This window comes from Aureivirga sp. CE67 (genome assembly GCF_015767245.1).
Lineage (GTDB): Bacteria > Bacteroidota > Bacteroidia > Flavobacteriales > Flavobacteriaceae > Aureivirga.
Map to the genome: position 1 here is coordinate 787,581 of NZ_JADOTV010000001.1, position 57,671 is coordinate 845,251.

43 protein-coding genes, 1 tRNA gene and 1 riboswitch (2 of these 45 cut by a window edge) are annotated in these 57,671 nt (G+C 31.5%); of the genes, 19 read left to right on the plus strand and 25 right to left on the minus strand.

From position 1 onward, the window contains the following. Positions 1-1,543, plus strand: partial view of a thrombospondin type 3 repeat-containing protein gene (locus tag I0K12_RS21940; protein ID WP_231372691.1) — the 3' end only. The gene continues 2,963 nt to the left of window position 1, outside the view; the window shows 1,543 of its 4,506 coding nt (coding positions 2,964-4,506); its start codon lies off the left edge, out of view; it ends in the stop codon at positions 1,541-1,543. 493 nt (positions 1,544-2,036) lie between these two features. Continuing rightward, the gene (locus tag I0K12_RS21945; RefSeq protein WP_231372692.1) at positions 2,037-7,130 is read left to right on the plus strand and encodes a thrombospondin type 3 repeat-containing protein; all 5,094 of its coding nucleotides are present in this window, start codon (positions 2,037-2,039) and stop codon (positions 7,128-7,130) included. A gap of 76 nt (positions 7,131-7,206) precedes the next feature. Here I0K12_RS21945 and gldC read toward each other — a convergent pair whose 3' ends face one another. Together gldC and gldB are read right to left on the minus strand one after the other, a co-directional pair. Continuing rightward, complete coding sequence (gene gldC / locus I0K12_RS03600; RefSeq protein ID WP_196885506.1) at positions 7,207-7,545, minus strand: gliding motility protein GldC; 339 nt, start codon at positions 7,543-7,545, stop codon at positions 7,207-7,209. Then, a complete protein-coding gene (gene gldB, locus I0K12_RS03605) occupies positions 7,545-8,516 on the minus strand; it encodes a gliding motility lipoprotein GldB (RefSeq protein ID WP_196885507.1) in 972 nt (323 codons plus the stop codon). Before gldB ends, gldC begins: the two co-directional genes overlap by 1 nt. A 58-nt stretch (positions 8,517-8,574) precedes the next feature. Here gldB and nadE point away from each other — a divergent pair, with 58 nt between their 5' ends. Then, a complete protein-coding gene (gene nadE, locus I0K12_RS03610; RefSeq protein WP_196885508.1) occupies positions 8,575-9,363 on the plus strand; it encodes an NAD(+) synthase in 789 nt (262 codons plus the stop codon). Between the two features lie 140 nt (positions 9,364-9,503). Here the strand turns inward: nadE and I0K12_RS03615 are convergent, their stop codons facing one another. Further along, entirely contained in the window at positions 9,504-9,935 is a 432-nt protein-coding gene (locus tag I0K12_RS03615) for a DUF4293 domain-containing protein (RefSeq protein WP_196885509.1), read from the minus strand. Between the two features lie 215 nt (positions 9,936-10,150). Between I0K12_RS03615 and rho the strand changes: the two genes are divergently transcribed. Further along, positions 10,151-11,797, plus strand: a complete 1,647-nt coding sequence (gene rho, locus I0K12_RS03620) for a transcription termination factor Rho (RefSeq protein WP_196885510.1) — start codon at positions 10,151-10,153, stop codon at positions 11,795-11,797. Between the two features lie 70 nt (positions 11,798-11,867). Here rho and I0K12_RS03625 read toward each other — a convergent pair whose 3' ends face one another. From I0K12_RS03625 to I0K12_RS03645, 5 genes are all read right to left on the minus strand, one after another. After that, complete coding sequence (locus I0K12_RS03625) at positions 11,868-12,698, minus strand: tetratricopeptide repeat protein (protein ID WP_196885511.1); 831 nt, start codon at positions 12,696-12,698, stop codon at positions 11,868-11,870. Next, on the minus strand, positions 12,695-13,204 hold the full coding sequence (locus I0K12_RS03630) for a hypothetical protein (protein WP_196885512.1): 510 nt from the start codon (positions 13,202-13,204) through the stop codon (positions 12,695-12,697). Before I0K12_RS03630 ends, I0K12_RS03625 begins: the two co-directional genes overlap by 4 nt. Positions 13,205-13,281: 77 nt before the next feature. Next, a complete protein-coding gene (locus I0K12_RS03635) occupies positions 13,282-14,730 on the minus strand; it encodes a S41 family peptidase (protein ID WP_196885513.1) in 1,449 nt (482 codons plus the stop codon). Between the two features lie 124 nt (positions 14,731-14,854). Further along, positions 14,855-15,412, minus strand: a complete 558-nt coding sequence (locus I0K12_RS03640) for a hypothetical protein (RefSeq protein WP_196885514.1) — start codon at positions 15,410-15,412, stop codon at positions 14,855-14,857. Between the two features lie 121 nt (positions 15,413-15,533). Beyond that, complete coding sequence (locus I0K12_RS03645; RefSeq protein ID WP_196885515.1) at positions 15,534-16,415, minus strand: tetratricopeptide repeat protein; 882 nt, start codon at positions 16,413-16,415, stop codon at positions 15,534-15,536. Between the two features lie 434 nt (positions 16,416-16,849). Between I0K12_RS03645 and I0K12_RS03650 the strand changes: the two genes are divergently transcribed. Then, positions 16,850-18,535, plus strand: coding sequence for a helix-turn-helix domain-containing protein (locus I0K12_RS03650; RefSeq protein ID WP_231372693.1), 1,686 nt, complete (start codon positions 16,850-16,852; stop codon positions 18,533-18,535). 56 nt (positions 18,536-18,591) lie between these two features. On the opposite strand, the gene I0K12_RS03655 is transcribed toward I0K12_RS03650, so the two are convergent. Continuing rightward, positions 18,592-20,376, minus strand: a complete 1,785-nt coding sequence (locus I0K12_RS03655) for a hypothetical protein (protein WP_196885517.1) — start codon at positions 20,374-20,376, stop codon at positions 18,592-18,594. An 86-nt stretch (positions 20,377-20,462) separates the two neighbouring features. Then, positions 20,463-20,557, plus strand: a riboswitch (TPP riboswitch). 82 nt (positions 20,558-20,639) lie between these two features. Here I0K12_RS03655 and thiS point away from each other — a divergent pair. The 4 genes from thiS (at position 20,640) to I0K12_RS03675 (ending at position 27,264) form a co-directional block, all read left to right on the plus strand. Continuing rightward, the gene (thiS, locus tag I0K12_RS03660; protein WP_196885518.1) at positions 20,640-20,843 is read left to right on the plus strand and encodes a sulfur carrier protein ThiS; all 204 of its coding nucleotides are present in this window, start codon (positions 20,640-20,642) and stop codon (positions 20,841-20,843) included. Positions 20,844-21,019: 176 nt separating this feature from the next. Next, on the plus strand, positions 21,020-22,876 hold the full coding sequence (gene thiC, locus I0K12_RS03665; RefSeq protein WP_196885519.1) for a phosphomethylpyrimidine synthase ThiC: 1,857 nt from the start codon (positions 21,020-21,022) through the stop codon (positions 22,874-22,876). A gap of 364 nt (positions 22,877-23,240) precedes the next feature. After that, complete coding sequence (locus tag I0K12_RS03670) at positions 23,241-24,872, plus strand: tetratricopeptide repeat protein (protein ID WP_196885520.1); 1,632 nt, start codon at positions 23,241-23,243, stop codon at positions 24,870-24,872. Positions 24,873-24,978: 106 nt separating this feature from the next. Beyond that, positions 24,979-27,264: a T9SS type A sorting domain-containing protein gene (locus I0K12_RS03675; RefSeq protein WP_196885521.1), complete on the plus strand. Its 2,286-nt coding sequence runs from the start codon at positions 24,979-24,981 to the stop codon at positions 27,262-27,264. Positions 27,265-27,574: 310 nt separating this feature from the next. Here I0K12_RS03675 and I0K12_RS03680 read toward each other — a convergent pair whose 3' ends face one another. The 8 genes from I0K12_RS03680 to I0K12_RS03715 form a co-directional block, all read right to left on the minus strand. Then, entirely contained in the window at positions 27,575-28,084 is a 510-nt protein-coding gene (locus I0K12_RS03680) for a gamma carbonic anhydrase family protein (protein WP_196885522.1), read from the minus strand. A 3-nt stretch (positions 28,085-28,087) separates the two neighbouring features. Then, positions 28,088-28,573: a dihydrofolate reductase gene (locus I0K12_RS03685; protein WP_196885523.1), complete on the minus strand. Its 486-nt coding sequence runs from the start codon at positions 28,571-28,573 to the stop codon at positions 28,088-28,090. Between the two features lie 40 nt (positions 28,574-28,613). Further along, positions 28,614-28,985, minus strand: coding sequence for a 2TM domain-containing protein (locus I0K12_RS03690; RefSeq protein ID WP_196885524.1), 372 nt, complete (start codon positions 28,983-28,985; stop codon positions 28,614-28,616). A 46-nt stretch (positions 28,986-29,031) separates the two neighbouring features. Beyond that, entirely contained in the window at positions 29,032-29,856 is an 825-nt protein-coding gene (locus I0K12_RS03695) for a thymidylate synthase (RefSeq protein ID WP_196885525.1), read from the minus strand. Positions 29,857-30,108: 252 nt separating this feature from the next. Beyond that, positions 30,109-31,506: a nucleoside transporter C-terminal domain-containing protein gene (locus I0K12_RS03700; RefSeq protein WP_196885598.1), complete on the minus strand. Its 1,398-nt coding sequence runs from the start codon at positions 31,504-31,506 to the stop codon at positions 30,109-30,111. A 13-nt stretch (positions 31,507-31,519) separates the two neighbouring features. Beyond that, on the minus strand, positions 31,520-32,146 hold the full coding sequence (locus tag I0K12_RS03705) for a bifunctional nuclease family protein (RefSeq protein ID WP_196885526.1): 627 nt from the start codon (positions 32,144-32,146) through the stop codon (positions 31,520-31,522). Positions 32,147-32,257: 111 nt separating this feature from the next. Further along, positions 32,258-33,220 carry an electron transfer flavoprotein subunit alpha/FixB family protein gene (locus I0K12_RS03710; RefSeq protein WP_196885527.1) on the minus strand — a complete coding sequence of 321 codons (963 nt, stop codon included), beginning with the start codon at positions 33,218-33,220 and terminating at the stop codon, positions 32,258-32,260. 57 nt (positions 33,221-33,277) lie between these two features. Continuing rightward, positions 33,278-34,024: an electron transfer flavoprotein subunit beta/FixA family protein gene (locus I0K12_RS03715; RefSeq protein WP_196885528.1), complete on the minus strand. Its 747-nt coding sequence runs from the start codon at positions 34,022-34,024 to the stop codon at positions 33,278-33,280. Positions 34,025-34,419: 395 nt separating this feature from the next. On the opposite strand from I0K12_RS03715, the gene I0K12_RS03720 reads away from it, so the two are divergent. The 4 genes from I0K12_RS03720 (at position 34,420) to I0K12_RS03735 (ending at position 41,245) form a co-directional block, all read left to right on the plus strand. After that, complete coding sequence (locus I0K12_RS03720) at positions 34,420-35,400, plus strand: pyruvate dehydrogenase complex E1 component subunit beta (RefSeq protein ID WP_196885529.1); 981 nt, start codon at positions 34,420-34,422, stop codon at positions 35,398-35,400. A gap of 71 nt (positions 35,401-35,471) precedes the next feature. Continuing rightward, on the plus strand, positions 35,472-37,964 hold the full coding sequence (locus I0K12_RS03725) for a DUF5686 family protein (protein WP_196885530.1): 2,493 nt from the start codon (positions 35,472-35,474) through the stop codon (positions 37,962-37,964). Positions 37,965-38,029: 65 nt separating this feature from the next. Next, positions 38,030-38,557 carry an inorganic diphosphatase gene (locus tag I0K12_RS03730; protein WP_196885531.1) on the plus strand — a complete coding sequence of 176 codons (528 nt, stop codon included), beginning with the start codon at positions 38,030-38,032 and terminating at the stop codon, positions 38,555-38,557. A gap of 291 nt (positions 38,558-38,848) precedes the next feature. Further along, the gene (locus tag I0K12_RS03735) at positions 38,849-41,245 is read left to right on the plus strand and encodes a sodium-translocating pyrophosphatase (RefSeq protein WP_196885532.1); all 2,397 of its coding nucleotides are present in this window, start codon (positions 38,849-38,851) and stop codon (positions 41,243-41,245) included. A 255-nt stretch (positions 41,246-41,500) separates the two neighbouring features. Here I0K12_RS03735 and I0K12_RS03740 read toward each other — a convergent pair whose 3' ends face one another. Next, complete coding sequence (locus I0K12_RS03740) at positions 41,501-42,577, minus strand: branched-chain amino acid aminotransferase (protein ID WP_196885533.1); 1,077 nt, start codon at positions 42,575-42,577, stop codon at positions 41,501-41,503. Positions 42,578-42,712: 135 nt separating this feature from the next. On the opposite strand from I0K12_RS03740, the gene I0K12_RS03745 reads away from it, so the two are divergent. Genes I0K12_RS03745 through I0K12_RS22090 form a run of 4 tightly spaced genes read left to right on the plus strand, consistent with a single transcriptional unit; the run spans position 42,713 to position 44,481 of the window. Continuing rightward, positions 42,713-43,231 carry a DUF4920 domain-containing protein gene (locus I0K12_RS03745; protein ID WP_196885534.1) on the plus strand — a complete coding sequence of 173 codons (519 nt, stop codon included), beginning with the start codon at positions 42,713-42,715 and terminating at the stop codon, positions 43,229-43,231. Continuing rightward, positions 43,231-43,671, plus strand: a complete 441-nt coding sequence (locus I0K12_RS03750; protein WP_196885535.1) for a hypothetical protein — start codon at positions 43,231-43,233, stop codon at positions 43,669-43,671. Before I0K12_RS03745 ends, I0K12_RS03750 begins: the two co-directional genes overlap by 1 nt. A gap of 5 nt (positions 43,672-43,676) precedes the next feature. After that, a complete protein-coding gene (mnmD, locus tag I0K12_RS03755) occupies positions 43,677-44,345 on the plus strand; it encodes a tRNA (5-methylaminomethyl-2-thiouridine)(34)-methyltransferase MnmD (RefSeq protein ID WP_196885536.1) in 669 nt (222 codons plus the stop codon). A 1-nt stretch (position 44,346) separates the two neighbouring features. After that, complete coding sequence (locus I0K12_RS22090) at positions 44,347-44,481, plus strand: hypothetical protein (protein ID WP_255552859.1); 135 nt, start codon at positions 44,347-44,349, stop codon at positions 44,479-44,481. A gap of 109 nt (positions 44,482-44,590) precedes the next feature. Here I0K12_RS22090 and I0K12_RS03760 read toward each other — a convergent pair. The 3 genes from I0K12_RS03760 to I0K12_RS03770 form a co-directional block, all read right to left on the minus strand. Continuing rightward, positions 44,591-44,664 (minus strand) — tRNA-Asp (locus I0K12_RS03760). Positions 44,665-44,788: 124 nt separating this feature from the next. Further along, positions 44,789-45,103: a rhodanese-like domain-containing protein gene (locus tag I0K12_RS03765; protein ID WP_196885537.1), complete on the minus strand. Its 315-nt coding sequence runs from the start codon at positions 45,101-45,103 to the stop codon at positions 44,789-44,791. A 14-nt stretch (positions 45,104-45,117) separates the two neighbouring features. Next, positions 45,118-46,881 carry an aromatic amino acid hydroxylase gene (locus tag I0K12_RS03770; RefSeq protein WP_196885538.1) on the minus strand — a complete coding sequence of 588 codons (1,764 nt, stop codon included), beginning with the start codon at positions 46,879-46,881 and terminating at the stop codon, positions 45,118-45,120. Positions 46,882-47,031: 150 nt separating this feature from the next. Here I0K12_RS03770 and gpmI point away from each other — a divergent pair, with 150 nt between their 5' ends. Together gpmI and I0K12_RS03780 are read left to right on the plus strand one after the other, a co-directional pair. Next, entirely contained in the window at positions 47,032-48,549 is a 1,518-nt protein-coding gene (gpmI, locus tag I0K12_RS03775) for a 2,3-bisphosphoglycerate-independent phosphoglycerate mutase (protein ID WP_196885539.1), read from the plus strand. Positions 48,550-48,889: 340 nt separating this feature from the next. Continuing rightward, on the plus strand, positions 48,890-51,112 hold the full coding sequence (locus I0K12_RS03780) for a M4 family metallopeptidase (protein WP_196885540.1): 2,223 nt from the start codon (positions 48,890-48,892) through the stop codon (positions 51,110-51,112). A gap of 110 nt (positions 51,113-51,222) precedes the next feature. On the opposite strand, the gene metK is transcribed toward I0K12_RS03780, so the two are convergent. The 4 genes from metK to I0K12_RS03800 form a co-directional block, all read right to left on the minus strand. Then, entirely contained in the window at positions 51,223-52,479 is a 1,257-nt protein-coding gene (metK, locus tag I0K12_RS03785; protein WP_196885541.1) for a methionine adenosyltransferase, read from the minus strand. Positions 52,480-52,721: 242 nt separating this feature from the next. Beyond that, positions 52,722-54,122 carry an efflux transporter outer membrane subunit gene (locus I0K12_RS03790; protein WP_196885542.1) on the minus strand — a complete coding sequence of 467 codons (1,401 nt, stop codon included), beginning with the start codon at positions 54,120-54,122 and terminating at the stop codon, positions 52,722-52,724. Continuing rightward, entirely contained in the window at positions 54,119-57,274 is a 3,156-nt protein-coding gene (locus I0K12_RS03795) for an efflux RND transporter permease subunit (protein WP_196885543.1), read from the minus strand. The genes I0K12_RS03790 and I0K12_RS03795 overlap by 4 nt, the downstream gene beginning before the upstream one ends. Positions 57,275-57,278: 4 nt before the next feature. Beyond that, a protein-coding gene (locus I0K12_RS03800) for an efflux RND transporter periplasmic adaptor subunit (protein WP_196885544.1) crosses the window boundary here: on the minus strand, positions 57,279-57,671 show its final stretch. It continues 750 nt past the right edge of the window; the window shows 393 of its 1,143 coding nt (coding positions 751-1,143); the start codon falls outside the window, past its right edge — the gene reads right to left on this strand; its stop codon occupies positions 57,279-57,281.

A 57,671-nucleotide genomic window follows, 5' to 3' on the forward strand; every position in this document is an offset into this window, starting at 1 on the left:
TACTATTTTAGATGAAGATGATAATTGTCCATTAATTGCGAACGAAGACCAAGCAGATAACGACGAAGATGGAATGGGAGATGTTTGTGATGAGGATGATGATAATGATGGAATCTTAGATACGGAGGATAACTGTCCTTTAACTGCAAATGAAGATCAATTAGATACTGACGAAGATGGAATTGGAAATGCTTGTGATGAGGACGATGATAATGATGGAATTTTAGATATAGATGACAACTGTCCTACAACACCAAATGCAGATCAAGCAGATTTAGACGGAAATGGTATTGGAGATGTTTGTGAAGATGATGAAGATGAGGATGGAATTGTAGATTCAGAAGATAACTGTCCTACAGTTGCAAATGCAGATCAATTAGATACAGATGGAGATGGTATGGGAGATGTTTGTGATGAAGATGATGACAATGACGGAATCTTAGATACGGAAGATAACTGTCCATTAACTGCAAACGAAGACCAAGCTGATAACGACGAAGACGGTATCGGAGATGTTTGTGATGAAGATGATGACAATGACGGAATCCTAGATATGGAAGATAACTGTCCTTTAACTGCGAACGAAGATCAATTAGATACGGATGAAGACGGAATGGGAGATGTTTGTGATGAAGATGATGATAATGATGGAATCTTAGATACAGAAGATAACTGTCCATTAACTGCGAACGAAGACCAAGCTGACAATGATGAAGATGGTATGGGAGATATTTGTGATGAAGATGATGATAATGACGGAATCTTAGATACAGAAGATAACTGTCCATTAACTGCAAACGAAGACCAAGCTGATAACGATGAAGACGGTATGGGAGATGTTTGTGATGAAGATGATGACAATGATGGAATCCTAGATGAAAACGATAACTGTCCATTAACTGCAAATGAAGACCAAGCAGATAACGATGAAGATGGTATGGGAGATGTTTGTGATGAAGATGATGATAATGATGGAATCTTAGATACGGAAGATAACTGTCCATTAACTGCAAATGAAGATCAATTAGATACGGATGAAGACGGTATGGGAGATGTTTGTGATGAAGATGATGACAATGACGGAATCTTAGATACGGAAGATAACTGTCCTTTAACTGCGAATGAAGATCAATTAGATACGGATGAAGACGGTATGGGAGATGTTTGTGATGAAGATGATGATAATGACGGAATCTTAGATACGGAAGATAACTGTCCTTTAACTGCAAACGAAGATCAAGCTGATGCTGATGGAGACGGAATTGGTGATGTTTGTGACGATGATCCAGGGTTAAGTATTGAAGATTCTGAAAATGTTAGAATTTCATTATATCCAAATCCAGCAACTGATGTTGTGTTTATCAAATCTTCGGTAAACGGAATTGTAAAAGTTTATAATACTTTAGGAGTTTTAGTTTTAGAAAAAGAAATCTCTAAGGATAGTGACAATGAATTAAATACTTCAATTTTACAATCAGGAATGTATACATTCGAAATACAATCTGATAATAAATCTAGTATTCATAAATTGATAATCAAGTAAAATATTACAAGTTAAAACAATAAAAAAGACCGATTCAATAATGAATCGGTCTTTTCTTTTTGTCATAAAATCTAAATATTTAAATCAAATATATTTTGAGTAAAATCAACAATAAATATCTTCAATCTACAATAACATTTGATTTAAAATTCAAACAAATGTTATAAAACTTAAAAATCAAAAGGCTTTTACAATAACATGTATTATTATTTTTTAATTTATTAATAATAAAAAAAAGGCGCTTACAAGTTTAAATTTAAAAACCAAACCTTCTTAACAAATTACACATAACAACTTAAAAAAAAAGCACTTAGTCGGTAATTTTAAATAATTTTTTTAAGGCGTTTTCTCTTAAATTCGACATCTAATGTCAAAAAATTATTTATAAACGAAAGATTAAGCTATTATGAAGAAAAATTATTTTTTAATTATTCTATTTTCGCTAACCTTTTTTAACTCCTACCCTTATAAGGGATTGGAAAAAAGCGAAAAATTGAAAAAAAACTATGAGAATGAATATACATTCGATGAAGATTGTAATACAAATTCAAATACAAATTCACTATCTATCTCAGACAATACCACAAAAACTTCCACAATAGATTTTGAACAAGAGTTTTTGATAACGGATGTAAATGTGACCATAAATATTACACATTCACATACAGGTGATTTAGATATTTCTCTTGAAGCTCCTGATGGTACTACTATAGAATTAACTAGTGATAATGGTGGTGGCGGTGATAATTTCTCGAATACTGTTTTTGATGATGCTGCCGAAAATTTAATAACAGAAGGATCTGCTCCTTTCTCAGGTTCTTATAAACCAGAGGAATCTTTATCAACTTTCAATAATTTAAGTTCTATTGGTTCTTGGAAATTAATTGTAAAAGATGATGCTAATGGAGATACAGGGACTTTACATTCTTGGTCTATTGCTATTTGCGGTGTATTAATTGATATGGATGAAGATGGAATTTCTGATTCCTACGATAACTGTGTAGAAACTCCAAATACTGATCAAGCGAATAATGATGAAGATACACTTGGTGATGCTTGTGATGAAGATGATGATAATGATGGTATCTTAGACACCCAAGATGAATGTCCTTTTATTTTCAATTTAGAAACAACAGGAAATACTCCTAACCAACAATCTCCTAATAATCAAATCTTAGATGAAAATGTAACATTTATTTGGGAGGATTTTGAACATGCTACAAGTTATATAATTCAAATTAGTACTGATGAAACTTTTAATTCTACTATTTTAACAGAAGAAATAACTGAAACTTCATTTACTGAAACAACTTTAAATTATAACTCTTATTTCTGGAGAGTAAAAGCAAAAAACTCATGTTCTGAAACAGAGTTTTCTAATGCTTTTATATTTGAAAAAGATGATATTGATTGTAATACATCTTCAAATACAAATTCACTATCTATCTCAGACAGTACCACAAAAATTTCCACAATAGATTTTGAACAAGAGTTTTTGATAACGGATGTAAATGTGACCATAAATATTACACATTCACATACAGGTGATTTAGATATTTCTCTTGAAGCTCCTAATGGTACTACTATAGACTTAACTAGTGATAATGGTGGTGGCGGAGATAATTTCTCGAATACTGTTTTTGATGATGCTGCCGAAAATTTAATAACAGAAGGATCTGCTCCTTTCTCAGGTTCTTATAAACCAGAGCAATCTTTATCAACTTTCAATAATTTAAATTCTATCGGTTCTTGGAAATTAATTGTAAAAGATGATGCTAATGGAGATACAGGGACTTTACATTCTTGGTCTATTGCTATTTGCGGTGTATTAATTGATATAGATGAAGATGGAATTTCTGATTCCTACGATAACTGTGTAGAAACTCCAAATACTGATCAAGCGAATAATGATGAAGATACACTTGGTGATGCTTGTGATGAAGATGATGATAATGATGGTATCTTAGACACCCAAGATGAATGTCCTTTTATTTTCAATTTAGAAACAACAGGAAATACTCCTAACCAACAATCTCCTAATAATCAAATCTTAGATGAAAATGTAACATTTATTTGGGAGGATTTTGAACATGCTACAAGTTATATAATTCAAATTAGTACTGATGAAACTTTTAATTCTACTATTTTAACAGAAGAAATAACTGAAACTTCATTTACTGAAACAACTTTAAATTATAACTCTTATTTCTGGAGAGTAAAAGCAAAAAACTCATGTTCTGAAACAGAGTTTTCTAATGCTTTTATATTTGAAAAAGATGATATTGATTGTAATACATCTTCAAATACAAATTCACTATCTATCTCAGACAGTACCACAAAAATTTCCACAATAGATTTTGAACAAGAGTTTTTGATAACGGATGTAAATGTGACCATAAATATTACACATTCACATACAGGTGATTTAGATATTTCTCTTGAAGCTCCTAATGGTACTACTATAGACTTAACTAGTGATAATGGTGGTGGCGGAGATAATTTCTCGAATACTGTTTTTGATGATGCTGCCGAAAATTTAATAACAGAAGGATCTGCTCCTTTCTCAGGTTCTTATAAACCAGAGCAATCTTTATCAACTTTCAATAATTTAAATTCTATCGGTTCTTGGAAATTAATTGTAAAAGATGATGCTAATGGAGATACAGGGACTTTACATTCTTGGTCTATTGCTATTTGCGGTGTATTAATTGATATAGATGAAGATGGAATTTCTGATTCCTACGATAACTGTGTAGAAACTCCAAATACTGATCAAGCGAATAATGATGAAGACGCACTTGGTGATGCTTGTGATGAAGATGATGATAATGATGGTATCTTAGACACCCAAGATGAATGTCCTTTAATATATAATTTAGAAGTAAATTCTGAAGCTGTTGAATTATTAAGTCCAGCAAATGAAGGTTTCGCAAATCCAGACTCACCTATTAGTTTTAATTGGTCTGAATATGAACATGCTGAGCAGTATCAAATAGAAATATCTAAGAATAATTTATTTACAGTTATAGTTGAAAATCAAATAATTTCTGAAACTAATTTTACTTTAACAATTTCAGAATTAGGAAAATATTTCTGGAGAGTAAAAGCAATAAACTCTTGCTCTGAGTCAATCTACTCTGAAATTCAAACTATTAATATCTTCAATACGGATTGTTCAGAACAATCAAACACTTCTAATTTCTCAATATCAGATAATAGTACTTTTTATTCTGATATAACTATTAATGAAGATGTTAAAATTACGGATGTAAATGTAGCTATAGATATTATTCATACATATACTGGTGATTTAGATATCTATCTTGAATCTCCTGATGGAACTACAATAGATCTAACCAGTGATAATGGAGGTAGCGGAGATAATTTCTCTAACACTGTTTTTGATGATACTGCTGAAAATTTAATAACAGAAGGTTCTGCTCCTTTTTCAGGTTCGTATAAACCTGAAGAACCACTTTCTACTTTTAACAATTTAAATTCATTAGGTACATGGCGATTAAAAGTTAGAGATGATGCTGGTGCTGATACTGGGTATTTGAACAGCTGGACGTTATATATTTGTGGGGTTTCTTTAACAGATATAGATGAAGACGGTATCATTGATTTTGAAGATAACTGTCCACAAACAGCAAATACAGATCAAGCTGATATGGATAATGATGGTCTTGGAGATGTTTGTGATAATGATGGTGATAACGATACTATTATTGACTCTGAAGATAATTGTCCTTCAATTGCAAACGAAGACCAAGCCGATAATGATGAAGATGGATTAGGAGATATTTGTGATGAAGATGATGACAATGACGGAATCTTAGATACGGAAGATAACTGTCCTTTAACTGTAAATTCTGATCAACTAGACACAGATGGAGACGGAACGGGAGATGTTTGTGACGAAGATGATGATAATGACGGAATTTTAGATATAGAAGATAACTGTCCTCTAGTTGTAAATGAAGACCAAGCAGATAACGACGAAGATGGAATTGGAGATATTTGTGATGAAGATGATGATAATGATGGAATCTTAGATACGGTAGATAACTGTCCTTTAACTGCGAATGAAAATCAATTAGATACGGACGAAGATGGTATAGGAGATGTTTGTGATGAAGATGATGACAATGACGGAATCTTAGATACGGAAGATAACTGTCCTTTAACGGCAAATGAAGACCAAGCGGATAACGACGAAGATGGTATAGGAGATGTTTGTGATGAAGATGATGATAATGACGGAATCTTGGATACAGAAGATAATTGTCCATTAACTGCAAATGAAGACCAAGCCGACAATGATGAAGATGGTTTAGGAGACATTTGTGATGAAGATGATGACAATGACGGGATTTTAGATACAGAAGATAATTGTCCATTAACTGCAAATGAAGACCAATTAGATACGGATGAAGACGGTATGGGAGATGTTTGTGATGAAGATGATGATAATGATGGAATCTTAGATGAAGACGATAACTGTCCACTAACTGTAAATGAAGACCAAGCTGATAATGACGAAGATGGAATGGGAGATGTTTGTGATGAAGATGATGATAATGATGGAATTTTAGATACAGAAGATAATTGTCCATTAACTGCGAATGAAGACCAAGCAGATAACGACGAAGACGGAATGGGAGATGTTTGTGATGAAGATGATGACAATGACGGAATCCTAGATACGGAAGATAACTGTCCTTTAACTGCGAATGAAGATCAAGCAGATAACGACGAGGATGGAATGGGTGACATTTGTGATGAAGATGATGACAATGACGGAATCCTAGATACGGAAGATAACTGTCCTTTAACTGCGAATGAAGATCAAGCAGATAACGACGAGGATGGAATGGGAGATGTTTGTGATGAAGATGATGATAATGACGGAATCTTAGATACAGAAGATAACTGTCCTTTAACTGCGAATGAAGATCAAGCAGATAACGACGAGGATGGAATGGGAGATGTTTGTGATGAAGATGATGATAATGACGGAATCTTAGATACAGAAGATAACTGTCCTTTAACTGCAAACGAAGATCAAGCTGATAACGACGAAGACGGTATGGGAGATGTTTGTGATGAAGATGATGACAATGATGGAATCTTAGATGAAGATGACAACTGTCCATTAACTGCAAATGAAGACCAAGCTGATAATGACGAAGATGGAATGGGAGATGTTTGTGATGAAGATGATGATAATGACGGAATCTTGGATGAGGACGATAACTGTCCATTGACGCCAAACGAAGATCAAGCAGATGCTGATGAAGATGGAATCGGAGATGTTTGTGACGATGATCCAGGGTTAAGTATTGAAGATTCTGAAAATGTTAGAATTTCATTATATCCAAATCCAGCAACTGATGTTGTGTTTATCAAATCTTCGGTAAACGGAATTGTAAAAGTTTATAATACTTTAGGAGTTTTAGTTTTAGAAAAAGAAATTTCTAAGGATAGTGACAATGAATTAAATACTTCAATTTTACAATCAGGAATGTATACATTCGAAATACAATCTGATAATAAATCTAGTATTCATAAATTGATTATCAAGTAAAATATTACAAGTTAAAACAATAAAAAAGACCGATTCAATAATGAATCGGTCTTTTCTTTTTAAAGAATATTATAAATTATTGTTTCTTTAATTCTAATTTTTCAGCAAAATAATCACAGAAATCACGCATTGTAGCACTCATTCTTTGATCATCTGTAGCTCTTTCAAAAGTATTTGCCATAGAAACTAAAGTCTGGTGAAAAAACTGTTTCATTTCATCCACAGGCATATCTTTCGTCCAAAGATCCATACGTAAAGTATCTTTTGCTTTATGATCCCATACAGAAATCATCAATGCTTTTGACTCTGCATCTTTAATTCCTCCATCTTCTGCATTCCATGTGATTTCTTCTGGAACTTTATTTTCGTCTAATCCAATTGTGAATTTTATATCTGATTTATGTACAACTCCCATTATTTCTTAGGTTTATATTTCGATTTTTTAAAAATTTCGTCTTCGTCTGTTAAAAATAATTGATGCAAAGTTACATCATTATTTTTCATATACGAACGAACAATTTGCCAACCAACCCACTCACCTATTCTACCTGGTGATTCTGCATCCGTTTCTAAATAAAATTTTGAAAAAGGAGCATCATTTAAAAAACGATTTGGTAATTCTGAATCTGTACTATAGATTAAATCATTTTGTACAAAATATTTCCAAATAGGAAGCTCATTTGCTTCTGTCCAAGCTAATTTCTCTTCAGAATATCCGATTTTTTGTGCATCTGTACTATTTGGAACTAATAATTCTAAAGCATACATTACTTTTCCTTTAGAAACCATTTTTTCTATAAAAGTTCTGTTTTTTCGCATTGGATTTAATCTTAAAGCAAATTCCTTTGCAATATCTACAGGCATTCTTGAAGCTTCAAAATTCTCCACAATATATGGTGGTACTCCTTCATAAACAGGACTACTTTTACCTAAATAAATATCTAGCGAAACAAAAAGTAAACTATCCGCATAAATTACATTAGAAGTATAATCATAATCAGAAAAAGTTGTGATCACTTTTGGTGCCTTGAATTTTGGATAATAATATTTTACATGTTTAAAAAGCTCAACAATCTCTTTCTTTTGCTTATCTAAATTTGGAAAAACTCCTTTTACTTCTTTATAAAGTGCTTGATTTTGCTCAAAATTCATTTTCTTGACATAAATAGAATCTGGCATTTGTGGATCGAAAAACAAAGGAAATTCCGCTCTTAATTTTGTAATTTTCTCAAGATCTGGAAGTTCACTTTTTCCATACATTTTTTCTTCAAATCGTACAATTTCTGCATCCATAGCAATATTAGATACGTCTACTTGTTTTTTTTGTTTATCACCACACGAAATCAGTGTTAGTAATAGCGTGATAGCTGCTAATTTTATTCTCATTATATTTTATATATTTACTGCGTTTAGTAAAACGCCAAAAATACAAAATTAGTTTAAGATGAATTCTGAAAAAATAGTAGATCATATTGTTTCATGGTTAAAAAATTATGCTGAAAAAACGGGAGTTAGAGGTTTTGTTGTAGGGATTTCAGGTGGAATTGACTCTGCTGTAACTTCAACACTTTGTGCTCGTACGGGCTTTGAAACTCTTTGTGTAGAAATGCCAATACACCAAGAATTAAGTCAGGTAAATAGAGCGAAAGAACATATTGAATATTTAAAATCAACATACCCGAATGTTTCTAGTGTACAAGCTGATTTGACTGAGACTTTTGAAACTTTTAAAAAAGCAATGCCAATAGCAGAAAGTTCTCCTATTTTAGATTTAACTTTAGCAAACACACGTGCAAGAATTCGTATGACAACTTTATATTATTTCGCAGGAATGCACAGTTCTTTAGTTGCAGGAACGGGAAATAAAGTGGAAGATTTTGGAGTTGGTTTTTATACAAAATACGGAGATGGTGGAGTAGATATCAGCCCGATTGCTGATTTGATGAAATCGGAAGTTTTTGCTTTAGCTTCTTTCCTAAATGTTCCAATGTCTATTCAATCTGCCAAACCTACAGATGGGCTTTTTGGAGATGATCGTTCAGATGAAGATCAGATTGGGGCAACTTATGATGAGCTAGAATGGGCAATGAAAGCAGATGAAAATGGAAAAACTTTTGAAGATTTTGAAGGAAGAGAAAAAGAAGTTTTCCAGATTTATAAGCAAAGAAACAATGCTAATAAACATAAAATGAATCCTATTCCGGTTTGTTTAATTCCTGAAGAATATAAATAAACTGAAATTAAAAATATTTTGAAAATCCCATTTTCCCTTGTGAATTTGGGATTTTTTCTTGGTGTTATTTTAAAATAAAAAATCCATTCCTTTTCGGAATGGATTTAAATTGCACTAAATATACACTAAGATGTCTGGTATTATCTAATTCTATCTACTGATTTTACAAGATCTTCATCCTTTTTAATCGATCTATTTGCTATGGCTAGCAAAATGATTGTCACTAAAGGAATACCTGATCCAATACCCTTCTCAGAAATTTCCATTTCTCCGGATAAGTTTAGTACATAGTAACTAAGAATACCTAATATAATAAGGTTCAATATTATGTTAAGTCTTCCTAACATAAATTGTTGTAGTCTATTTTTAAAATTTATAAAGCTTATAATTGATAAAACACTGCTTAAAATAAAAAACACTGCTAATATCATTAATAAGGTACTTCCGCTAGAAAAACCGTTGTAAGCTAAATAATAAACATCAGCATTTTTCCAAAGAGGTAAAAATAAAGTCAATACTCCTGAAGAAACTGCTGCTAATAATAAGTATAATGATTGTATTCTTTGTATCATATTCTTAATTGATGCTCTGCAAATGTACATTTTTCTTTTTTAAAAAATTAATTTTATACTAAAAAAAAATATCCTATATTTGTAGGGTCTTCTTTTGAGGGGCATGCGTGCTTTCTCAAAATCATTCAAATAAAACTTAAACAATTCACTTTAATAAATAAACGATTCTTTAAATAAAGAACGATCAACAATTAATTAATTTACCCAATTACACAATGTTTGAAATTTCACAACTCAAGGCTAAAACCCTTGTAGAATTACAAGAGATTGCCAAAACACTTGGGGTAGCTAAATTCCGACAATTAAAAAAATTAGATTTAGTATACCAAATTCTTGATTACCAAGCATCTAATCCGGGTTCTTCTGATGAAAAGCCAGTTATGGAAAAAGAAAAAACTCCAAGAAAAAGAACTGTTAAAGCTAAAAAAACAGAAGAAACAACAGAGAAAAAAGAAGCTACTTCTAAAACATCTAAAAAAGTATCGGAAACTGCTGAGAAAATTGAAAAAGATGTAACTCCTATTAAAGAAGAATCTGCTCCAAGAAAAAGAACTAGGATTCGTCCAAATCCTGAAACAGAAAACACATCGGAAAATAAAAAAGTATCTCCAAGAGAAAATGTTGGATCTGATGATAAATCAAATGATTATCAAAAGAAAAGACCAACTATCAGACCAAGAGTTCAACAAAAAGATACTTCACAACAAAATAAAAAAGGTTCAAGATATAGAGATCCTGATTTCGAATTTGATGGAATCATCGAGAGTGAAGGAGTTCTAGAAATTATGCCTGATGGATATGGTTTCTTAAGATCTTCTGACTATAACTACCTTTCTTCACCTGACGACATTTACGTTTCTCAATCTCAAATTAAATTATTTGGAATTAAAACAGGAGATACTGTAAAAGGAATCGTAAGACCGCCAAAAGAAGGTGAAAAATATTTCCCATTAATTCGAATCAAACAAATTAATGGTTTAAATCCAAATGTGGTTCGTGATAGAGTTTCTTTTGAACACTTAACACCACTTTTCCCAGAAGAAAAATTCAGATTAGCAGATAAAAACAGTACAACATCATCTAGAATTATCGATATGTTCTCTCCTATTGGAAAAGGGCAAAGAGGTATGATTGTAGCACAACCAAAAACTGGTAAAACAATGCTACTTAAAGATGTTGCAAATTCTATTGCTGCAAATCACCCAGAAGTTTATCAAATTATTCTTTTAATTGATGAGCGTCCTGAGGAGGTTACAGATATGCAAAGAAGTGTAAAAGGAGAAGTTGTTGCTTCTACTTTTGATGAGCCAGCAGATAAACATGTTCGTGTTGCAAATATCGTTTTAGAAAAAGCAAAACGTCTTGTAGAATGTGGACATGATGTAGTAATTTTACTAGACTCTATTACTCGTCTTGCAAGAGCTTATAATACTGTTGCTCCAGCTTCAGGAAAAATTCTTTCAGGAGGTATTGATGCAAACGCTCTTCACAAACCAAAACGTTTCTTTGGAGCTGCAAGAAATATCGAAAATGGAGGTTCTCTTACAATTATCGCTACTGCACTTACAGAAACTGGTTCGAAAATGGATGAAGTTATCTTTGAGGAATTCAAAGGAACTGGAAACATGGAACTTCAGTTAGATAGAAATATTTCTAACAGAAGAATTTACCCAGCTATCGACTTAGTAAAATCAAGTACGCGTCGTGATGATTTATTATTAGATCCAAAGACAGTACAAAGAATGTGGGTATTACGTCGTTATTTAGCAGATATGAACCCAATCGAAGCGATGGAATTCATGAGCGACAAAATAAAATATACAAATTCAAACGAAGAATTCTTGATTTCAATGAATCGCTAGTTTTTTGTTTCAATCATAAAATAAAACCAACTGATTTATTCTATTTCAGTTGGTTTTTTTTATCTCTTTTTTAAAACTTCATTTTCGGCTGTAGTTTTTCATATTCCTCAACCAAATCTTCATAATAAACTTTGTAACAGTTGTAAGTATTTAAAGAATATATTTCTCTTTTTTGAAATTTATTTAATGCTTGTTCTAAAACTTTTCTGGCTTTTTCTAATTCTCCTTTTACTTTATAAGCATAAGCCAAATAATAATAAACTCCGTATTTTCCAGAAAAAATGCCTAGTTGTTTTTCAAAAGATTCGATTGCTTTTTCAAATAAATTATTTTCAAAATACATAATTCCTAAAACATAATAATCTAAATTTCCTAGATCACTTTCTTCAATATTTTTGAAATAATTTTCCATTACTTCTAAACCTTGTTTTTGCTTTCCAGTTTTTGCATAAGACATCGCTAAAAGTAATCGCATGTCCATATCTCCACCAGAAGTAAAAATAAAAGGAAAAGCATTTGGCAAAGAATAATAGCGTTCTAAATCTCGAATACACAACTCATAATTATCCCAACAGAAAAACCAAAAAGCACGATAATCCAAATTATCTATCGGATTTGCTTCTACTGCTTTATCCAAATATCCTAAACCTTCTTTTAGAAATCCTCTTTTCAAAAAAGGAACAGATTTCTCTTTCAGAGCATAATCGTTTTTTGGATTTAAATCAATTGCTTTATCCAACAATTCTTGAGATTTCTTACTTCCTTGCTTGTAATTCATAGCTTCTTGCGATAATTCACAAGATTTTCTTTCAGCACTACCTTCTGGATAAATCAAACAATTTTCTTGTGCAAAAGAAAAAACACTTGATAATAAAAAGATGAATTTTAATAGCTTTTTCATGACAATATTAATTTCCCTTTTTCAAAATTCAACTTTATATATCCATATCCTTGTGGTTGATTATTATCTATTCTTAAATGTTCCCAACCTTCCAATTTTCTAACAATTGAAATAACATGATTTTCCATTTTTTCTGGACAAAAAGTTTCTTTCAATTCTCTGTCCAATATTTCCCAACGAAATCTTCCTGTTTCATAGTTACAATTCAAACCAAAACGAATAATAAAACTTCCTGAAAAATCTTGAAATTGTTCTTCAAAAATATAATTGTCTAAAAATTCTCTTTCGATAGCTCTTACTCCTCCTCTATATCCAATTTTTGATTTGGAATGATGTACTTCTGAAGAATCACAAAACTTAAAATTCGGATCATCTTTTTTTGGGTTAAAAACTGTATTTCCTATATGTTCTGAATAAACTTTGTCAATATTTTTCTCTGTTTTTTTTTCACTACAACTTATCGATAAAATCATCCATAAGCAGAGTGAAATTTTTATTTTTCTCATCTTTTCATTTTTATTAAAAAAAGTAATTCGACAAAAGAAAATACAGCTTTAACCTAAAAAAATCTATTTTCTACAAATTACTTTTCGTTTAAAATTTCTGTTACATAATTAATCCACTCATACCTTGGAGTTGATTTGTGAATATAATAATCTGGTTGAATTCCTTTTCCATCTATCGTCATATGAGGAATTCTCAAACTTTTTGAAATAGAATAAGTCAATAAAATATCTTCACAAGGTGATTTTACATTATATTGATTTGAAATATCTAAAACTCCTAATGTCGAAGTTCCAAAAAGCTTTACTTTTTTACTTTGCTTTGCAGCTAACAAGAATTGTTCAGAAGTACTTGCAACATTTTCATTAATGATAATTCCTACATTTTCTGGATACTTATAAACTTTATCAAAAGTATCGACAACTATTGGTTCGTCTCCAAACCTTACGAATTCTCCTAAATGTTTTGATAGTGTATCATAATCTCTTTGAAAACTTTCTTTTTGTTTCTCAGAAAAGCCATAATCATTCTCGATATAATCCAAAAGACGACTGTTGTTTAAAGGAGTTGAAAGTAATTCTAGTTTAACGGTTCTAATCGGATTTGTATAAATAATAGGTAAAAGTTCTTGAAAGCTACTATCTCCACCACCTCCATTATTTCGGATATCAATTATGAAGTTTGGTGTTTTATGTATCAATTTTTTATTTGCTTGAATTAGACTATCAATTTTCGCTTTTTGATCAATCGCAAAAGAAGGAATTCTAAGTAAAACTGTTTTATTATCGATTTTTTCAAAATAAGGTTCTTTAGTAGTCATTGTATGTAGAAATCGTTCTACTTCTGGTTCTGCTTCTATCTCAGGGAATTTTCTTTCTAAAATTACAAATCCTATAGTCAATCGACTTTTCCCAAATGTATTTATTTTATAGTTTCGTGCAGAATGATCTTTCAGATAATAAGTTACTCTATTTTCTTCCTTTCCTTTCTCAATTTTAAGTTTCACTTGTCCTTTCTGCCAATACACACCATCTGCTTCTAAAATAATTCCCTCATAAGAATCTCCTACTTTTTTAATTGCAATAGTATAAGGTGGAGAACTCCAAATTCCTTCATAATCCTGAGTTTTCTTAGAAGAAAGATATTTTTTAAATTCCTTTAAATCTAAATCTCTTTTTTCCCAATCCTTAAACTTTGCGATAATCTCACGATCAGATTCTTTAACTACTTCAGCTTCTTTATAATTCAACAATTGAATACCTAAATGGAATTTACGAAAGAAATACAGCCATTCGTAAAGTGCCTGCCCACATTTATATTCGTCTTCCAAATCAGCAACTTTTTCTCTAAAAATCCGGTTGTGATTTTCGTAAGCTTCTTTTCCTTTTTTTTCTAAAATGTAAGAAAAACCAGCATCATTTTCTTCAAATGTTTTTTTAACCCATTCAAATTTCGAAGTACAATCACAGTTTTGAGCAAAGGAGAAAAGTGGTAACAATACCACTAATAGTAATAAGTTTTTTTTCATAATTTTGATAAACAGCAATCTTATCTAATAGCAATCAACTCTTTTTAAGCTTCTTTTTTCTATTAAAACAAGAAATTTATATTAATAGTTTTCGCTAAAATAGAGTTTTCTATTGAAGATTTCTCTACCTATCAAAATTTTCTTCATCATAGATATTATAACTATCTTTCTTAGAAAGAAGCTTATAAGTTTCAAAATCCTCTATAACAAAAGTTCCTTTTTTAAACCGAATTTTTAAATCTTCTACCTTAAAGTTTTTGGAGTATTTTTTAAAATTGAGATAAACCGTCATTGTCTTATTTTTTTTCTTAAAAACAATTTTCGCTATGTTTTCATTTATCCCATTATACTTATCAAACATTTTAGTTGAAAATTTAAATTCCATACAAACTTTACCAATAGCACCATAATACAAATGTGTTTCAAACATTTTATAAAATGCTTCTTTTAAGCGAATTTGTTCTATATCATTTTTAATTATGGTATAAACGGAATAAAATTCCACCCCATATTTCCCACTTTGAAAATGCAAAGAATCATTAGTATGAAAATTTAAAACTTTCCTTCTAGAATCTAAAAATTCAATATCTACATCTGCAACTATAGGTGTCATTTCAGGTTGCGCAAAAGAGAAAATAGAATAACTTAAAAAGAAGATCAAATAGATTTTTTTTAAAGACATATAGCTGTTTTTTATTTTTTTGAAACAAATATTTTTAATGAAATATACAATTAAAAAAACAAACACTTCGTCTAATATAATCCTCCTTACATTTTCTCTTTTGCCTTGCTACCTTCTCAATTTATTTATTACGCAACTCTTTCAAACCTTCTTTTGCACTCTCATTACTTCTATCTAACAACAATACTTTTTCATAATTTTCTATTGCCTCTTCATACTTAGAATCAAGCTCTAAAGCGTAAGCTAAATTAGAATATGCTCTAGGTTCATAAGAATGAATTCTCGAATTAATCCTAAAAATTATAATCGCTTTTGACAAGTCTCCAGATTCTGCAAAAACTCGTCCAGCAGTATTTAACTCGCTATAACTGTCCGTATAATATGCTTTTCTGTAGTAATCACTATAATTTTCATAAATTTCGTCGATGTTTTTTTCTTGAAATTCTTTCATAAAATAGTTCGCAACTCTATAATTTGGTTTTGATGGACAATCCATAGCAATTTGTTTGATATCCACTTCCAAACTATTATTTGGTGTCTCTACAATTCTTGCAATTTCTTCCTGATTTCTTTTAAAAATAAAAGTTGGTACTCTATGGATTCCTTTTCCTTTTTCTTCTCCGTCTGGACTTTGTTTGTAAGTATTTTCTTTTGTAGAATCATAAAGTGCGATAAATTTTAATTGCTCTCTTTTCAATCCTAAATCATCCCAAATTTTCACAAATCTTGGCACCCATCTTTTGCTATCTCCACACCAAGTTCCAAGATAAATATCCACTTCTACATCTTTTAGTTTTTTTGCCCATTTTTGTTTTTCTACTTCTGGAAATTCCTCATAATTTTTGACAAACCATTTCTGAAAATTTTCATCTTCTTCTAAAACTTCCACATTAAATTCTCCACACAAATGACTTACTCCTCTCGAAGATTCAAATCTTTTTACTTCTTGCCCAAAACTAATATTCGACAAACAAATTACGATCAGTATGACTAGTTTTTTCATTTTATTCTCTTTTTTAAAATTTGGTAATTCAGTTTCTTTTGGAATTAAAAACAGTTCTTTTTTTGTTTTAAAAATCATATTTAGAAATAGGAATTATTTACACACCCCTAACGCCTCTCAAGAGGGAAATTTTGATCTTTCTAAATAAAATTCAAACCGTTTTAAACATTCATTTTTTTATCAATTTTTCGAAAAATTATCTACAGCAAAACTATTAGATATTTAGACTGAAAAATTTCGATTAGGGGAAGATTTATAAATATTCCACGTATTATTCATAAAAATCCAAAACCTTAATCCCTTTAAATTCAAGGATTCTCACCAAAAAACTATAAAACAGTAAGCAGAATTAAAAAACACGACATAAATCCTATTTTTAATATTAAAAAATTAGTATTTATCTATGCTTTTCATTTATTTTTGTGAAAATTAAATTGTTACTGGCAGACGAAATGGGTTTGAAAATTAGAAATACACTTATCGTTTTTTGTTTAGCTGTCACTTCTTTTTTTGGACAAAATCTGGAAGAAGATTTGGCATCTTGTACTTATGAAGAAATTGAAAATAACTTACTAGTTTCGAAAAAGGATTCGATACTTTATTTTCAACATTTGGAAATGTATTTGAGTAAAGGAAAACAAGAAAATAATTACGAGAAAATTTCAAATGCTTATTATAATTATGCACTTCTGGACAATGAGAAAAGTAACACTTACCTGGACAGTATTATTTCTTTGGAAAACAAATTTTCCAATCCATATCTACAAGCAAATGTTTATTATTTAAAAGGGCAAAAACTATCAGAAGAAAATGATCAGACTGCTTCTCTAGAAAATTATCTGAAAGCAATAAAATATGCGAAAAAAAGCAAAGACACGCTGATGCATCATATTATTTTATTGGATATTGCGGAGAAAAAAGAAGCAATCGGTTTTAAAGAAGAAAGTTTAGAATCGAATCTGGAAATTTTCCATTATATGGAGAAAGACAAGAAGCTGAAAAAATCGATTTACCACACACGTTCTTTGTCTGCCGTGATTCAAAATCTTTTGGATCTTAAAGAACTCGATTCTTCGTATGCTTATATTCAAAAAGCTTTTCAGGATTCTGTTTTGAAGAAAAATCCTTTGTTTTATCACCAGCTGAAAGTAAATAAAGGACGTTATTATTTTTATAATGAAAACTACGAAAAAGCGCTAGATACTTTACAAAACTCTTTAGATGAAGCTTTAAATAAAAAAGAAATTGAAGCGCAACATCTTATTCCGAATTATTATTATTTGTATCTGACACAGCATAAAATTCAACCAGAAAAAGCTATTGAAAATCTGATAAAACTAGACAAAATTGTAAGTGAAAATCAGAAAATAACGCCGACGGTTTTAAAAACTTATACAGAGCTAATCAATTATTACAAATCGAAACAGAACATCAAAAAACAGTTGGAATTCACTTCCAAATTGTTGGAATATGACAGTATTTACGATTATAATGTTTCTTGTGTAAAAAATTGTCTGAATGATTATGACATCAATGAACTGAAAAAAGATAAAGCTTTACTTCTGGCTCAAAATCAAAATTCTTATAAGTTCAAAACCTTGTTATTTTCTATCCTGATAGCTTCATTTTTAATAGGAGCCTTGATTTATTTCTTTTGGCGAAAGAAAACACAAAAAATCAAAAATGAATTTGAACAAAAAATTAAAGAAAGTCCGAAAAAGACAACAGAAATAGAAACGAACAAAAAGAAAGTTCCGGAAGATATTCGTCTAGAAATCCTGAAAAAACTAGAACAATTTGAAGTTTCAGAAAAATTCACCAATAAAAAATATACGCTACAAACATTAGCCAAAGAATTTAAAACCAATTCGAGTTATCTTTCTACGGTGATTAATTCTGAAAAACAATGTAATTTTTCCAATTATATCAACACTCTTCGAATTAATTTTGCCACCAAAAAACTGCAAGAAGATCCGAAATTTAGAAAATATACGATTTCTGCAATTTCTGAAGAATGTGGTTATTCAAACAAAAAAAGTTTCTCTATTGCTTTTGCCAAAATCCATAATATGACGCCTTCTGCTTTTATTAAGAATTTGGAAGAGAAAAATGGAGAATAAAAAAAATTCCCCTCTCGAGAGGGGCTAGGGGTGTGTAAAATAATATTCTAACTATTCTACTTCCCAACAAATTTTCTGAAAGCCTGAATGATTTGGAAATAGAAAATACCTAAAACCAATCTTTGGAAAATATCTAAAATCACAACTCCTGTTGTTATGGAGTTTTTATCTGTAAAACCATAAAGTGTAGATAGTTTTCTTGTTGGATTGAGGAGTTGGAAATATAATTTCCATGATTTTGTATTAAAAACTTGATGAAATGATGACTCTAAATCATTCCAATTTTCAGCGAATGAAAAAGTAAATTCCTTTGAAAAAGGTAGAATTAGAATTGCATAAAATAAAAAATTCACAATCAATAAGATCCATAAAGCTTTCAACCAACTTTGCCCATGATTATTTATTGAACCAACCCATAGTATAAATCGATCATCATATTTAGCTTTATTTGATAACTTCAGCTCCTCTTGATATGTTTTCTTTTCTCTTGATTTGAAAAGTAAACTATCAATTTTATTTCCATTAGATTCTAAAGCTTGTTTTAATTGTTTATAAATTTCTCTTTTGTTTCGTTGTGTTTTGAATGCATCTTCTGAGTTTGTAGTTAACTGTTCGTCCTCAAACCATTCAACATTTGAAGTTTTAATTTCATTGATAAAAGAATTTTCAATCTGAATTTCTTTAAAACTCTTGAAAGAAAAATCATTAAATTTTGTATCTCCTAAATCACTATCAATAATTTTTAGAGAACTTTCTTTATAAATAGTTTGACAATTTTGAAACATTAAAGAGTTTTTATTTACAAAGTCTTTGAATTCTATATTTTGTAAAATAGTATTTTTTAATATTAAAAGTAAATCATTGTTTACTCCATTTAATGATAAACTATTCACTTTTATATTACTAAACTTAATTATTCCTTCATTTTTTGATGAAAAAGAAAAGAGTAATTTTTTAATTAAAATCTTACCTTCAAAATAAAAAGGTTCTAAAAATTTTGAACTTAATAATATCATATCAAAGGTATCGTAATTCCTTTCTCTAAAATGAAATGTTAATCCTTTTTTAAACTCATTTTGAATACAATTAAATTGATTTATGGTTGTATTCAAAATCATTGGTCTTTCCTGAAATGTATTATCATACAAATATAATGTTTTTGTAATTTCACTATTAATGACCTCTATATCTCCTTTAAATGAAGAATTTGTAAATTCTAAATCTAAAATATTAACATTATTAATTTTAAATGAATTACAATTAATAATTGAATTATCATAAATTTGAATTACACCAAATCCAGATTTAATTAAATCAATTTGATTTTTGACTTCTGTCTTTTTAATAAATAATCCTATTTGATACTCAAATAAGCCAGAGTCAGATACAATTTCACTATCAATAATAGATAATTGTTCTAAAAAAGAATTTTCAAAATAAATAGGTTTTGATATTTTAGATTTATTTAAAAGACTAAATAGTTTAATTTTACATGATTCAAAATAAAAAAAATAATGAGCTTCTGTACTAATCGTATTTTGATTAATTATCTGATTTAAACTAAATATTTTACTAAAAATACAATTTATAAACTTAAATGGAAGTTCAATATTTAATTCCTGAAAAGAAACGTTTTCCTTAAATAAAACATTTTTAATTTCTATTGACTTTAATATGATACTATTTCCATTAAAAATATCTTTATGTTTTTTATGAACAGAGATTTCCTCTTGAATAATATAATTTTCATTATCCTTAAAATCATTATTCTTAACTTTTTCACAGAATTCCTCTTTTGATAAAACAATCCTACCTTCTTCTGAAAAACTTTCCAATTCCATAACTAATTTTTTATTCCCACGAATTTAAAAAAACAATCCCTAATAATTCCATTTCCAAACTCAAAAAAATTTTATATCTTCGTTTTAGTAAACTTTAGGGGTGTCTTAATAATTAGACTGAGAAATACCCTTTGAACCTGACGTAGATAACCCTACCGTAGGGAAAAGTGAAACCACTTTTTTGTGGATACTTCTTTTCAGTTTGCTCTTTTCGAGCAAATTTTCAGCTAAAGTTTATGGTTATTATTCAATTTTTTATGACAATGATATCTATAAACCTGAACAACCAAGTATACCAAATTGCAGAAAAAAGTACACTTAGCAATTTGTTGCAAGAAATCAATCAAAACATAGACGGAATAGCAATAGCTATCAATGAAGCTATTGTTTCAAAAGCTAATTGGAGCACAACCATGCTTCAAAATGGAGATGCTATTTTGATTATTCAAGCAACTCAGGGAGGTTAGTTTTATAGTATATCAAAACCAACCTAAGTGTATTTTGTGGTAATTTAGAATATATATTTTGTATATTTTTAATTGTATTCCTAGTTTTTTAATAAAAACTGGTTGAATGCACAGAGCTTATCTTCCCCAAAAACGCTTATTGGTTGAATTAAAAACCTTTAAACAACAAGCAACCGATGAAAAAAGATCGAATCCCTGAGAAAAGTGTGATTACAACAACACCTTTTCCAAGCTCTAAGAAAATTTATGTAGAAGGAAATTTATTTCCAGAAATCCGTGTGCCAATGCGAGAAATCTCATTGAATGACACTGTAGATGCAATGACTCGTAAGAGAACTCCAAATGCACCTGTAACAGTTTATGATACAAGTGGTCCTTATACAGATCCAAATATCGAAATCAATGTGCACAGCGGAATTGAGAGAATTCGTGAGCAATGGATTTTAGACAGAGGAGATGTAGAACAACAAGACAGATTTTCTTCAGAATACTGCAATGAAAGATTAAATAATGAAGATTTAGATTATTTACGTTTCAATCATATTCACAAACCATTCAAAGCAAAAGAAGGTGGAAATGTTTCGCAAATGTATTATGCGAAAAAAGGAATCATCACTGCGGAGATGGAATATGTTGCCATTCGTGAAAACCAAAAACTACAAGAAGTTAAGCAATTGACAAAACAACATCCTGGACAAAGTTTTGGAGCTAGTATTCCAAAAGAAATCACTCCAGAGTTTGTTCGTGAAGAAGTTGCAAGAGGTAGAGCGGTAATTCCTAGTAATATCAATCATCCAGAAGCAGAACCGATGATTATTGGTAGAAATTTCTTGGTAAAAATCAATGCGAATATTGGAAATTCTGCCGTTACTTCAAGTATTGAAGAAGAAGTAGAAAAAGCGGTTTGGGCTTGTCGTTGGGGAGCTGATAATATCATGGATTTATCTACAGGAAAAAATATTCATGAAACTCGTGAGTGGATTCTTCGTAATTCTCCAGTTCCAGTAGGAACAGTACCAATTTACCAAGCTTTAGAAAAAGTAAATGGAAAAGCAGAAGATTTAACTTGGGAGATTTTCAAGGATACTTTAATTGAACAAGCAGAACAAGGTGTGGATTATTTCACAATTCACGCAGGAGTTCGTTTACATCATATTCCGATGACTGCGAAACGTGTGACAGGAATTGTTTCTCGTGGTGGTTCTATCATGGCAAAATGGTGTTTGGCACATCATAAAGAAAGTTTCTTATACACACATTTCGAAGAGATTTGTGATATCATGAAAGCTTATAACGTTGCTTTCTCTCTTGGAGATGGACTTCGTCCAGGTTCTATCGCAGATGCAAATGATGAAGCGCAATTTGCAGAATTAGAAACTTTAGGAGAATTGACAAAAATCGCTTGGAAACACGATGTACAAACTTTTATCGAAGGACCAGGACACGTTCCAATGCACATGATTAAAGAAAATATGGACAAACAATTGGAAGTTTGTGGAGAAGCTCCTTTCTACACTTTAGGACCTTTAACTACAGATATTGCTCCAGGTTATGATCATATTACTTCAGGTATCGGAGCAGCAATGATTGGTTGGTTCGGAACAGCAATGCTTTGTTATGTTACGCCAAAAGAGCATTTAGGTCTTCCAAATAAAGAAGATGTTCGTACGGGAGTTATTACTTATAAATTGGCAGCACACGCAGCAGATTTAGCAAAAGGACATCCTGGAGCGCAATATCGTGATGATGCATTAAGTAAAGCTCGTTTCGAATTCCGTTGGGAAGATCAGTTCAATCTTTCTTTAGATCCAGAATTGGCTCGTGAGTATCACGATGAGACACTTCCGGCAGAAGGAGCAAAAGTTGCACATTTCTGTTCGATGTGTGGGCCACATTTCTGTTCGATGAAAATCACACAAGAAGTTCGTGATTTCGCAGCGAAAAAAGAATTAGACAGCGAAGAAGCTTTGGAAGCAGGAATGCAAGAAAAAGCAAAAGAGTTTGCAGATAAAGGAAGTGAGTTGTATTTATAAAAAATTTCCCCTCTTGAGAAGATTAAGGGGTGTGTTTACTTAATAAAACATACTTTTTTGGAAGTTCCCTTTTCTTGTGTTTTCAGAAACACAAGAAAAGGTCGGGCTTTCCGCTATATCTTTTTCGGCTTGAAAAAAGCCAAAAAAGGATGCCGCTGCAATCCCTAACTCAAATATTCTACATTGCCATTACCTCCTTATAATAAAAGAATTTTCATTAAAAAACATTTCTGTTAAATTATTCCCCTCCTTTAACTTAAAAGAAAAATACAATTCATTTTAAATATAATATTCGTTAAATCAACGCAACAATAACTTCTAATTTCTTTAGTTTTATATTTTTGAGAAAATTTTAGTTAAACCAATGCGAAGATTCCTTTTAATCCCAATTTTATTCATCCTATTTTCTTTTGCTACTCCTAAAGAAGCTTGTAAAAAATTAATTACTGATGGACTAGAAGAGTTTTATAAAAAAAACTATACAAAATCAATACAACTTTTAACCAAAGCAAAAGAAGAAGCTCAAGAAAATGATTGGAATTATTTAGAATTTTTAGCAATCAATAATATTGGGAATAATTATTATAGTATGTTGGATAATGGAGAAGCTTTAGAAAATTATTTAGAAGCTTATACCATTGCTATCAAAGAATTGGATGAAAAGGAAGAAATGATTGTTTTGAATAATATTTCGGTGCTTTATTCTATGGATGAAAAATATGAAAAGGCTGAAGAATATATTAGTAAAGCATACGAAATTGCATTAAAAACTAAAGAAGATTATACAATTGGTCTGTATTCCATAAATCTTGGAGAAATAAATATTCAAAAGGAAAATCGAGAAAAAGCGCAGGAATATTTTTCTGATGCTATTCAACTTTTAGAAAAACATCCTAAACAACAAAAAATAGCTAAAATAGCTTTTGCTAGAAATCTGATTCATTTTAAAAATTATAAAGAAGCCGAAGTACTTTTAAATGAAATTTCTCCGAAAACAGAAAGGTTGGCTGAAAAAGATGATTTCAAAATTTTATTTTTACTTGGTGAAACTTATTTTCATCAAAATAGAAATTCTGATGCTTTAAAATCTGTTTTAAAGAGTTTAGAAAACAATAATTATTCGGACTTAAAAGTAGATATCTACCAACTTCTATCGGATATTTATTTTAAGGATAAACAATATCAAAAATCTTTAGATACAAAAAATAAAGCACATGATTTTTATATCGAAACTTCTAACAAAACAAAGGCACAAGTTTTTGAAAAGAATAAGATAAAATTTGAATTAGAAGATTCTGTAAACAAACTTCGAGAGAATGAAATCAAGATGGAATCGCAAAAAAAGGTTTACTTCATCACCATTTTATTCGCCATCATTGTTCTTGCATTTTTGATTTATACTATCAGAAATATCAAAATAAAAAATACACAGCGTAAAACACTTTTTGAGCGTAATCAGAAAATTTTAGAATTAGAATTAAAGAAAAAAGAAAGCGATAATCTGATTCTTGAAAAACAAATTGAGGAAAATAAAACCAAAGCTCTTTTGGAAAAAGAACGTCTTAAAAATTTAATCGAAACTAGAAATAGAGAACTTTCCGCAAAAGCACTTTATATGTCTAATCGAAATGAATTGTTGACGGAAATCATCAAAGACTTGGAAACAAATAAAACTCAAAAAGGGGAAAATTCTAATTTTGAGCAAATCAAGAAACTAAAAAGTTTAATCCAAACAGATAATGAATGGAATAATTTCATCAAGCATTTTGAAGAAGTAAATCAAGGTTTATTATCTAGGCTTAAAAAGAAATTTTCGGCTCTAAATGCAAATGATATTCGTTTTATTTCCTATGTTTTTATGAATTTAACCTCTAAAGAAATCGCTTCTATCTTCAATATCACTCCGGATGCTTGCAGAAAACGTAAAGAACGTATTTCCAAAAAGTTAAACTTAGAAAACAGTGGTGATTTATTTGATTTTTTGACCAATTTTTAAAAATGTCACACTATTTCTTATCCTACGTCACACTGTTTCAATCATTTTTTTTAGAATACCGTTTTTAATCTACTTGTTTTGTAAAGCTCAAAAAAGCCAAATAGATATGACTAAAATTATTACTTCAATTTTATTATTTGCTGCAACTCTTGCAGTAAATGCTCAAGTAGAACCAGTGGGTACAAATGAATACCCTCGTTTAGAAAATATTATGCATGATAATGTTGTAGAAAATAAACTTTTTGCAACAACTTTAGGAAATCATATTGTAAGCTCTGATGATAATGGAGAGACTTGGAATATTTTTTACTCTTTCCCAGCAAACGTACTATTAAAAGATATTAAGCATATCGATGAGGAACACATCAGTTTTAATGTATTTCTTCATCATGATTTCAATAAAGTTTCTATTTATATTTTAAATAAAGAAACGAAAGAAATCACAAAACAAATCACCCCTCTTACTCCAGCTGATGCAAACTCTAAATGGATTAAGAACTATGATATTCATGAAGATGATAATGACTATGTTTTGGTAAATATCGGATACAAAATAGGAATTGATTCTTATTCAATGGTATATTTAACAAAAGATGGAGGAGAGAATTGGGTTGAAGTTTATGACCAAACTTCATACAATAATATCACAACACACGAAGTTAGATTTAGCCCTGATAATAAAGAAAAAATGTTTATTTCTTTAGGTTTTGGACCAACGGATGCAGACGGAGGATTATTAGTTAGTTCTGATGGTGGAGAAAACTGGGAAGATAAATTTCCTAATTTAGAGTATGGAACAATTGGGTTTGATCCTTCAAATTCTGATATTTTTTATGTAGGTAATACATCTGGTCTTGGAGGTTCGCAACCAGAAATGATTTTTAAAACTACAGATGGTGGAGAAACTTTTGTAGAATCTGAATTTAATTGGACAGATGTTACTTTCAACTCAATTTTAGGAATTTATATAAATCCTAATGATTCAAATAATATTGTTGCACTTGAAGATAACGAGATCGTAATTTCAAAAGATGGTGGTGCAACTTGGACAAATCATGCTTTTGAAGTTTTTGATTTAGACAATACTTATCATTATGGAACTCATTTTTCATTCAATCCATTTAATACGGATGAAATAATTATTACTTCTGATTTTAGAGCTTTCAAATCAACGAATGGTGGAGAAACTTTAGGAACAAAAGTTTTAGCACCCTTTTATACTGCTCATGTAGCAGGAAGCTTTTACGGAGAAGAAGAGCATGTTTATTATACAGTACAAAGTGGAATTGGTCATAAAAACTTAACTACAGAAACTGAAAATATTTATAATGTACAACCTGTAGATGTAGTAACTGTAAATGAAGCGGCTGTTTTTGTTGATAAGAATCACGAAGGACAAATTTTTAGTGTTGTTTCAGGATTTTTAGGTAGTTCTTTCAATGTAAGTACAGACCATGGAGCAACTTCTACTCCAATTTTCTCACCTGGACTTTCTCAAATTTATGATTTAAATACAGATCCTAACAATGCAAATATCGTTTGGATGTCTTTAAGTTCTAATGAATTTATTAAACTTGATTTCACAGAGATTTTCAACCCTACTCCAACTTTCATTACTACACCAAATGCTGAAAAATTCATTTCTGCCTTTGAAATAGATAAAACAGATTCAAACCATATCATTATTGGTCTTGTAGATGAAATTTATGAATCTACAGATGCTGGAGAAAACTGGACTTTAATCAATTCTGGAATTGAAGAAGGAGAAGTTATTACAGATATCGTTCAAAATCCTGATGTAGAAAATGAATATTTAGCAACAGCTAAAACAGGAATCTACAAAACAACAGATTTACAAAACTGGGAAAAAGTATTCACAGCTGAAAATGTTCGTCATGCAGCATATTCTACTGAAGTTGAAGGTCAAGTTGTTGCTGCTATTCACTCTGGTGAATTTGTAGAAGCTCAATTACTTTACAGTAAAGATAATGCGGATACTTGGAATGCTTTACCATTTGAAAAAATTGATCATATTGCTTCTAGCAGTATCGATTTTAGCTTTAAAGATGAGTTTGTAATTGCATACATCGCAACAGGTGATTTAGGAATTGTAAAATACATGATCGATTTAGCTGATCCATTAGATATTCCAAATTTTGATCAGGAAAAAACATTCAATGTTTATCCAAACCCAAGTAGTTCAAACGTAACTGTAAGTATCAAAAACCAAGAAGTAAAATCAATCTCTTTATATTCTATCACTGGTAAAAGATTAAACACAATCGAGAATTCAAACACTTTAAACTTATCAAGCTATAAAGAAGGTATTTATTTCATTAAAGTTTTAACAACACAAAATGAAGTTTACTTACGAAAAATAGTTAAAGAGTAGTTTAATATCTATACCTAGAAAGTCTCCTTTTCCTATGCCATACTGGAGAAGGTTGGGCTTTCTTTATTTCTTTTATTTTAAAATTTCCATGTGGTGCTTTTTATGCTCCAAACTCTAAAATTTTCAATGTTATTCTGAAAAATACTTTAATATATTAAGAGTCAATCGTGTTTATTTAAATCATATAACTATAAGTATTTTCTAAATTTTAAAATAAAAGGTTTACTTTTTAACTAGAAAAAGCATCTTGAATTAATTTTCAAGATGCTTTTACATTTATACTTGTTTTAATTTGATTTCGGTTTTTGGTTTAATGATGCCAAGAAGCATACTTTACATAATTATTAGCAATTCGATGAATTTCTCCTTCTAATAATTCTGTATCTAAATCTTTAATTTTCTTTGCAGGCATACCAGCGTACACACTTCCAGATTCTGCAACAGTTCCTTTGGTAAGCACTGCTCCTGCTGCGATGATTACATTTTCTTCAATCACACAATCATCCATTACAATTGCTCCCATTCCTATCAAAACATTATCTTTTACAGTACAACCATGTACTAAAGCATTATGCCCGATAGAAACATTATTTCCAATCGTAGTTGGCGATTTTTGATAGGTTGCATGAATTACTGCTCCATCCTGTACATTTACTTTATTTCCCATTTTTATAAAGTGAACATCTCCACGAATAACTGCATTGTACCAAACACTACAATCATCCCCCATCATAACATCTCCTACAATCACAGCATTTTCTGCAACAAAACAGTTTTCTCCAATATGTGGTTTTTTACCTAAAATTTCTTTGATAATCATGTTTTATTTTTTTTGATAAGTGATAAAGCTAAAATCGTACTCATTCTTTTCATCTGCCACATGATCTTCTTCAAAAGTTGCTTCCCATTGGTCCAAAGGAATTTCTGGGAAAAATGCATCTGCTTCAAAAGTATGGTGTACATAAGTGATTTCTAAAACATCTGCTATAGACATTGCCAATCTATAAATCTCTCCTCCACCAACAATAAATGGGTTTTCATCATATTTTTTTGCTTCTTTTAAAGCTTCTTCCAAACTAGAAACTACAATGCAACCTTCTGCCGTAAAATCAGGATTTCTTGTAATTACAATATTTGTTCTGTTTGGTAAAGGTTTATTCATGGAAGCGTAGGTTTTTCTTCCCATAATCACTACATGTCCTGTAGTTAATCGTTTGAAACGTTTTAAGTCTGTAGAAAGACGCCAAATTAATTGGTTATCTTTTCCAAGCTCATTGTTCTTTCCTATTGCAGCAATTAGTGTAATCATGTTTTTTTTAAGTAAGTTTTGTTTATAAAAGAAAAATGAATTATTCCATTTCTCCTGTATCTTCCTTTTTCTTTGTTATTTCGTCTTCAATTATTTTCTTTTCAATTTGCTCCATTTTGTCTTTATACTTTTTCATGAGTTTTTCTGTTTGCGCTCGCTCCCATTTTTTCCCCATAAATTGCTTTGTGATAAAAACATTGATAAAATGCAAAATCCAAAAGAACAACCACAAAAATATAATGATCTCATACCAATTTCCATATTCTTGTTTTCCGTAATCAAAAACGACATTTCCTATGTACAAAAAGACCGAAACAATGATCAAAATTACCAAGTGGACAAATACTCCTCTTTTTTGTCTAACCCTTCTTCTCGCTGCTTCGTAAAGCTCATGCTGCTCTAAATTGTTCATAGGATGTACTTTTATAAGTTTCTTCCTATAAATTTACTAAATATTTTTATACAGAAACAGCTCCTTTTATATGCGGATGTGCTTCGTATCCTACCAATTCAAAATCGTCATAAGTAAAGTCTAAAATATTTTTGATTTCCTTATTGATTTTCATCGTAGGTAATTTCTTTGGCTCTCTAGAAAGTTGTAATTCCATTTGCTCAAAGTGATTGTTATAAATATGTGCATCCCCAAAAGTGTGGATAAAATCTCCTGGTTCTAAATCTGTAACTTGCGCTACCATCAGCGTTAAAAGTGCGTAAGAAGCAATATTAAATGGCACTCCTAAAAACACATCTGCACTTCTTTGGTAAAGCTGACAAGATAGTTTTCCATCATTTACATAAAACTGGAAAAATGCGTGACAAGGAGGCAAAGCAGCTTTTCCGTTTGCTACATTTTCGGCAAAAGAAACAGAAGTATCTGGAAGTACGCTAGGATTCCAAGCAGAAACAATCATTCTTCTACTATTAGGATTTGTTTTAATAGTCTCTATAACCTCTGTAAGCTGATCAATTCCTTCGCTGTTCCAATTTCTCCATTGATGTCCGTAAACTGGTCCTAAATCACCGTTTTCATCTGCCCATGCATCCCAGATTTTCACACCATTTTCTTGTAAATATTTGATATTCGTATCTCCTTTAATAAACCAAAGTAATTCGTGAATAATCGATTTTAAGTGTAACTTTTTGGTTGTTACCATCGGAAATCCTTCTGAAAGATCGAATCGCATTTGGTGCCCGAAAACACTTTTTGTTCCTGTACCTGTTCTATCTCCTTTTTGGTTTCCGTTTTCTAAAATATGTTGTACTAAATCTAGATATTGTTTCATGATGTTTTCTTTTTTGCATTAGGGATTGCAGCGGCATCCTTTTTTGGTTCTTTTCATAAAATTGCTTTTACCAAAAAAGATATAGCGGAAAGCCCGACCCGATTCTTTTGTTTCTGAAAACAAAAGAAAAAGGGAAATGCCCAATTATAATTAGTTCTAAAACTTGTATAAAAATACGTATTATTCAGTACAAAAAAATGCCTTTTATTTTTGAAATAAAAGGCATTTTTAATATTATTTTGAACAAAGTTATTAACCGATAATCATACCTGCGATTGTTGCTGATAATAGAGAGGCGATTGAACCTCCGATTAGGGCTTTGATTCCGAACTCTGATAATGTTTTTCTTTGGTTTGGTGCTAAAGATCCGATTCCTCCAATTTGGATTCCGATCGAAGCGAAGTTTGCGAATCCACATAACATGTAAGTTGCCATCATAATTGATTTGTTATATGTTAAATGAATTGCATTTGCAGAGTTTTTAAGCTCCCCTAATTGAATATATCCGATGAACTCACTTGCTGCTAATTTGATTCCTAATAATTGTCCCATTAGCATCATATCTTCTTTAGCAACTCCGATAAGCCACATCAATGGTGAGAAAACAACTCCTAATACAGATTCTAATGAAAATTGTTGGTAAGGTGTGTTTTCTGCCATCCAACTATTTAATCCTGTAAAGTCTCCTACCCATCCGAAAATTCCGTTTACCATAGCAATTAATGCTACGAATACTAAAAGCATTGCTGCTACATTTACAGCTAGTTTTAATCCTTCTGAAGTTCCGTTTGCAATTGCATCTAAGATATTTGATCCAATTTTTTCGTCTGAAACTTTAACTTGCTTATCAATTCCTTTTGTTTCTGGGTAAAGCATTTTAGAAATAAGAATTGCTCCTGGTGCTGCCATTACTGAGGCTGCTAAAAGGTGTTTTGCAAACTCTCTTTCTAATTCTTTATCTCCACCTCCTAGAAAGCTGATATATGCTGCTAAAACTCCTCCTGCAACAGTTGCCATTCCTCCTACCATTACTAGTAAGATTTCTGACTTTGTCATTTTTTCTAGGTAAGCTTTAATCATCAAAGGTGCTTCTGTTTGTCCTAAGAAAATATTTCCTGCTACAGATAAACTTTCTGCACCAGAAATGTGTAGTAATTTAGTAAAAACCCATGCAAGACCTTTTACTACAATTTGAATAATTCCTAAGTAAAATAAAACAGAAGTAAGTGCTGAGAAGAATAATATGGTTGGTAATACTTGAAATGCAAAAACGAATCCGAAGCTTTCTGTGTCCATAAGTGTGTTCCCTAATAAGAATACAGAACCTTCTTTAGTATATTCTAATACGCTAATGAATAATCCACTAGCTTTTTCAAATGCTGCTTGAATGAACGGTATTTTCAAAACTCCAATTGCTAAAAGCAGCTGTGCTGAAAGTCCAGCTCCAACTGTTAGCCAATTAATTTTTTTTCTATTGGAACTTAAAAGGTAAGCTAACCCAACTAAAACAACCATTCCGATAACTCCTCGAATGAAAGAATTCATAGTGAATCCTTGGCTTTCAATTATAGGTTGTGCAACAGTTTCTTGTGCATTTGCAATAAAAACACAAAAGAATGAACAGATCGTTAGAAAGATTTTTGATTTCATCTTTACTTTAGTATTATTTTGATTTACGTTTGTTAATTTCATCACGGATTTTCGCAGCAGTTTCATAATCTTCATTCGCTACTGCCTCATCCATCATATTATTTAGCTCTTCTAAAGATTTAAGAGCGTATTTGTTTTCGGTAGTAGTTTCCTCTTCTTGTGATGTAGAATCGTCATCAAATTCTTCTAAAGAATAAGGGTCTTCATCAATGTTTGTTTCTTCTTTTTCTTTTAGATAAATTCCGGCTTTATCTAATATATTTTCGTAGGCAAAAATAGGAGCATTAAATCTAGTGGCCAATGCAATAGCATCCGATGTTCTAGCGTCAATGATTTCTTCTATTCCGTCTCTTTCACAAATTAAACTTGAATAAAATACACCGTCTACCAATTTATGAATGATTACTTGTTTAACGGCAATCATAAATCTATCGGCAAAACTTTTGAATAAATCGTGTGTAAGTGGTCTAGGTGGTTTAATTTCTTTTTCAAGTGCAATTGCTATAGATTGTGCTTCAAAAGCTCCTATAACAATAGGTAGTGTACGCTTACCTTCTGCTTCAGAAAGTACTAATGCATAAGCTCCACTTTGTGTCTGACTATATGAAATCCCTTTTATGGTTAGGCGAACTAAACTCATGTATCTAAATTTTATACAAGTAAATTTAAAGAATAAAAAAGCTGTCTAATTCAAAGGGAAATGACTTTAAAAAATTAGACAGCTTCTTTGAGGGTGCAATTTACTAAAAAATTACGCGTTATTTGCTTTAAATTCCTTTAATTTCTCAATTAATTTTGGAACAACTTCAAATGCATCACCAACGATACCATAATCAGCAGCTTTAAAGAATGGAGCCTCTGGGTCCGTGTTGATCACAACTTTTACCTTAGAAGCGTTGATTCCTGCTAAGTGTTGGATTGCTCCAGAAATACCAATAGCAATGTATAAATTTGATGCTACTTGTTTTCCTGTTTGTCCAACGTGTTCTTCGTGAGAACGCCATCCTAAATCAGAAACTGGTTTAGAACAAGCTGTTGCTGCACCAAGTACGTCTGCTAAATCTTCGATCATTCCCCAGTTCTCAGGTCCTTTTAATCCTCTTCCTCCTGAAACTACGATGTCTGCATCTGCAATTGTTACTTTTCCTGTAGATTTTTCTACTGATTCTGTAGAAATACCACTGTCAACTAATGAAGGTACGAAATCTTCTTCAGTTCCTGAAACATTATTTTCTACAACTCCAAAAGAATTTTTAGCTAATCCAATTAATTTAACGGATGTAGAAATTTCTGTATGGTTGAATGCTTTGTTTGAAAAAGCTTTTCTTTTTACTACAAATGGTGAAGTTGATTCTGGTAAAGCAACTACGTTTGAAGCGTATCCAGCTTCTAAGTTTACAGCAACAATTGGTGCTAAATAAACTCCATTACTACTTGAATCTACGATTACAACCTCAGCATTTTCTTTTTTTGCAGCTTCGCTAACGATTCCTGCATAAATTTTAGCATTAAAGTTATTTAAAGCATCATTTTTTACGCTTAATACTTTTTCTGCTCCGTAGTTGTATAATACTGAATTATCTTCAGCATTGATAGATAATACAACTAAATTAGTTCCTAATTGCTCTGCAACTTTCTTCCCATAAGAAGTAGCTTCTAAAGCAACTTTTTTAAATTTTCCTTCTGATGTTTCGGCTAAAACTAAAACAGACATAATTTCTTTAATTTTTTATGATAAATAGCTAAAAGCTAGATTTCTTCGATTTGACAATTAGATTACTTTTGCTTCGTTGTGTAATAAGTTGATTAACTCATCAATATTATCTGCATCTACTAATTTTACAGCTCCTTTTGCAGCTGGTTTCTCAAATTTTTGTGCAGATGTAGTTGCTGAAGCATCTACTGGCTCTACAACAGCTAAAGGTTTCTTTCTAGCCATCATAATTCCTCTCATGTTTGGAATACGTAGATCTTTTTCTTCTACTACTCCTTTTTGTCCTGCAATTACGATTGGTAAAGAAGCTTTTAAAGTTTCTTCTCCTCCATCGATTTCTCTAATTGCTTTCACGTCAGAACCTTCAACTTCTAATCCAACACATGCATTTACAAAGTTGTAATCTAATAAAGAAGCTAAAATACCAGGAACCATTCCTCCATTGTAATCAATAGATTCTTTTCCTGCTAAAACTAAATCATATCCTCCGTTTTTTACAACCTCAACTAATTGTTTTGCAACAAAAAATCCGTCAGTTGCCTCTGCATTCACACGAATAGCATCATCTGCTCCGATCGCTAAAGCTTTACGTAATGTAGGTTCTGTAGTAGCATCTCCAACGTTTACAACAGTAACTGTTGCTCCTTGTTTTTCTTTAAACCACATAGCTCTTGTAAGCATAAACTCATCGTATGGGTTAATTACGTATTGGATACCATTTGTGTCGAACTTTGAATCATTATCTGTAAAGTTGATTTTCGAAGTCGTATCTGGAACATGACTAATACAAACCAATATTTTCATTTTCAATATATATTTTGAAGATTTCTATTTAATTTTTCTTTGATTTAATGATAATCGCTACGAAGTTATGATTTTTTTTTATAAAAAGATGAAATATATATCATTTCGTTTTACATACTTTATTGTTAATAAAGCATTTTTTCACCCGAAACTATTGAAATTTCTAGGTGGATTCAAATGTTTATTATTTTACAAAAATTAAATATATGGACTAAAAAATTTCTCATAGTTATTTATATCAAAAAAAGAGCTTAAAATTCTTCTTCTATATTAACAAATCATAAATTTTTCTGATTTAAATCATCAGATTTTTTGCCCGTTGAAAAAATCTTAATTTTATATGCGAAAGTATTTTTATAAATCCTTATTTTTGTGCTTTCATAAAGCAATTTAAAATGAAGACAATACAATTTAGAGAAGCCATTGCTGAAGCAATGAGCGAAGAAATGCGTAGAGACGAATCTATTTTCCTTATTGGAGAGGAAGTAGCAGAATATAACGGTGCATACAAAGCTTCTAAAGGAATGTTAGACGAATTTGGTGCAGAGAGAGTTATTGATTCTCCTATTGCTGAGTTAGGATTTGCTGGTATCAGTGTAGGTGCTGCAATGAACGGAAACAGACCTATCGTTGAGTTCATGACATTTAACTTTTCATTAGTTGGTATTGATCAAATTATTAACAATGCTGCTAAAATGAGACAAATGTCTGGAGGAGATATCAATATTCCTATTGTATTTAGAGGTCCTTCAGGTTCTGCTGGTCAGTTAGCTGCAACGCATTCTCAATCTTTTGAAAATTGGTTTGCAAATACACCAGGTTTAAAAGTAATTGTACCTTCAAACCCATATGATGCAAAAGGATTATTAAAAGCTGCTATTCGTGATAACGATCCTGTTATCTTCATGGAGTCTGAGCAAATGTACGGAGACAAAGGTGAAGTACCAGAAGGAGAATATGTATTGCCTATCGGAGTTGCAGATATTAAGAGAGAAGGAAAGGATGTAACTCTTGTTACTTTTGGTAAGATTATAAAAGAAGCTTTCAAAGCTGCTGATGCATTAGAAAAAGAAGGAATTTCTGTAGAAGTTATTGATTTAAGAACTGTTCGTCCTATGGACTTTGATACAATCTTAAAATCTGTAAAGAAAACGAACAGACTTGTGATCTTAGAAGAGGCTTGGCCATTTGCTTCTGTATCTTCAGAGATTACATTCCAAATGCAAGAGCAAGCATTCGATTATTTAGATGCTCCGATCAAGAGAATCACAACAGCAGATACACCTGCACCATATTCGCCAGTATTATTAGAAGAATGGCTTCCTAATGCTGATGATGTAGTGAATGCTGTAAAAGAAGTTATGTATGTAAAATAATTTAATTATTAATACAATAAAGAAAGCCTTTCAACGTTATGTGGAAAGGCTTTTATTTTAAAAAAAAATAGATGAATAAAAAACTAATCCTCCTCTTCCTTTTACTAACTCCTATTCTAGCCTTTTGTCAAGTCAAAGTTGGTGGAAAAGTTGTTGATGATAAAGGAGAGCCAATTCCCTTCGCTTCGGTAGTTTTCAAGAACTCCATAATAGGTACTGTTTCCAATGACGACGGAACTTTCTACATGGAAGCGGACAAGACTTACAAACAAATAGAGATTTCATTCATTGGTTATGAAACAAAGACTCTTAATGTAAAACCAAGAGACCTTAATCTAAAAATTGTTTTAAAAGAAGAAAGCGATGTTTTAGATGAAGTAGTAATCTATAGCGGTAAAACAAAAAAGAAAGGAAACCCTGCGGTAGCAATTTTAAAGAAAATTTGGGCAAAAAAACGTTCTAATGGAATTTATCTTTACGATCAATATCAATATGATAAATATGAAAAGATTGAATTCGATTTGAATAATGTAGACAGTGCTTATAAAGAAAAAAAATTGTTTCGCGGTATCGAATTCGTTTTTGACTATGTAGATACTTCTAGTGTAACTGGAAAACCTTATCTTCCAATTTTTATCAACGAATCTGTTTATAAAACATATGGAGATAATAAGATTAAGAAAAAACGTGAAGATTTAGTAGCAAATACAAACTCTGGATTCCAATCGAACCAAAGTGTGATTGCATTCGTAAAAGATCTTTATGCGGACTACAATATTTATAATAATTACATTAAAATATTTGATAAAAGTTTCGTCAGTCCCCTTTCCAGAACTGGTGTAAACAATTATAACTACGTTCTTGCAGATAGTGCTTTTGTAGAAAATAAATGGTGTTATAATATTGTTTATTATCCAAGAAGAAAAGGAGAACTTACTTTTAAAGGAGATTTTTGGGTAAATGATACCACTTTTGCTGTAAAAGAGATTAACATGCAGGCTACCAAAAGTGCAAATATCAACTGGGTAAAAAATATTTATATCGAGCAATCTTTTGAGGTATTGAGTGATTCTGTTTTCCTTTTGAAAAGAGACCATATGTTCTCTGATTTTAGTTTAAGTAAAAAAGAGAAAGCAAAAGGGCTTTATGGAAAAAGAACAACACTTTATACAGATTATCAATTTGATAAGAAAAAAGATGCTGATTTTTACAAAAAACAAGTTGATCAATTCAATCCTGATATCTACAATAAGACAAGCGAATATTGGACAAAAAATCGTCCAGAAAAACTGAGTAAAGATGAAAAAGGAATTTACTCAATGTTAGATACTTTGAGTGTTACTCCTAAATTCAAAAGAATTACAGATATCATTTCTATTCTTGGTTCTGGTTATATTGAGTTTGGAAAATTTGACTTCGGACCAGTTTTCTCAACTATTGGAACAAATGATGTTGAAGGATATCGTTTTAGAGTTGGAGGTAGAACCTACCTTGGAGGAAATGAACCTTGGAGAGCACAATTTTATACTGCTTATGGAACAAAAGATCAACAGTTTAAATACGGTGTTTCTTTCAAATATATGGTGAATAGAAAAAATCGTCTGACTTTTGGTGTTGGTACTCGAAGAGATGTGGAACAAAACGGAGTAAGTTTAACCACTACAAATGATGTTCTTGGTAGAAGTTTCGCTTCTTCAGCTTTCTTTGCGAGTGGAGCCAGCAATCAGCTTACTTCTGTAAACCTGACTAATCTTTTCGCATCTATTGAGCCTGTAAAAAATGTTGAATTTAAATTTGGTGGTTCTTATAGAACTCTAAAATCTGCAGATCCTTCTGGTTTTAATCTAGATTATTTTGACAAAGCAGGAAATATTCAATCCAACCTTACACAATTTGAAGTAGATGGAATGATTAAATTAACACCAAAGAGAAAAACTATTGGTTATGGTGTAGAAAGAAATCAAGTTAATGATAATTATCCAACAATTTTCCTACGATACTCAAAAGGTTTAAAAGGTGTAATTGATAGCGATTTTGAATATGATAAATTACAATTCTATTATAGACAACCTTTTCAATTAGGAGGATTTGGAAGATTGTTCTCTACAGTAGAAATTGGAAAAACTTTCGGAACAGTACCTTTAAGTATTCAAAATATTATTCCAGGAAACCAATCGTATTTCATAATCGAGAACACTTATGGTCTAATGGATTATTATGAGTTCGTAGCAGACACTTATGCTTCTTTACATTTAGAACATAATTTCAATGGTCGTTTATTCTCAAGATTACCATTACTTAGAGATTTAAACCTTCGTGAAATTGTGGGAGTAAAAGCTGTTTGGGGAGAACTTTCGCAAGAAAACATTGATATCAACAATACATCTCCAATCCTTAATCCAATTACTTATAAAGCTCCAACAGATGTATATATGGAAGCGAGTGCTGGAGTAGGAAATATTTTCAAAGTTTTCCGTCTAGATTTCTTATGGAGAGTAAGATACAGAGATCCTAGTGGTAAAGGTAATTTTGGAATAAAAGGAGGTTTTGGATTTTATTTCTAGTGTAAAAGTTACTCAAAATAATTTTATTTAGTACTTTTGCTCAAAATTTGAAAAAAACTTAAAGAATGACTGCAAAAGATAAACAAGTTTTTGATGTATTAATCGAAATTCCTAAGGGAAGTAGAAATAAATATGAGTACGATTTTGATTTAAAGAAAATCCGTTTCGATAGAATGTTATTTTCTTCAATGATGTACCCAGCAGATTACGGATTTATTCCAGAAACTTTAGCATTAGATGGAGATCCATTAGATGTTTTAGTATTAGGAGCTGAGCCAACATTCCCAATGTGTGTGATGGAGGTTAAGCCAATCGGAGTATTCCACATGGCAGACGAAAAAGGACCAGATGAGAAAATTATCTGTGTACCAGTTTCTGATCCAATCTGGAACAAATTAAACGACTTAAGTGACATGAACCCTCACCAAGTAAAAGAAATCGAGCATTTCTTCCAAGTTTACAAAGATCTTGAAGAAAAGAAAGTAGACGTTGGTAACTGGGGAGACGCTGATGAAGCATACGAAATCGTTCAAAAATGTATTGACAGATACGAAGCAAGCGAGCACAAAGCTACAGGTAACTTCACTATCTAATTAGTTATTTCTGAAAACATATTTTAAGATAAACCCAACTTAATCAAGATATTAAGTTGGGTTATTTTTTTTATTTTACCTCATTTTTTTCTACATTTAAGAGAAATATGGAAATTCCTATTACAAATACCCCAATCCATATATTCTTACTATACCAAATTTTGTTTGATAATTTGCTGCTGAACTTCTATAAGCTTTTATAGAAAAATGAAACTGAGAATACTTTCCAATGTTAATGATTAGGTATGGTAATTTTTGATAAAGATTAATCAAAATAATCAAATACATATTATGGAAACAAATGCAATTTATTTGCCAATCATCTTGGCAATTCTCGGATTGTTATTTATGTGGTCTAAACGAGTTTGGGTCCTAAAGCAAAGCCAAGGAGAAGAAAACATGAAAAGTATCTCTAAGCATATCTATGAAGGAGCTCTAGCTTTTCTAAATGCAGAATATCGTTTACTCTTGGTTTTTGTAATATTAGCAAGTATTATTCTTGCAATTATTTCTACTGTTGTTCCTACAACTCATTGGCTTATTGTTATCGCTTTTATTTTTGGAGCTATTTTCTCGGCTTTGGCTGGAAATATGGGAATGCGAATCGCAACACAAGCAAATGTCAGAACTACACAAGCAGCTAGAGAAAGTCTTCCTAGAGCACTTAAAATCTCTTTTGGAGGAGGAACTGTAATGGGGCTTGGAGTTGCTGGTTTAGCGGTTTTAGGTTTAACTGCTTTTTTCATTATTTTTTATAGTATTTTCATGGGAGGACAATGGACAAGTACTGAACAAATGACCATTGTTTTAGAAACTTTAGCAGGTTTCTCTGTAGGTGCAGAATCTATCGCTCTTTTTGCAAGAGTTGGAGGAGGAATTTACACCAAAGCTGCTGATGTTGGTGCAGATTTAGTAGGAAAAGTTGAAGCTGGAATCCCTGAAGATGATCCTAGAAACCCAGCAACAATTGCCGATAATGTTGGTGATAATGTTGGTGATGTTGCAGGAATGGGAGCAGATCTTTTCGGGTCTTATGTTGCTACTGTCTTGGCTTCTATGGTTCTTGGAAATTATGTGATTCATGATATGGGAGGAGAAATCCAAGATCAGTTTGGTGGGATTGGAACTATTTTACTTCCTATGTTTATCGCCGGTTTTGGGATTATTTTCTCAATTATCGGCACATTATTCGTAAAAATTAAAAATAATGATGCCAAAGAAAAGCAAGTACAAGGAGCTTTAAATACAGGAAATTGGTTTGCAATTGTTTTAGTAGCTATTAGTAGTTATTTTTTAATTGAGTGGATGCTTCCATCAGAAATGCAAATGAAATTTTTTGGAGAAGGATACAAAATTGTTCCATCAATCAAAGTTTTCGGTGCTGTTATAGTGGGACTTTTAGTTGGTGGATTAATTTCTTATTTCACTGAATATTATACTGGTTTAGGTAAAAAACCTGTTTTAAAAATTGTAGATAAATCAGGAACTGGAGCTGCTACAAATATCATCGCAGGTTTAGCTACAGGAATGCTTTCTACTTTTTCTTCTGTTTTACTTTTCGCTATCGCTATTTGGGTTTCTTATTCTTTTGCTGGTTTCTATGGAGTTGCAATTGCTGCTTCTGCAATGATGGCAACTACAGCGATGCAATTGGCTATCGATGCTTTTGGACCAATAGCTGATAATGCTGGAGGAATTGCAGAAATGAGTGAACTCCCAAAAGAAGTAAGAGAACGTACAGATATTTTAGATGCTGTAGGAAATACAACTGCTGCAACAGGAAAAGGATTTGCAATTGCTTCTGCAGCTTTAACTGCCTTAGCACTTTTTGCTGCCTTTGTTACTTTTACAGAAATCGATGGAATTAATATCTTCCGAGCGCCAGTGTTAGCTATGTTATTTATTGGAGGAATGGTTCCTGTTGTTTTTTCAGCTTTAGCAATGAATTCTGTTGGAGAAGCTGCAATGGAAATGGTAAATGAAGTTCGTAGACAGTTTAAAGAAATCCCTGGGATTTTAGAAGGAAAAGGAAAGCCTGAATATGCAAAATGTGTAGCAATTTCTACAAAAGCTGCACTTAGAGAAATGATTCTTCCAGGAGTGATGACCTTTTTAATTCCAATTTTAGTTACTGTAATTCCTCTTTGGATTGGATATGAAAATAAAGAAGTAGCTGAAATGCTTGGAGGTTATATGGCAGGAGTAACTGTTAGTGGTGTTGTTTGGGCAATTTTCCAGAATAACGCAGGTGGAGCTTGGGATAATGCTAAAAAATCTTTCGAAGCTGGAGTGATGGTAAATGGAGAAATGACCTATAAAGGTTCGGATGCACACAAAGCCTCTGTTACAGGAGATACGGTTGGAGATCCTTTTAAAGACACTTCTGGACCATCGATGAATATTTTGATTAAACTTACATGTCTTGTAGGATTAGTGATTGCTCCGATTTTAGGAGGACATGCAGTTTCTGATATTGAAAATTCTGGTGAAAACAATTCTATAAATTATGCTCCATCCGGAAATGAAAAAGGAGAAAGTACAAGTGTTTCTATCGAAATTATTAATGGAGAAAAAAGAGCCATTATTGAAAAAAGAATCATTTTAGAAAATGGTGAAGTGAAAAAAACAAAAGAAATATTGACAGGTGATGAAGTAGATGAATATTTAGATAATAATTTTGACGATTAATATCTTTTAGTTTAAAAGTTTATTTAAATGAACTCGTTTAAACTTTTTTTCCAAAACTAAGAGTTTTATCTGATGTTTATTAGTGATGAAGGGAAAAATTTTCAGCATAGCCTTAGCTACGGTTAAAATTTTTAACAAGTCAGTAATGAACATACTTGAAACGAATTTTGAGTTAAAAAGTTTAAATGAGTTCAATGTAAAAAGCCCATCTTCTTAATTGAAAATGGGCTTTTAAATATATGGAATAAAAAAATTCTATTTTTCTTGCACTTGATATCTCCAGTTGAAAATATCTTCTGCTTTGTTTTGTTGAATAGCAGTTAATTCTTGCTTAAACATAGAAGCATAAGAATCTACTAATTCTGGTAATTCGTAATCTTTTTCTTTATAACCAAATCCTTTAATTGGATTGATTACTGCAGCAGTTCCTGTTCCGAACATTTCTAATAATTGTCCTTTCTCAGCAGCTTCTACGATTTCTTTAACAGCAACATTTCTTACCTCAACTTCAATACCTTTACTTTCTGCTAATTTGATGATACTTTTTCTTGTAATTCCATCTAAAATTCTGTCTCCAGTTGGCGCAGTTAAAAGCTTATCTCCTACTCTAAAGAAAATATTCATCGTTCCTGCTTCCTCTAAATACTCGTGGTTACAAGCATCCGTCCAAACAACTTGTTGATACCCTTTCTCCACAGCTAACTGTGTTGGGTAAAATTGTGATGCGTAGTTTCCTGCTGCTTTAGCATAACCTACACCTCCATTTGCAGATCTACTAAATTTTTCAGCGAATAAAACTCTTACTTCACCTGCATAATAAGATTGTGCTGGCGAACAAATAATCATAAATTTATATTCTAAAGATGGTGAAGCAGAAACTCCAGACTCAGTTGCAATTACAAATGGACGAATATAAAGAGAACTTCCTTCTTCTTTACGAATCCATTCTTTTTCTAAAGTCAAAAGTTTGTTTAATCCTTCAAAGAAAACATCTTCCGGAAAAGCTGGCATTGATAACCTTTCCGCAGAAATATTAATACGTTTATGATTATCCGCTGGTCTGAATAACCAGATTTTATCTTCTACATCTTTATAAGCTTTCATTCCTTCAAAAACAGCTTGCCCATAGTGAAAAACTTTAGCTGAAGGATCTAAAGTGATCGGAGCATAAGGTTTGATCTCTGCATTTTGCCATTTTCCATCTTTATATTCACATTCAAACATGTAGTCTGTAAATACTTGACCGAAAGCTAAATTTGAAAAGTCAACCTCTGAAATTTTTGATTTTGCTATTTTTTCAACGTGGATGTTGATAGGAGTATTCGTTGTCATAAAGTTGTGTTTATTTAGTTGTGCAAATTTAACTAAATAATCACAATTTTTAGGAGAAATTAAACTTATATTCTTCTTTTAAGACAATCTTAAGATTTTTATCTTTGCAATATTTTTAATTTAAATTCACAAAAAATGAAAAAAAGCATTTTATTCCTAAGCTCAATTTTACTTCTTGCAGCTTGTAACTCAAACAAGACAGAGAATAATAAAAATGAAACTGCTACTGAAAAAACTGAAAAAGCTCCTGAAAAAATGGCTTTTTTTGGTGAAAAATTTGAGAAAGATGGTTCTATTTCAAAAACAGCAATGTTTGAAAGATATAACAATTTAAAACCAGGAGATACAATTGATGTAAAATTTAATTCAACTGTAAATTCTGTTTGTAAGAAAAAAGGATGTTGGACTAAAGTTGCTTTAGACGAAAATAACGAAGCAATGGTACGTTTCAAAGATTACGGATTTTTCTTACCGATGAACTCTGAAAACAGCGATATTACAGTAAATGGAAAAGCATTTATCACAGAAATTTCTGTAAACGAATTAAAGCACTATGCTAAAGATGCTGGGAAATCTGAAGAAGAAATCGCTAAAATCACAGAGCCTAAAAGAACTTTAGCTTTTGAAGCTGACGGTGTAATTTTAACAAAATAATGAAGTACGTTCTTCAAATACTTTTAGTTTCTTTACTTTTTATTTCTTGTAAAGAAGAAGTAAAGAAAGAACCTATGTCTGAAGAGTCCTTGTCTGAATTTGAGATGTATCAACCTTCAGACATGGCTTTGTTGATGCGAAATATGTTGGATAAGCACAAGGTTCTAAAAGAAAAAATAGAAAAAGGTAAACTACCTACTGTTTTTCCTAAAGTTTATCAAAACATACATACTGCAACATTGACGGATCCATCGGATAAGGATGATGAATTTGACTCTTTTGCTAAATTATACATAGAAAACGAGAAAAACCTTTATGAAAACTCTACAAAAGAGAATGTAAAGGAAAACTATAATGCAGCTGTACAATCTTGTATTGCTTGTCATCAAAGAAAATGTTCTGGGCCAATTCCTAGAATCAAAAAACTTTTAATAAAGTAGACATTTTGGAAAGAAAGATTATTAAAACAGGAGACGGTTCTACGACTATTCATATACCTGAGTGGAACGAACAGTATCATTCGAAGCATGGAGCAATTCAAGAAGCTTATCATGTTTTTATCAAACACGGATTTGAAATTTGTGATTTGGAAGAAATTTCGATTTTAGAAATTGGTTTTGGTACTGGGTTAAATTGTTTCATAACGTATTTAGAAAGTTTAAAAAACAACAAAAAAATACAATATACAGGTGTAGAAGCCTATCCTGTTGCAGAGTCTATTGTGAAGGAATTAAATTATCCTGAAATATTAGATTCTGAAAAATATTCTTCTGTTTTTGACAAAATGCACTCTATTTCTTGGAATGAAAAACACCAAATTTCAGATGCATTCGAGTTAGAAAAACAAGAAAAGAAATTTCAAGATATTTCTGATTCTAATGCATTTGATTTGATTTATTTTGATGCTTTTGGTGCAAGAGTTCAACCAGAATTGTGGACAGAGCAAATTTTTGAAAGCATGTACAAAGCTCTTAAAGATGAAGGAATTTTAGTAACTTACTCAGCAAAAGGAAGTGTTCGTAGAGCAATGCAAGCTGTTGGGTTTTTAGTAGAAAAACTTCCTGGACCACCTGGTAAAAGAGAAATGTTAAGAGGAATTAAAAAAACTTTATAAAATGAAATTTGGAAGAATGAACCAAAGAAAAAAGCCAAATAATAAAAAGTTAGTTCTTTTATTGGTGCTTTTGGCAATTATTATCTATTTATTTTTAAACGCATATGGTTTAACAAAAGCATTTTTTGGAAAATAAATTAGGAAGCACCTTATGGGTGCTTTTTTTATATAAAAAATTTCAAAAGGTTTTCGAAAGTGAAATGTGAGGAAATAAAAAAAGCTCCTCAAAATTGAGAAGCTTTTTGCGGTCTGGACGGGACTCGAACCCGCGACCCCCTGCGTGACAGGCAGGTATTCTAACCAGCTGAACTACCAGACCGTTGCTTGATTGCGATGCAAATATACGAGCTTTTTCGGTACCTGCAAGCTTTTTTTCAAAAAAAAACAGAGAAATATTTCAATTAAAAAATACCTCTCTGTTTTACAACTATTTATCTTGAAAATTATTTTTCAATATATTGATTTACGTTTTGCCAAGGACCTCCATTTATGATGTCTAATCCGTGTGCAGCTAAGAATTCTGTAGCTTGACCACTTCTTCCTCCACTTTTACACACTGCAATAATTGGTTTATTAATCGCTTTAATCTCCTCTACTTTTTGAGGAATCGTGTCTAAAACGATATTTGTAGAATTTGGAACATGTCCTTCTGCAAACTCACCAACTGTTCTTACATCAATTACAACAGCTCCTTTTTCTAAGTAAGATTTGATTTCTTCTCCGTTGTTATTATTTCCAAATAAATTAAAAAAACTCATTTTCTTCTTTCTGTTTATGATACTAAAACAAGATCTTCTGAAATTAAACGAAGACCTTTTTTTATTAAATGATTATACGTTTCGTTGTTTTGTAATTCTTGTAAATGAGCAAATACTTTAGATTTTAACTCATTTTCAGAATCGTTTACTAATTCCATTATCTCTAATGGTAATAACCAATCTGATGGATATTCTTTCGTTAAGATTTCGAAAATAATATTTAATTTCTGAATATCAATATTTCCGTTTTCTCTGATATCTCTAACATCTTGATATAATTTATGAAGTTTTAAATCTTCTTTAGAGTATTCAATTTTTTGTGTTTTCGTTTCCGAAACACTTGCATAATCTTCAAAAGACTCTACACTTGCAGGACCTGCGAATGCAGAAACAACTTCTTTTCCTACTGCCATATCGTAAATTCCCCAAGCAGGATCAAATAAAACAGTATCTCCATGTGTAACCGTACAGTTTTTAAAAGAAATTAATAAGATTTTTCCTTTAATATCTCTAACTCCTGTAATCACCTCTCCAGTTACCACAATTCCACCTTCAAATTCCAAAGTAGTAGTTTCACCTTCACAGATTCCGTACACTTCTAAATCTCTTGGAGACATATCTTCAATAGCAAGATTGATTCCTTTTAATTTTCCTACTGGACTACCAAATCCTTCGGCATGGTAATCAATTCCATGACCAATTAATTCTTTATCTCTGCTAGCTAAAGCAGTTGGCCCTGTAGTTTGAATATAAATTGGATTATGATTTTCTCCTTCAATTACGTTTGTAAAAATACCTGAAACTTGAATTCCTGTACTTAATTCTACTGTTCCTAAATTTTTAGAATCAATTATTTTCTTTACTCCAGACAATCCACCTTTTCTTACAGCCATTGTATTTGCAAACTCTTCAAGAACTTTACTTAAATGTGCAAAATCTGGCGTTACGAATAATTGTGGTTGTGGTTTTGTAATATCAAAACTTACATCTGCAGCTTCTAAGGTATAAGGAAGTTTTTTCACTTCTTCTTTTAAACACCATTCACTTTCTCCGATTGAAGAAAGTAATCCCGCTCCATAAATTTTTGGATCATCCATACTTCCAATTAATCCATATTCTACAGTCCACCAGTGTAAATTACGAATTTGAGCCATTTCTGAAAGCTCTCCGATATCGTCTTGTAATCTTTCTACAACCTTTTGCGCAACATCAATTTCTTCTTGCGTTGAATTAGGATTTTCTTTTAAAATAGAAAGTAAACGAATTGCCTCATAAATCTCATAATCTTTCCCTGATGAAATAGCTTTTGCTCCAATTTCTCCAAATCTTCTCAAATATTCAGAATATTCAGGATTTGCAATAATTGGTGCATGTCCAGCAGCTTCATGAATAATATCTGGTGCTGGTGTATATTCAATATGTTCTAAAGTTCGCATATCTGATGCGATTACTAAAACATTGTATGCTTGAAACTCCATAAAAGAATTTGGTGGAATAAATCCATCTACAGCAACTGCTGCCCAACCAATTTCTTTTAAAATACGGTTCATTCCTTCCATTTCTGGAATTCTTTCAATCGAAATTCCCGTTTGCTCTAAACCTTCTACATATGATGTATGTGCCACTTTACTAAGATAATCCACATTTAATCGCATTACATATCTCCATACAGCGTGGTTTTGTGCTGTATAATCTTCGTAAGGTTGACGCATAATGAATTTATGCAAATGTTTCGGAAGTTTCTTTGTGACTTCATTAAGTATAAAAGGCGTACTCATTTTTAATAAATTTTTGGTTGCTAAAATTAACAATTTCTAAACAATAAGTCATGATAGATGTTATTTTTCACAAAAATCTAACAAAATTATATTGTCGCTAAATGAGTATCTTTGTATTTTCAAACTATTTTCAACACAACAATAGAAAAAATGAACAAGAAAGTTATCTTATTTATATTGGATGGATGGGGAATTTCTCCAGATCCTAATGTATCTGCAATTGATCAAGCCAAAACTCCATTTATGGATTCTTTGTACCAAAATTATCCGCATGCAACGCTTAGAACTGATGGTTTGCAAGTTGGTCTTCCTGAAGGACAAATGGGAAATTCGGAAGTTGGACATATGAACCTTGGAGCTGGAAGAATTGTTTATCAAGATTTGGTGAAAATCAATATTGCAATTCAAGACAAAAAATTTCACGAAGAAAAAGCTATTCAAAGCGCTTTGACTTATGCGAAAGAAAACAATAAAAATGTTCATTTTATCGGATTGGTTTCAGATGGTGGAGTTCATTCGCACTACAAGCATTTAGAAGCTTTGGTTGAAGCTGCTGATGCACAAGGATTGACAAGTTATGTTCATGCTTTTACGGATGGACGTGATGTAGCGCCAACTTCTGGAATTAAATTTATTGAAGAAGTAAACAATCATTTAGAAAAACACAATAGTAAATTAGCTTCTGTTATCGGTCGTTATTATGCGATGGATCGTGATAAACGTTGGGAGCGTGTAAAATTGGCTTATGATTTATTAGTTCATGGAACTGGTGAAAAAACTACAAATATTTTAGAAGCAATTCAGAAAAGTTATGACAATGATGTTACGGATGAATTCATCAAACCAATTGTTTTAACAGATGAAAATGGAAACCCTGTAAAAACTATTGAAGAAGGTGATGCTGTGATTTTCTTTAACTTCAGAACGGATAGAGGAAGAGAATTGACAGAAACACTTACGCAACAAGCTTTCCCAGAATATGACATGCAACCATTGGATTTACATTTTACAACAATGACAAATTACAATGATGCTTTCAATAATATTCATGTGATTTATCCAAAAGATAACTTAACACAAACAATTGGTGAAGTTTTAGAAGCAAATAAGAAAAAGCAAATTCGTATTGCTGAAACAGAAAAATATCCACATGTTACTTTCTTTTTCTCTGGAGGAAGAGAAGTAGAGTTTGATGGAGAGCAAAGAATTATGTGTCCTTCGCCAAAAGTAGCAACTTATGATTTACAGCCAGAAATGAGCGCATACGATTTAACGAATGCAATTATTCCTGAGATTGAAAAAGAAGAAGTTGATTTTGTTTGTTTAAATTATGCAAACACAGATATGGTTGGTCATACAGGAGTGATGGAAGCAGCTGTAAAGGCAGCAGAAACTGTAGATTCTTGTTTAGAAAAAGTAGTTAAAAAAGCTTTAGAACACAATTATACAAGTATCGTAATTGCAGATCATGGTAACTCTGAAACCATGATGAAAGCTGACGGAAGTCCGCACACAGCACATACGACAAATCCTGTTCCTGTAATTTTAGTAGATAAGGAATTGAAAAATATTAAAGATGGAATTTTAGCAAATATTGCTCCTACAATTTTAGACTTAATGGGTGTTGAAAAACCTGAAGTTATGGATCAAGATTCTTTGGTTTCGTAATTTTATGGCTTAAGGATTGTAGCGAAAAGCTTTTGCTAAATAAAAAATTAGAATTTCTTGGCAAACGGAGGCGACCTTAGAAGCCCACGTATTGCTTAGAAATTCTTTTTTTATTTAGGAAAACTTGTAGCGGAAAGCCTGACCTGACTTCTGAACGAAGTGGAAGGAAGGGAAGCTCCAAAAAACAACCTAGCTACACCTTAAATTAAATAATGATACTATTTTATCATTTAAATTATGTTTTTACATATAAGTTAAGTTAATATTTATTTAATGTAAAATATTTTATAGTTTTACGACTAACTATACTAACCTAACTTTTATTTGAAAATACTATAAAATGATAAAAAAATTACTTCTTAAAAAAGCACTTTTTTTGCTTCTTTTATCGCCAATTTCAAATTTTGCACAAACTGAAATTCCTAATCTAAATATGTATAAGGGAAGTTTCAGTTCTAATTTGAGAAGCTTTGAGCTTAATCAAGAGCAAACTTTGAAAAATATCCCAGATTGGTTTCAATTATCTTCAGAGTATTCTTTTGAAGAAATAAACTCAAACACGGACAATTTAAATATAACACATAGAACTTTTCAACAATATTTTAATGGAATTGAGATTGATGGTGCTATTTTGATGCTACATTCTAAAGAAGGAAAAGTATTATCAATTAATGGACAAGTCTTTAATCTGAAAGATATTGATACTTCTGTTTCTATTAGCCAAGAAGAAGCAATGACGATTGGTAAGAATTATTTAAATGTTTCTTCACTGATTCAAGAATATCCTACAGAAACTGTTTTTGCTAAAATACCAACAGAGAATAGTTACATTCACAAGCTAGTACATCAGGTGAGAATTGATTCGAATCAACCTTTTGAATTATGTTATTTATTTATCGATGTGGAAACTGGCAAAGTTTTGAATAAAGTAAATCTTTATGCAAATGAAGATATCGAAGGAACTGCACATACAAAATATGAAGGAGAGAAAACCATTACTTTTTCTGAGCAGGGAGATGAATATATTTTACAAGAAGATGGAAGAGGAATTCAAACTTATAATGCAACAGATGGAACTCTAAATATCAATGGATATACTGGTGCTACCAATTATACAAATTCTTCTACTACTTGGCAATTAACAGGAGATTCTCAAGCAGCATTAGATGTACACTGGGGAATGGAGATGACCTATGATTTTTATTTAGATGTTTTTGATAGAGATAGTTTTGACGGAAATGGTCATGAGATTAAACAATATATCAATCCACCAGAATTACAAGAAAATCCAAATAATGCTGCTGCATTAGGAGCGCCATATAATATCATGATTTATGGATTAGGAAATGGTACACAATATGATCATTTTACAAAATTGGATGTAGAAGGACATGAATTTACACATTTAGTTGTCGGAAGTAATGGTAACGGAGGATTAGTATATCAAGGAGAATCTGGTGCTTTAAATGAGTCTTTTGCAGATATTTTTGGTATTTGTATTGAGTTTTTTGCAAATGGAGAAAGTAGTTGGTTAATTGGAGATGGTGTATTCTTAAATGGATCTTACATGCGTTCTATGTCAAATCCAAATGCAAAACAACATCCTGATACTTATAGAGGAAATTTCTGGATTGAGCCAAGTAATATTGGTTTTGACAATGGAGGTGTACATATTAATAGTTCTATTCAAAATTACTGGTTTTACTTACTAGTAAATGGAGGAAGTGGAACGAATGATAATGGAGATTTTTATGATGTTAAAGCAATTGGATTAGAAAGTGCTAGAAGTATTGCATTTAGAAACTTGATTAATTATGTCTCTCCAAATGCATTATTTTATGAGGCTTTTCAAGGGTCTTTACAAGCTACATCTGATTTATTTGGAGAAGATTCAGAAGAATATCAATCTGTTATAGATGCTTGGTTTGCTGTAGGAATTTATGAAGGAATGGAACAACCATGTTCTGGTATGAAAGTTTTAGAAGCTCCTTCAGAAACTTTTTCGGATGGTAGTGGAAATGGGAACTATGTAGATAATTCTACTTGTGAATGGTTAATTAACCCTGAAAATGCAGCACAATTACAATTAGACTTTAGTGAGATGGATTTAGAGTTTGATTATGATTTCATTTATGTATATGACGGACCAAATGAAGATGCTCCTTTATTAGGAGAATATACAGGTTCTGAAATTCCAGATCCGATTGTTACTACTCCTGGAAATGGAACTATGTTTGTAAAATTCGTATCTGATCCTTATGTAAACGGAACAGGTTGGGAAGCAACTTATACTATCTTATCTTTAAATGTTGAAGAAGTAGATTTTTCTAAATATTTAAAAGTATTCCCAAACCCAACAAATGGAATGATTACGATTGATTCAAAATTTGGAGAAGAAATCGAAGTAGTTCTTAGAGATATGTTAGGAAGAACTGTTACAACTAAAAAGAAAGTTATCAGCGGTAGAAATACTATAGATTTTTCAAAGCTTGAAAAAGGAATCTATAATCTAGAATTCCAAACCGATAAAGGAAGTTATTCAGAGAAATTAATTATTCAATAATTAAAATTTTTCAGATATAAGCTTTTATCAATTTCATTGTATTTATATAATTAAAAAACCCATTTTCAGTTTGAAAATGGGTTTTTCTATTTTTGTTTAAGTTTTATCTCTTACAATCCAAAAGCTTCTACAACTTGGTCAACATAATCTAATTTTTCCCAAGTAAAAGTTTCTACTTCTTTCGTAATCGTTTCTCCTGCAGGATTCGTGAAAGAAACATTTTTCACTTCTGATTCTCTTCCCATGTGTCCGTATGCAGCAGTTTCTAAATAGATTGGGTTACGTAATTTTAAACGCTTTTCAATCGCGAAAGGACGCATATCAAAAATAGCTTGAACTTTCTCAGCAATCTCACCATCTGTTAAGTTTACTTTAGAAGTTCCATACGTATTTACATAAATTCCCATTGGTTCTACTACTCCAATAGCATAAGAAACTTGAACTAAAACCTCATCAGCAACACCAGCTGCTACTAAGTTTTTCGCAACATGACGAGTTGCATAAGCTGCAGAACGGTCTACTTTACTAGGATCTTTTCCTGAGAAAGCTCCACCTCCGTGTGCTCCTTTTCCTCCGTAAGTATCTACGATAATCTTACGACCAGTTAATCCTGTATCTCCGTGTGGTCCTCCAATTACGAATTTTCCAGTTGGATTGATGTGGTATTTAATATCTTCTCCGAATAAATCTTGAATTTCTGGAGAAAGTTTTTCTTTAACTCTTGGAACTAAAATATTGATGATATCCTCTTTTATCTTAGCTAACATCTTATCTTCATCAGTATCGAACTCGTCGTGCTGCGTAGAAACTACGATTGCTTCAATTCTTAAAGGTCTATTATCATCTCCATATTCAATTGTTACCTGAGATTTTGCATCTGGACGTAAATAAGAAATTTCTTTATTCTCTCTACGTAACTCAGCTAACTCTCTCAATAATAAGTGAGATAAATCTAAGGCTAAAGGCATGTAGTTTGAAGTTTCGTTAGTTGCATAACCGAACATCATTCCTTGATCTCCTGCTCCTTGCTCTTCTTCCGAATCTCTATCTACTCCTCTATTGATATCATCTGATTGCTCATGAATTGCAGAAAAAACTCCACAAGAATGACTATCAAATTTATATTCACTTTTTGTATATCCTATTTTCTTAATAGTTTCTCTCGCAATACTCTGAACATCTAAATATGTTTTAGATTTCACCTCTCCGGCTAAAACTACTTGTCCTGTAGTAACTAATGTTTCACATGCAACTTTTGAATTTGGATCAAAAGCCATGAAGTTGTCAATTAATGCATCTGATATTTGATCAGCGATTTTATCTGGATGTCCCTCAGAAACAGATTCTGAAGTAAAAAAATACGACATAGTTATCTATTTTCTTTTTAAATGAAATAATAAGTAAGATTTGAATTGATTGGTCGGATAAAGAAGTAAAATCATACTGCTTTAGCGGTTTTTTATCGAGGTTGCAATCAGTCCAAATCTTTCCTCCGTAATTTGTTCAGTGCAAATTTATGAAACTAATTTAGAATTAGTTTAATTTTTATCATAATATTTACTTAACATTAGATAGATTTTTTAAATACTTCCTTTTTTAAATCAGAATCTTACAAACTTCCTCCACCCAGAGCTTGATAAAGCATAATCATCGAGTTAATCTTTTGAAACTCCGTATTTATTTTATTTACCTCCGCATTCAATTGATTACTATTTGCAGTTAAAACATCCAAATAATTCGCCAAACCGTAAATCAATAATTCTTCCGAATATTCAGTGGCTTTTCGTAATGCTTCTACTTCTCTTTCTAATAAAATTAACTTCTCCGACTCTATTTCATATTCCAACATCGCATCAGAAACTTCTTTCCCAGCAGTTAAAATCGTTAATTTATAATTATACAAAGCTTGTCTTTTCTGTGCTTTGCTTACTTCATATTGTGTCTTTATTTTTCTTTGGTTAAAAATTGGCTGTGTCAAACCTCCCATAAGAGAAGCAAATAAAGATTTTACATCGAACCATTTTTGAAAATCTGTACTCTGAAAACCTCCTTGTGCCGTAATATTAAATGATGGATAAAAATTAGAACGTGCTACATTTTCCATTTCAAACATCTGTACGAAATTATATTCTGCTTGAACAACATCGGGACGATTTCGTAACATTTGAGCTGGGTAACCAACTTTTAATTCTATCGGAAAATCTTGCGAATACAAATCTCCTCTTTCTATTTCTTGTGGATTTTTACCCAAAAGAATACTTATTGTATTTTCTAAAAGTTGAATATTTTTCTCTAAATCCAAAAGCATGGTTTGTGCTTGAATCACTTGCGCTTTACTTTGTAAAACTGCAACTTCATTCTGCTCACCTGCTTCTTTCAAAACTTGCATCGTTTGAAGATTTTGTACTCTATTTTCTAAGTTTTCTTGAACAATTTTCAATTGAGCATCATAAGCCAATAACTGATAATAAGAAGATGCCAAATTGCTTATCAATTTAGTTCGAACCAAACGATAACCAGCATTTGAACTTAAAAAAGCAGCAAAAGTAGCTCGTCGATTACTTCGAATCTTTCCCCAAATATCTGCTTCCCAAGAAACATTCCCGCTTAGTTCATATTGCTCAAACAAAGCTCCTGAAGAAGAAATAAAAGAAAACTGTCCATTTTGGGAAAAATATTGAAAAGTTCCATTTACTCCTGCTGAAAGTGTTGGTAAATATCCTGACCTTCCTTGATTGTAATAAGCTTCTGCTGCAATCACATTTTCCAAAGCCATTTTGATATCAAAACCATTTTGAAAAGCAGAATCAATCAAATTTTGTAAATGTTTATCTGTAAAAAAATCTTTCCATTCTACAGTTCCAATCGTTAATGTATCTTCTTCTTTAAAATTTCGATACAAATCTGTTGTTTCAATTTCTGGTCGTTCATAAGTTTTTGCTACAAAACAAGAACTCAACAACACAGCACTAAAAAATATTCCGAATATATAGCTAATTAGTTTCTTCATGATTCTGGAAGATTTTTTGATTCATTAATTTCACTATCTCCTTTTTTCCCTGAAATTCTTTCTTGTAAACTTTGAAAAATCACAAACAAAACAGGAATTACAAAAACTCCAAATACAGTTCCTATAAACATTCCTCCTACGGCAGCTTTTCCAATAGATTGATTTCCGATTGCTCCAACTCCAGTTGAAAATGCCAATGGAAATAATCCAAAAATAAATGCGAAAGAAGTCATTAAAATTGGCCTTAAACGAACCTTCGCTCCTTCAATTGCTGCTTCTACTATAGACATTCCATGTTGTCTTCTCTGTATTGCAAACTCCACAATCAGAATCGCATTTTTTGCCAAGAGACCAATCAACATAATGAGGGCAATTTGGAAATAAATATTATTTTCTAATCCTGTAATATTCACAAAACCTATTGCTCCTGCTACTCCTATTGGCAATGAAAAAATCACCGAAAGCGGAACAATATAACTTTCATATTGCGCACTTAATAAGAAATAAACAAAGAGCAAACTCAAAGCAAAAATGATGATTGACTGATTTCCGGTTGCAATTTCTTCTCTAGTAATCCCCGAATAATCGTAAGCATAAGTCGAAGGAAGATGTTCTTTCGCAACCTCAGCAATTACTTTTACAGCATCTCCAGAACTATAACCTGGATTTGGCAATCCATTTACAGAAACGGAATTCAAAAGATTGAATCGTTGTACTGTTTCTGGCCCATATACCTTTTTGAAATTGATAAATTCTGTAATCGGAACTGCGTTTTGACCATTATTTACAAAAATAGAATTCAAAGATTCTAATTTCGATCTATCATTTGCTTTTGCTTGAAGAAGAACACGATATTGTTTTCCGAATTTATTAAAATTGGAAACATAAAGTCCTCCAACATATCCTTGAAGTGTTGCAAATATTTGATTTACATTTAAACCTGCATTTTTAATTTTATCAACATTTACTTCCAATTCATATTGCGGATAATTCGGATCAAAAGCCGTAATTGCATATTGAATTTCGGGTCTTTTATTTAACTCAAACAAAAACTCGTTTGCAACATTACTCACCGTATGCCAATCATCTGTTCCTGTTTTATTTTGAAGTTTTAATTCAAAACCATTTGCATTTCCAAAACCTTGTACACTTGGTGGTGTAAAAAATAATATTCTTGCATTTGGTACAGAAAATGTCCGTTTAAAAAGTTCTCCAACTACAGCATCAATACTTTCGTCATCATTTTTTCGTTTAGAAAAATCTTGAAGTTTTAAAACCGAAAAAGCATAGGCGCTACCGTTTCCTCCATTTAATAAGCTAAAACCTGTAATACTCATTCTTTTATCAATGATATCCATAGTTTGGTATATAGAATCTAACTGATTTACTACTTTTTCTGTTTGGTAAAGTGTGGAGCCAGGAGGCATCGTTACATCGGCAAAAACAATTCCTCTATCTTCTGTTGGAATAAATCCTTGTGGTGTTTTATTAAACAAAAATAACATCAGAGCAATGAAGCCTAAAAGTCCAGCTATTGGTATAATTTTTCTTCTAATAAAAAGATGAACGATTTTAGAATATACATTTAAACACCAATCAAATCCTCTATTAAATAAATTGAAAAATCGTTGTAATAAATTCTTCTTTTCTTTTTTCTTGTGTAAATCTTTTAAGAAAACAGCGCAAAGCGCAGGACTCAAAGTCAAGGCATTTACTGCGGAAATCAAAATGGAAATAGCTAAAGTAATTGCAAACTGCTTGTAGAAAACTCCTGCAGGACCTTTTAAAAAGGAAGCGGGAATAAAAACGGCAGCCATTACAAGTGTAATCGAAATAATTGCTCCAAAAATTTCTTGCATCGCATCTAGTGTAGCTTCTCTTGCTGGCTTTCCTGTGGTTTCCATTTTAGCATGGACAGCTTCCACAACTACAATAGCATCGTCTACCACAATTCCAATGGCTAAAACTAAAGCAAAAAGTGTCAAAAGATTGATCGTAAAACCAAAAGCTTCTAAGAAGAAAAATGTTCCGATAATTGCTACAGGAACTGCAATTGCTGGAATGATAATCGAACGTAAATCTTGAAGAAATAAGAAAACAACAATAAAAACTAAAATAAAAGCCTCTATCAAAGTTTGCACAACATGATCCATAGAAGCATCTAAGAAGTCTTTTACATTATAAGGAATGATATAATTAAATCCGTCTGGAAAATCTGGTGCACTTTCGTCTAAAACATTTTCAATATCCAAGATAATTTGCTGTGCATTGGAACCAGAAGTTTGAAAAATTCCGATAGCAACTCCAGGATACCCCATAGCTTGGTTATTCGTTCCATAATTAAAAGCTCCTAACTCTACAGTTGCAATATCTTTTACTCTTAAAAAATCATTTCCATCTGCACGTATAATTATATTTTCATACTCTGAAACCTCATCAAATTGTCCTTTATATTTTAAAACATATTCAAAAACACCTTCCGAATTTTCTCCAACTTTTCCTGGAGCAGCTTGTAAGTTTTGTTCGTTTAAAGCAGCTTGAACATCTGCTGGTGTAATTCCATAACTCGCCATTTTATCTGGAGAAAGCCAAATACGCATGGCATAATCTTTAGCTCCAAAAACCTCTACTTGTCCAACTCCTTCAATTCTTTGAAGTTTTGGAACAATATTAATCTTCACATAATTCTGTACAAAAATTCCATCTAGATCTATATTTTCAGAATAAAAAGACATAAACATTAAAGCGGAAGTTTGACTTTTCTCTGTTGTAACTCCAGTTTCAATAACTTCTTGAGGCAAATTACTTGTTGCTTTTGAAACTCTATTTTGCACATTTACTGCTGCAATATCAGGATCTGTTCCTAATTTGAAATAAACAGTAATATTTGCCGAACCATCATTACTCGAAGAAGAAGTCATGTAGGTCATTCCTTCGGCTCCATTGATTTCTTCCTCTAAGGGAGTTACCACACTATTCAAAACTGTTTCGGCATTTGCTCCTAAATAATTCGCAGAAACCTGCACAGTTGGTGGAGCTACTTCCGGATATTGCTCAATTGGTAAAGTACTTAAACCAATCACTCCCAAAATCAAAATGATAATAGAAATTACGGTGGAAAGTACTGGTCTTTGTATAAATAATCTTAGCATAGCATCATTTATTTTGTTGCGTTGAACTTTCCTTTTGTTGTGCGTTTTTTGAAACAGGAATAATTTTTTGTCCTTTTTTCAACTTACTCACATTTTCTATTACTATTTTCTGTCCTTCATCTAGTCCTTTTGTGACAATATAAAAATCTCCATATTGCTCAGAAGTTGTTACTGCAACTGGGCTCACTGTATCATCTTTTCCGACAACATAAACGAATTTTTTATTTTGTAAATCATAAGTAGCAATCTGTGGAACTAGTAAAACACTATCTTGTTGAATCGGCATTCTGATTTTTCCGCTCGCTCCACTTTTTACAATTTTATCTTTATTCAAAAACAAAGCCTTCATCTCTACACCACCAGTTTGTTGGTTAATTTGTCCACCAATTGTGATAAT

Coding starts and splice junctions, on each gene's coding strand:
- gpmI (WP_196885539.1), top strand. CDS start 47,032: ATGAACAAGAAAGTTATCTTATTTATATTGGATGGATGGGGAATTTCT.
- I0K12_RS03795 (WP_196885543.1), bottom strand. CDS start 57,274: ATGCTAAGATTATTTATACAAAGACCAGTACTTTCCACCGTAATTTCT.
- nadE (WP_196885508.1), top strand. CDS start 8,575: ATGAATTCTGAAAAAATAGTAGATCATATTGTTTCATGGTTAAAAAAT.
- gldC (WP_196885506.1), bottom strand. CDS start 7,545: ATGGGAGTTGTACATAAATCAGATATAAAATTCACAATTGGATTAGAC.
- I0K12_RS03625 (WP_196885511.1), bottom strand. CDS start 12,698: ATGAAAAAGCTATTAAAATTCATCTTTTTATTATCAAGTGTTTTTTCT.
- I0K12_RS03780 (WP_196885540.1), top strand. CDS start 48,890: ATGATAAAAAAATTACTTCTTAAAAAAGCACTTTTTTTGCTTCTTTTA.
- I0K12_RS03630 (WP_196885512.1), bottom strand. CDS start 13,204: ATGAGAAAAATAAAAATTTCACTCTGCTTATGGATGATTTTATCGATA.
- rho (WP_196885510.1), top strand. CDS start 10,151: ATGTTTGAAATTTCACAACTCAAGGCTAAAACCCTTGTAGAATTACAA.
- I0K12_RS03690 (WP_196885524.1), bottom strand. CDS start 28,985: ATGAACAATTTAGAGCAGCATGAGCTTTACGAAGCAGCGAGAAGAAGG.
- I0K12_RS03695 (WP_196885525.1), bottom strand. CDS start 29,856: ATGAAACAATATCTAGATTTAGTACAACATATTTTAGAAAACGGAAAC.
- I0K12_RS03740 (WP_196885533.1), bottom strand. CDS start 42,577: ATGACAACGAATACTCCTATCAACATCCACGTTGAAAAAATAGCAAAA.
- metK (WP_196885541.1), bottom strand. CDS start 52,479: ATGTCGTATTTTTTTACTTCAGAATCTGTTTCTGAGGGACATCCAGAT.
- I0K12_RS03730 (WP_196885531.1), top strand. CDS start 38,030: ATGACTGCAAAAGATAAACAAGTTTTTGATGTATTAATCGAAATTCCT.
- I0K12_RS03765 (WP_196885537.1), bottom strand. CDS start 45,103: ATGAGTTTTTTTAATTTATTTGGAAATAATAACAACGGAGAAGAAATC.
- I0K12_RS03645 (WP_196885515.1), bottom strand. CDS start 16,415: ATGAAAAAACTAGTCATACTGATCGTAATTTGTTTGTCGAATATTAGT.
- I0K12_RS03735 (WP_196885532.1), top strand. CDS start 38,849: ATGGAAACAAATGCAATTTATTTGCCAATCATCTTGGCAATTCTCGGA.
- I0K12_RS03675 (WP_196885521.1), top strand. CDS start 24,979: ATGACTAAAATTATTACTTCAATTTTATTATTTGCTGCAACTCTTGCA.
- thiC (WP_196885519.1), top strand. CDS start 21,020: ATGAAAAAAGATCGAATCCCTGAGAAAAGTGTGATTACAACAACACCT.
- I0K12_RS03615 (WP_196885509.1), bottom strand. CDS start 9,935: ATGATACAAAGAATACAATCATTATACTTATTATTAGCAGCAGTTTCT.
- I0K12_RS03685 (WP_196885523.1), bottom strand. CDS start 28,573: ATGATTACACTAATTGCTGCAATAGGAAAGAACAATGAGCTTGGAAAA.
- gldB (WP_196885507.1), bottom strand. CDS start 8,516: ATGAGAATAAAATTAGCAGCTATCACGCTATTACTAACACTGATTTCG.
- I0K12_RS03710 (WP_196885527.1), bottom strand. CDS start 33,220: ATGTCTGTTTTAGTTTTAGCCGAAACATCAGAAGGAAAATTTAAAAAA.
- I0K12_RS03705 (WP_196885526.1), bottom strand. CDS start 32,146: ATGAGTTTAGTTCGCCTAACCATAAAAGGGATTTCATATAGTCAGACA.
- I0K12_RS03640 (WP_196885514.1), bottom strand. CDS start 15,412: ATGTCTTTAAAAAAAATCTATTTGATCTTCTTTTTAAGTTATTCTATT.
- I0K12_RS03790 (WP_196885542.1), bottom strand. CDS start 54,122: ATGAAGAAACTAATTAGCTATATATTCGGAATATTTTTTAGTGCTGTG.
- I0K12_RS03770 (WP_196885538.1), bottom strand. CDS start 46,881: ATGAGTACGCCTTTTATACTTAATGAAGTCACAAAGAAACTTCCGAAA.
- thiS (WP_196885518.1), top strand. CDS start 20,640: ATGATATCTATAAACCTGAACAACCAAGTATACCAAATTGCAGAAAAA.
- I0K12_RS03680 (WP_196885522.1), bottom strand. CDS start 28,084: ATGATTATCAAAGAAATTTTAGGTAAAAAACCACATATTGGAGAAAAC.
- I0K12_RS03725 (WP_196885530.1), top strand. CDS start 35,472: ATGAATAAAAAACTAATCCTCCTCTTCCTTTTACTAACTCCTATTCTA.
- I0K12_RS03655 (WP_196885517.1), bottom strand. CDS start 20,376: ATGGAATTGGAAAGTTTTTCAGAAGAAGGTAGGATTGTTTTATCAAAA.
- I0K12_RS03700 (WP_196885598.1), bottom strand. CDS start 31,506: ATGAAATCAAAAATCTTTCTAACGATCTGTTCATTCTTTTGTGTTTTT.
- I0K12_RS22090 (WP_255552859.1), top strand. CDS start 44,347: ATGAAATTTGGAAGAATGAACCAAAGAAAAAAGCCAAATAATAAAAAG.
- I0K12_RS03745 (WP_196885534.1), top strand. CDS start 42,713: ATGAAAAAAAGCATTTTATTCCTAAGCTCAATTTTACTTCTTGCAGCT.
- I0K12_RS03670 (WP_196885520.1), top strand. CDS start 23,241: ATGCGAAGATTCCTTTTAATCCCAATTTTATTCATCCTATTTTCTTTT.
- I0K12_RS03720 (WP_196885529.1), top strand. CDS start 34,420: ATGAAGACAATACAATTTAGAGAAGCCATTGCTGAAGCAATGAGCGAA.
- I0K12_RS03715 (WP_196885528.1), bottom strand. CDS start 34,024: ATGAAAATATTGGTTTGTATTAGTCATGTTCCAGATACGACTTCGAAA.
- I0K12_RS03750 (WP_196885535.1), top strand. CDS start 43,231: ATGAAGTACGTTCTTCAAATACTTTTAGTTTCTTTACTTTTTATTTCT.
- I0K12_RS03635 (WP_196885513.1), bottom strand. CDS start 14,730: ATGAAAAAAAACTTATTACTATTAGTGGTATTGTTACCACTTTTCTCC.